Genomic DNA, 41,069 nt, shown 5'->3' with positions numbered 1-41,069 from the left:
TCAAATATATCATCTTGCTTCGGCTGTCACCCTTCCTTTATTACCCCAGCATACTTTTTGATACACCATCAGATTATTTACTATTGTGAATGATAAATGGAATTTATCTTTAACTCATATCAAGGATGACTGATGAAAAGACGTGCATTTATAAAACTCGGTGGACAGGTGACGGTAGTCGGTACTGTATTGACTCAACTCAGTGCTTGTTCATCAGATGATGGCGACGTTAGGCCACCAAATAACATCGATGGTTTAGATGACTTGGATGATTTAGGCTATCAAGGCGCAGCACCTTTTGTGCATGGTATTGCCAGTGGCGACCCGCTCCAAGATCGCGTCATACTGTGGACACGAATTACCAATGACGGTAGTATCCAAGCCGCCAGTATTCCTGTTGCTTATAGGGTAGCAACAGACCCAGCGCTGAAAAACATCGTTACTCAAGGTCGCGCAATAGCGACAGCGCAATCCGACTTCACCGTAAAGGTCGACCCCAAAAACCTACAACCTAATACCACTTATTATTATGCTTTTGAAGCACTAGGCTATCGCTCTCCTATTGGTCGCACACGCACCATACCACAAGCAGACTTGCCAGCAAGCGCAGTTGATCGTGTGCGCTTAGCAGTGGTTTCCTGCTCAAACTATGGCTTTGGCTACTTTAATGGCTATGCCAATATCGCCAAGCAAGCCGACCTCTCTGCTGTCATACATTTAGGTGATTATATCTATGAGTATCCAGAAGGCTTTTATCGCGATAACGATTTAAAAGAAGAGCGACCGTTAGACCCAAAAAACGAGATTATCAGTTTAGACGATTATCGTCGTCGCTACGCTTGCTACCGTACCGATGTCGATTTGCAAGAATGTCACCGCCAGCATCCGTTTATCGCTGTTTGGGACGATCACGAAATCGCAGACAATTCATGGAAAGGTGGCGCAGGTTTTCATACCGAGAGTAAAGGCAGCTATATAGAACGCAAAATGTCCGCCGTACGCGCTTATCATGAGTGGATGCCTATTCGCGATGACAGTAGCAACGAGCTAGACAGCCAATTACGCATCTATCGACGTTTTGAGTTTGGTAAATTATTCGATTTAAATATGCTAGATACGCGCATATTTGGTCGTGAAAAGCTTGATGCCAAAGCCAGTAACGAGCCTGAACGTCAATTATTAGGTCTTGAACAAGAAAACTGGCTCTATTTAAAGATGCTCGAGGGTAAACGCCGACAAGCAACATGGCAAGTACTCGGGCAACAAGTTATTTTAGCGCCATTTAAAGGCACTTTTGCCACCAATTCTGGCGATATTTGGAATGGGTATGCCAGTGCACGCACACGTTTTCTCAACTTTATCGAAGAAAATAATATCTCCAACACGGTTGTTTTAACTGGGGATTATCATGCTTCCTTTGCTTTTGATATTGCAAAAAACCCTTTTGAAGCAAGTAGCTATAATCCTTTAACCGGCAAAGGCTCTTTAGCCGTAGAGTTCGTCTGTCCGGCATTGACGTCTTTGCCCTTTCCTGAAACCGCTGGGGTTGAGCTAAACCCGCATCAGAAATTTAACAATCAGACCGAACGTGGTTATATGCTCCTCGATATCACTGAGCAGGCGTTTCAATGCGAATGGTATTACACGGACACCTTAAAAAAACGAGATGATAGCGTTAGATTTGCAAAAAGTTTGCTTACTCAAACCCAAACCAACCACTTGATTGACGGCAGTCAATCGCGCCCGCTTACTAACGTCGCTGCCCTCTCTGCTGCTGACAAATCTATGGCAGTGAAAAAGTCTGCCGCTTTAAGCGGTGCTTAACACAATAATCTCCGCACAGTACTTTGCACACTTAAGGTAAAAAAATAGTAGCCAACAAAAAAGGGTAAATCATATGATTTACCCTTTTTTGTTGCTCATTTAGCTAATGGGATTTATAAAATACTGACGTACTTATGACTGGTCAATTTATAACTCATTGCTAGGCGTTGGACGAACGGGCAAAGATGCGGTCGATGGCAATATTTTACTGCGATGAAAATACTTGGACGAGCCATCAATTATCTTATTTACTTCTTTAACCAAAGCATGGATGACATCATCATAAACGCCATGATATAACTCGGTCTCAAACGCTGTAAAAGGATGCTTACGCGATGCCGAACTGACTTCTGTCACGCCCTGCTTACTATAAAAAATATCGACGCGGCCATCGCTATTTAATACACAATTTAACTCTCCGCCTTCAAGCGCCATCTCGATACGCTCAGGCATAAAAATATAATCATCCACATCCATGAGCTTTTTTTCTACTTCTCTCTTAAAAAAAGATTTGATATCAAACATACATACACCCTTTGTCTTAAAATTTTAAAAACTTTCAGCACGTCTATTCTTATGGTCTTTATGGTATGCGTCTCGCATATTTGCTCATGATAGATCATGCTTTATTAACTTATCCTATAAGGTGTACGGATACTTTTTAAGACAGAATATGTAAAACTGCGTTTGCTGTTGGTAAAAAAAGACGCCGTCTAAGCGTCCCTTCTTTTTTGGTAAATCCAATCATACGATGGTGCGTAATTACACCCAGCCTTTTTCACGAAATAACTGTAATGTCTTAATAACGACTGTCATCTCTTCGGGCGTACCAAGTGTGATGCGGTTAAAACTTGGTATCGAAGGGAACTCGCGACCAACGGCAATACCATGTTCGAGCATACGATCGATATAGGTTTGTACATCGCCATTGACTTCATAAAAAATAAAATTGGTTTGCGAGGGCAAATAACGCAGCCCCAGCTCATCGAGCGCTGTCTCCATCATTTTTCTTGCTCGATTGGTGGTTTGTAAGCTATGCGCCAAAAACGCCTCGTCTTGTAGCGTTGCTATTGCTGCAACCGCACCTAACATGTTGATATTATCCGTAGACATCAAAGAACCAATTTCTGCAATCATCGGCGTATTGGCAATCGCATAACCGACGCGCAAGCCTGCTAGCCCAAATAATTTTGAGAAAGTGCGTACGACAATCAAGTTATCCGATAGCCCCTCTTTTATCCATTCAACGCCACTCTCAAAACTGGGGTCTGTGATATAGCCAAAGTAGGCTTCATCCACTAAGAAATAGTGGTTTTTTGGCGCATTTTTTATCCACGCTTTGAGCGTATCCGTTGCGGTAATGATAGCGGTTGGATTATTAGGATTGCATAAATAAAAAAGACTGATACCGTCAAATTGAGCAGCCGCTTTTTGTAGGTTATCAAAGTCTAAATCATAATCATCGCGCGTTAATGGCACTTTGACTACTGGGATACCTAAGGAGCATGCATACAGCTCGGCACAACCGAAAGTTGGGTCTGGAATAATTAGCTGAAACCTTGTATCTGTTTTTAATGCTTTGTCATGCAGCATTTGCACCACTGCTCTGATACTCTCGATTGAGCCATTGCCCAATAAAACCTGATTTTCAGGTACACCATTGATAGCCGCTACTTTGCTCAGCAGCGTAGCGCGATGTTTATCAGGATAGCGAGCGCCGCCAGCCAAAGCATTAGCGATGGCTTCTTTGGCAGAGTCGGCCATGCCTAAAGAGTTTTCATTAAAGTCTAACTTGAGTAGTTTATGACTGTTGTTATCGATATTATTATGCATGATAGGTAATCCGCCTAAGTCGTCCATGAATGATAAAGCGCATGCAGCTGCGTCATATCATCTTAAGTGGCATCTATCATAATTACAAGTTATCTAATAGCAAATTATTAGTCATTAATATACCTAGATAGAAGTACGTTTAACTTTAAATATCCCGTAAAAAAAGGTGAGCTGCAGCCTATGCAACTCACCTTTCTACGTCTACATTCAGTCGGAATTAAACCATTAAATCAAATGCGCTTTTAATTCCAATACTTTATCACGCGTTTTTGCCGCTTCTTCAAATTTCAAATCTCGTGACATTTGCTGCATTTGTTTCTCGAGGCGTTTGATTTCTTTGGCCAGTAAATCAGGACTGCGCAAAATGCTAATATCGACATCAGGCAGATTACTTTTCACAGGAATTACTTGATTGTCATTGGCATCAAGGTTTTCACCCGTGTCAATTTTATCGGTAATACTACGGCGCGCACCTTTTGGCGTAATATTGTGCTCAAGATTAAAGGCGACTTGTTTTTCGCGGCGACGGTCAGTCTCCTCTATCGCTTTTTCCATACTCGGCGTAATGCGGTCGGCGTACAAAATCGCTTTACCGTTTAAGTGACGCGCAGCACGACCAATGGTCTGGATCAGCGAGCGCTCAGAACGCAAAAAGCCCTCTTTATCGGCATCAAATATTGCCACCAATGATACCTCTGGCATATCCAAACCTTCACGCAAGAGATTAATGCCGACCAGCACATCATGGACGCCTGTCCGCAGTTCATGAATAATCTGCATGCGTTCAACCGTATCGATATCTGAATGCAGATAAGCGACTTTGACATCGTATTCTTTAAGATAACTGGTCAAATCTTCCGCCATACGCTTGGTTAACGTGGTGATAAGCACGCGCTCATCAAGCTCACGGCGTTTGGTAATCTCAGATAGCACATCATCAACCTGCGTCAATACAGGACGAATCTCAATCTCAGGGTCAATCAAACCGGTTGGACGCACAACTTGCTCGACCACCTGCTCGCTGTGTTCAAGCTCATACTGTGCTGGCGTGGCGCTAACATAAATGGTCTTTGGCTTAATACGCTCCCACTCTTCAAACTTCATCGGGCGATTATTCATTGCACTTGGCAGACGAAAACCATAATTGACGAGGTTTTCTTTACGCGATCTATCGCCTTTATACATCGCCCCAATTTGCGAAACCGTCACGTGCGATTCATCGATAAATAACAGCGCATCTTCTGGAATATAATCAAACAAAGTCGGCGGTGCTTCCCCTGACGGCCGACCAGACAGATGCTGCGAGTAGTTTTCGATACCATTACAGTAGCCGAGCTGCTGAATCATCTCAAGGTCATACTGGGTACGCTCTTTTAGACGCTGCGCTTCGACCAATTTATTATTGTCGCGAAAATACTCTAAGCGCGGCTCAAGCTCGGCGCGAATGGTATGACTTGCCGCTTCCAATTTATTGCGCGGGGTCACGTAGTGCGATTTTGGATAAATGGTAATACGCGGCACACTTCGGACGGTTTTGCCGGTTAACGGGTCAAACCAAGTAATTTTCTCCACTTCATCATCAAATAGATGTACGCGCACCGCTAGCTGCTCAGATTCCGCAGGATAAATATCTAACAGCTCACCGCGCAAGCGATAGGTACCACGGCCAAAATCTAACTCATTACGGTTATATTGCATTTCAACCAAACGCTTAATGGTCGCCGTCCGATCGATTTTGTCACCGACGACGACATGTAAAAGCATTTTTAGATAACTTTCTGGATCACCCAAACCATAAATGCAGGAGACCGAAGCCACAATAATCGCATCACGGCGCTCAAGTAGCGCCCGCGTCGCTGATAGGCGCATTTGGTCAATATGGTCGTTGATAGCACTGTCTTTTTCGATAAAGGTATCACTCGCAGCGACATAGGCTTCCGGCTGATAATAATCGTAATAACTGACAAAATACTCAACGGCGTTATTTGGAAAGAACGCTTTAAATTCGCCATAGAGCTGTGCTGCGAGGGTTTTATTGTGCGCCATAATAATGGTTGGACGTTGGCATTCAGCGATGGCCTTTGCCATGGTATAAGTCTTACCAGAACCGGTCACACCGAGTAATAATTGCTCATCCATGCCTGATTTGATGCCTTTGACCAACTTTTCGATTGCTTGTGGTTGATCGCCTGCCGGCTCAAAGTCGGTGACCATCTCAAAGGCGCGGCTTGATATTTGCGTACCAGACGCATTGACACCACTGATTTCAGCTTCGCCTTGCAGCTGAGTGGCCAATTGGTTTAACTGACGCGACGAGCGCGGTTCAGGCATTCGCATAATGGCTTTCTTCCTGACATTTATAAAAGGTTATAAGAGTTTAGACTTATAACAATATGGGGTTAAACCTTTATTTTTAAAGGTCATTTATTGCGCTAAACACCTACACATGGATGCACAAACACCCCATAAAAAACGTAAAAACTCAGGTATAGCTCAGTGATGCTTGATTAAGGAACGAGTTATGAAAGGTCACTGTCTGTGCGGTAATGTCACTATGGAGCTAGAAGATATCAATACTTTTGAGGCGTGCCACTGTATGATATGTCGTCGTTGGGGTAGCGGACCATTAATGGCAATACATAGCCACTCAAAATCTGATATTCAAGGCGAAGAGTCAATGACGGTCTACCCATCCTCAGCGTGGGCGGAGCGTGCGTTTTGTCACAAGTGCGGTACTAATCTGTATTATCATCAGCTAAAATCTGAAACGTACGTTTTGTCGCTTGGTCTATTTCAAGATCATTCTGACTTTATCTTTGAAAGTCAGATTTTCATCGATAGAAAGCCTGATTATTATGAATTTGCCAATGACACAGTCAATTTAACCCAACAACAACTTTTTGATAAATTTGCAGAGAAAGGTATTAAGCCAAAGGATTGATATTTTTTAATGAGATTTAATAGTTCACAAGGTAAATCGCTCCATGCAACTTATAATTTTTATTGGCATTCAAGGCTCAGGGAAATCCACCTTTTATCAGCACCAGTTTTTCCATACTCATATCCGTCTTAATAAAGATATGCTCAACACCAATCATCGGCTACAGTTATTATTCGAAGCCTGTCTTGCTAGCAAAACCAAGACCGTGCTTGATAAGACCAATGCAACCGTTGAAGAACGTGCTGACTTTATCAATGCTGCAAAATCTGCTAACTTTGAAGTGATTGCGTATTATTTTGACTGCCCGTTTGAAGATGCGTTATTGCGTAATAACGCTAGAGCAGGCAAAGCACAAATCCCTGAAGTTGGTATCAAAGGGACGGCTAAAAAGATGCAACGACCTAGTTTTGAAGAAGGTTTTAATCAGATATTCAATGTCATTGTGAGTCATAATAATTTTCATGTTGAAGAGTATTTAAGAGATTCAACTGATTAGATTTTGTCTTACACTTCACGTAGAACAGATGAGCCACATTATCGTCCCCTACTTAAAATTATTGAGAGCTTTATGCGTTTTGAAGAATTGGATACTCGCTTGCGGGTTTATGAGACTGCCCACGATTTATGTGTCATGCCAGAGATGTTCGTGGTTGTTCGTTTAGATGGACGCGGCTTCACCAAAAAAACTAAAGAAGTCTGGCAACTTGATGCGCCTTTTGATAATCGCTTTCATAAGTTAATGGTAGCGACTACCCAGCATCTAATGAGCTGCGGCTTTAACGTTATCTACGGCTATACCCAAAGTGACGAGATATCGTTGTTATTTCATCCTACCGAAGATACATTTAAACGTAAACTTCGTAAGATTAATTCAGTGTTAGCAGGTGAAGCTAGCGGCTTTTTTAGTGTGACTCACGGTCAATTGGCAAGCTTTGATTCTAGAGTTTCGCAATTACCTAACATGTCGTTAGTGCAGCAGTATTTTCGCTGGCGTCAAGAAGATGCGCATCGTAATAGTTTAAATGCTCACTGTTATTGGTTATTACGTAAGCAAGGCATAGATGCTAATACAGCCACGGTAAACATGGCAGGCAAGGCGTTAGAGGCTAAGCACGAGCTGCTCTACCAACATGGCATTAACTATAATAAGCTTCCGAGTTGGCAAAAGCGTGGTACAGGGGTGTATTTTACAGAGGTCAATAAAACTGGCTTTAATCCAAAAACCAACACGCCCACCGTAACCCAACGTCGTGAGCTATTCGCCAACATAGAATTACCCTTTGGTGATGCTTATGATGCTTTTATTGCACAGCTATTATCGACTGATTCGGCTACATAACCTGTATAAGTTAGTTGCCAGCTTTACAAAGTCTTTCACGGTTAACAAAGTGATTACACGAGCACCTAATAAAACCTAACACTCACTACTACTAACCGCGATTTAAGCTGTTATTATCGATAATGAATTAACGAGCTGTAGCTAAGCAAAATGCCAATAACAACACGTTAAACATTCAAATTAAAAGTTTATAACCAATAAAATAAACTCAAATAAATAATGGAGTAGATTATGAGAGAACGTTACGCAAGTGGTATTGATGATAAAACCGCTGAAAAAATGGTTGAACTGTTAAACGCTAACTTAGCCAATCTGATTGACCTAAGTATGGACAGCAAGCAGTGCCATTGGAACTTGCAAGGGACTGGCTTTATTGGCGTGCATCAATTGTTAGATGAGACTTATGAGCGTTTGACTGAAGCATTTGATACAGTTGCCGAACGTATCGTTATCCTTGGCGGTAAAGCCAACGGTATCTCTAAGCGTGTGGTCGAAGACTCTATCTTAGAGACTTATCCAACTGATATCACAGAAGTTGATGAGCACGTACGCGAGCTTACCAATCGTTATAAAACCATTGCCGCTTCACTGCGTGAAGGTATTGATACCGCGGGCGACGCAGGCGATGAAGATACGGCGGATTTGTTGACTGAAGTAAGCCGTATCGTTGATAAAGATGCTTGGTTCATCGGTGCTAATGCCCCAAAGAAAAAGTAACAGCGACTGAATAAATTTATGAATGATATTCAGATAAGTATGAAAAAAGGTCACTTATAGGGTGACCTTTTTTTATGCCTAAAGAATTTAATCTTATAAACTACTATTAGGTTTAGAAAAATTGATTTTAAAGACGGGTATTAAAACGGATTAGAATTAGATTAAAAAATAATGACATTAAAAAACGCCTTTAATAATCTGCTTCATTTGCGGCAATAGCTCGCTTAATTGCGCTTCAGTCTCGCTGGTATCTTCAGGCAAGGATTGCTGTAAAAAAGCCGCAGTAATTTGTGGCTGCTTGGCAAGGATACTTTGCCCTACTGCCGTATCGTAGAATTTAATCTGGGCATCGACTTCAGCCTGCGTATAGTAAGTCTTAGCGGCACTGATATAAGCTTGCGTCAAAGTTTGTGCGTCGGCTGCATTGCCAATACCCTCAGTCATAATCTTGGCATATTGACCTAACACGCTTTGAATTTGCTCTTGTAGCTCGCGTTGGCGCTTATTTAACGGTTGGTCACTGACGCGCTGATTACTGCTTTGATTCTGGTTTTTGGTTTGCGTATTAATGGCATCGATGGCCGCTTGTTGGCCATTGACGATAGACTGAATCTGCTCATCGATATGCATGACTTGCATCAGTTTAATGATAGACACATCGCTCGGTGCTTGATTGTTCATTTGCTGCTTGGCAATATTATTGGTGTCCTTACTAACCCTATTTGGCTCACTATGGACAATCAATTCTGCATTGGCATTGACGATAGGTGCTGATAGAAGCGTTGTCACCACCAAAGTAAGCAATGGATTGATGCTAGTAGGACGCCGACTGGTATTTTTTTTGGAAGATTTTAGGTAGTTTTTCATATAAGACTCTTATTATTATAGGTAACGATTATTTATTATGCGGCAAATCTTATTAAGCACACTGATCATCTGGCAAGCGTAAAATCTCGGCATTGGGAACGGATAATGTCAAAATCGCTTCTTGAAATAATGGATTGGCGCGGAATTGATTTTCAATATCTTCAAATTTTTGCGCGATTTGTTGTTCTTGTTGATTGCCGGCGATATCGACCGCTGCCACCATAAATATTTTTTTTGGTCCGACCCACTCTAAGTGTAAATAAGAGACGCTGTCGATATCAGGACGATTTAATAGTTCCGTTAAAATATAGCAGTGGGTCTTTTCTGAGACTTTATAGCCAACCAAAAAATCACGATTGCGATTGATTAAAAAGATAGCAACCATACCCAATAATATGCCCACGATAATAGAACCAAGGGCATCCCAAAATGGCTCACCTGTATAGGCATGCATGCCCATCGCTGCTGCTGCGACCACCAAACCGATAACCGCTGCCAAATCCTCAAAAAATACCCCGCGCAACGTTGGGTTTGAAGTATTCACCACATAACCTAACGCACTGACATTAATAGCCTGACCATGCTTTTTACTTTGTAAATACGCCTGCACTAGAGAAAAACCTTCAAGCACAAAGGCCACTGCCAAAATAATAAAGCCAATGGTGTAATTGGTTTCTGTTTCAGGCGCATTCCACTCGGTGATACCGGTATAGATAGAAACAATCGAGCCTGCCATAAAAACGCCAAAAGCGGCAATCATCGACCATACGTATGACTCTTTACCATAGCCTAACGGATGACTGTTATCTGCAGGTTTGACCGCTTTTTTCTCCGCCACGATGAGTAGAGTGCCATTACCTGCATCTGCCCACGAATGCGCTGATTCAGCAATCATAGAAGCAGAGCCAGTCATAAATGCCGCAACGGTTTTGGCAATGGCAATAATAACATTCGCTCCTACGGCAATTAGCACAGTAACCAGCGACGAGGATTTCTCGTCTTCCTGCTTCTTGTCCTCCTGAATGTTTTCGGGGCTCGTGACGTTAGTGAAATTGAGGTTAGGATTGATACCGTCTTTAGAATTGCTAGTATCTTTGGTCAAATTGGCAATAGAACGCGCGCTGCCAGCACCGCGGGTACGAACGGCTTGCGGTGCTAGCTGATCTTTGGAAGGAATGTTTGATGATTCAGTGTTTTTTGAACTCATATGAGGCTCAATAAATGGTTAATATAATGAAGTTAAACAGCCATCAAAAAAGTTAAGCCATGAGCGCTAACTATTTTTAACTGCCTTATTTATCATTAAATTTAACCAAATAGCCGCTACTGGTCAGTAAGGTTTTCGTGAGACTTTGTTTAAGTATTGATGATTTTGCTAGGTAAAATGCGCCTTATTTGGCATTGCTATGCTGAGCAAGCCCGCCAATCCTATCATTGTCGTTGCCGCTTTTATCCGTCATCTTATCAGCGCCCAGACTTTCGCCAATCATTTGATTGATGTCGCAGCTCGGGCGATGCGAGCTTTGCATGCGTAGCTCTTTACGCGCCAAGCCTGCGTCAAAACGGCACTGCTGCATGGCATTTTTAATCTCAAGGGCAGGCACAGGCGTCGGTTTACCGTTATCATCAATCGCCACCATAGTAAAATAGCAGCTATTGGTATGGCGAATCGTACGGGCGCGAACGTCCTCCGCTTCAACCCGAATCCCCACTTCCATAGATGTTCTACCGACATAATTGATACTAGCGGCAAAAGTAACCAACTCGCCCACATAGATAGGCTCGCGGAACATCACTTGATCGACCGATAGCGTCACCACATAGCTACCACTATAGCGACTGGCGCAAGCATAAGCGACTTGGTCAAGCATTTTGAGCAAATCTCCACCGTGGACGTTGCCGATGAAATTGGCCATATCTGGCGTCATCAGCACCGACATGTATAACTCATGATTTAAAGGGGCGCTTTTGGCAGTAGAGCTGGTATTGTATTGCGACATAATATTCCTTGCTGTTATCGTAAAACCTGTCTATTTTAAATATCCGTTATACAGCAGGCGTTGTTAAATCGCAAATAAAGACTGTTAGAGGGAGTGTAGGGATATTTTTTATTTAGATGCCTATAATTTTTCTCATTGTTTTATGATTATATTTTGACTAAAAGGTGTGTAAACCCTTCTATCTACCACGTAAAAACGCAATCTTTCTAAAACCTGCAAAAAAAAGCTTGACGTATTTTTTATCTTTGCTAGAATACGCCCCACTTAGCAAGAACTCATTAGAGACTTTCTAAGCTCGCCGTAAGTCATAAAACCCTTACCGCTTATTCTCCAATAGCTCAGTTGGTAGAGCAACGGACTGTTAATCCGTGTGTCCCTGGTTCGAGCCCAGGTTGGAGAGCCATATTTTAGTTGTAAATCTTTTGAATCATTTTTGATTCGATTATGGCATTTGCCAAGACCCTCATCACTTTGATGGGGGTTTTTTTATGGCTGGTGTTTTATTTCATAAGCCTATAAATAGCAAAAACCTTTCTCTTTTCTTCTTCTATTACCAGTCTTGCAGTGCTTGGTTAATCCACAAAACAAAATCTACAAATAAAGTCAGCTTAGCTTTTATCATCGCCCTCAGTTATTGACTTATCGTCTTTATATTAAACCTGCTATATCTTTGACCAACGATAAATTCATAAATAACATTGACCCTTTAAAACTTTATCGCTACATTGGATAGAGCTCTTATTTATGTGAAAACAACTATAAAAAACTATTAGGGATAGCGCCATGACTATAGGTATTATTAAGCCGACGTTACTGAGTATTGGACTGATGAGCATGATTGGTTGTACTGCCCTGCAAACCAATACAAAACAACTAAATACAGAACAAACAAGCAACTCAGCAACGGTTTATTACAATGGCAATATCATTACCATGGAAGGTGAGCAACCGCAGATGGTCGAAGCTTTGGTCACGCAGGCTGGCAAAATTGCTTATGCTGGTGATTTAAATACGGCCCAATCAAAATATAAAAATGCGGCGCAAGTGAATCTAAACAGCAAAACCTTGCTACCAGGCTTTATTGATCCGCACAGCCATTTTGATATGGTGTCAAACACCATGGGGCAGGTGAATCTAAATCCGCCGCCAGTTGGTGAGATTGATAGTATGGGTAAATTACTACAAGCCTTAAAAGACTATAAAAAGGACAATAACATCGCCGATGGTGAATGGATCTACGGTTGGGGTTATGATGAGAGTCAATTAAAAGAAGGTCGTCATCCAACCAAAGCAGATATCGATAAAGTATTGCCTAATAACCCTGTATATCTGCAACATACCAGCGGTCATATGGGTGTCGCCAATAGCAAAGCCTTGGCAGCCCTGAACATTACCGCAGATACTAAAAACCCAGAAGGTGGTAATATTGCACGGATTAAAGGTTCTAGCGAACCAAATGGTCTCGTCCAAGAAACCGCTATGTATCCATTTATGCGGCGAATGCTAGAGGTATTAGAGCCCAATCAAGCTAAGTTTTTTGAGCAAACCCAAGATTATTATGCCAAAAATGGTCTGACTACCGCCCACAACGGTTCAACAGCTCGTAATACTATTCAGTTTTTCCAAAAACAAGCCGATGATGGCAAGCTGAAAATCGACTTAGTCGCATTAGCAGGTAGCAGTGATTTAGATGAAAACTTAGCGGACAAAGACTTTGTTTGGAAGACCTATCAAAACGGTTTTAAAGTTCAAGGAACTAAAATCATAGCCGATGGCTCGCCACAAGGTAAAACCGCTTATTTCAGTCAACCTTATTTGACGCCAGTGCCAGACTGCAAAAAAGACTGTCGCGGTTTGCCGAGTATCAGCCAAGATGCGCTCAATGAGATGTTTGCCAAGGCTTATAAGCACGATAACCAGCTGTTTATCCATAACAACGGCGATGGCGCGACAGATATGATTATCAAAGCCCACGTATATGCAGTCAAAAAGACGGGACAAGCCGCTGATAAAGATCGCCGTACGGTGCCTATTCATGCTCAGTTTGCGCGCCCCGATCAGCTAGAAGCCTTTAAAAAATATAAGATGCTACCGTCGTTTTTTACCAATCATGCCTATTTTTGGGGTGATGTGCATGTGCAAAATTTAGGCAAAAAACGCGCTGATTTTTTAAGTCCGATAGCGACAGCGGATAAAATGGGGTTAAAATACACCAACCATTCTGACGACACTGTGACACCTGTCGACCCGTTATTTACCGTTTGGTCAGCGGTTAATCGCACCTCGCGCTCAGGCAAGATTATCGGCGCCAATGAGCGCGCGACTCCTTATCAAGCGCTCAAAGCCATCACGACCAATGCCGCTTATGAGTATTATGAGGAAAATAGTAAGGGTACCTTAACCAAAGGTAAGCTTGCTGATTTGGTTATATTAGATGCCAATCCGTTGACGGTAAATGCAGATAAGCTTAAAGATATTCATGTGGTCACTACCATTAAAGAAGGTAAAATAATCTATCAGCGCCCGACGAAGTAAAACTATAATGACAGCATACTAAGAAAAATTTAATGCTTTATAGTCAAATTCATATAAGTTTGACTATAAAGTTTTTTCTGTCTCTTTTATCTCAATATTAGGATTCTTTTATGAGTAACACCGAGCAAATTACATCCTCCGACAACACCCATTATCTGCACCATACTTTTTTTGAGCCAAGCGATAATACCACGCCGATTACTGCTACCCTACTGATCGTGCATGGCATGGCCGAGCACAGTGGCCGCTATGCAGAGCTTGCGCAGTTTTTAGCAGATAATGGTATTGCGGTCGCCACTTATGATCAGCTGGGTCATGGACAGACGGTCAAATCAGCCAATGATTTGGGTTTTTTTGCTGAAGAACATCCCGTGCAGTCGTTATTAAAAGACGTTATTATCATGGCGGACAGTCTAAAGGCGCGCCATCCTGATGTGCCGCATTTCGTCATGGGTCATTCAATGGGCTCGTTTATCGTGCGCAATGTTCTCAAACATCACGCGCAGAACTTTACTGGTGCTATCTTAATGGGTACTGCTGATGCCAATCCATTGACCAAAGTGCTATTACCCATTAATAAAGTACTGGCAAAAGTGGCGCCTAAAAAGCCGAACCCAGTCTTTGCCAATGTGATGAATAAGGTACTCAATAGCAAGCTTGATAACCGCATTTCTTCTTCAGAATTTGCTTGGCTTAATGAAGACCCTCAAGCTATCGAAGCTTATGAAGCCGATCCATTGACGGGCTTTGATTTTACCAACAATGGTTTTTTGACCTTGTTTAGCTTAATGGAAGCGGGTCTTAATAAAAACTGGGCAACGACCATTGCCAAAGACTTTCCGATGTTACTGGTCAGTGGCGAGAACGATCCGATCGGCGATATGGGCAAAGGTATTCGCAAAATTGCCAGCCGTTTAGAAAAACAGAACTTTAGCAATATCACGCTACAGCTCTACCCGCACATGCGCCATGAGCCGATTCATGAACAAAATAAACAGCAAGTTTATCAAGATATTGTAGACTGGATAAATAGCAATACTGCTGCTTAGTAACAAAATGCTTAGTAACAACATGCTTGGTAACAACATGCTTGATTAATTTAAACGACCACTTTTATTATCTTTTTTACCCTTCACCAACTTTAGGAATATTTATGACATTGCAACAAACCATCGAGCAAGCCTTTGATAATCGTAACGATTATAGCCCAGCCACCATGCCACAAGACATACGCGACGCTATCAACGAAGTGCTTGAACAATTAGACAACGGTAGCTTGCGTGTTGCTGAGAAAAAAGATGGCGAATGGGTGGTCAATCAATGGGCTAAAAAAGCGGTATTATTATCATTTCGTTTAAACGATAACTATGTCCAGGCGGCGGGCGAACACGTGCAGTTTTATGACAAAGTGCCGACGAAGTTTGCTGACTGGACTCAAGATCAGTTTAAAGCAGCTGGCGTACGCGTGGTACCACCAGCGGTTGCTCGTAAAGGCTCATACATCGCAGCAGGTGCCGTCTTGATGCCATCGTATGTCAACATTGGCGCTTATGTCGACCAAGGCGCGATGGTAGATACGTGGGCTACGGTTGGTTCGTGCGCCCAAATTGGTAAAAATGTGCATCTATCAGGCGGCGTTGGTATCGGCGGTGTCTTAGAGCCGCTGCAAGCCAATCCAACGATTATCGAAGACAACTGCTTTATCGGCGCGCGCTCTGAAATCGTTGAAGGCGTGATAGTAGAAGAAGGCTCGGTAATTTCTATGGGCGTGTTTATCGGGCAATCAACGCGCATTTATGACCGCGAAACGGGCGAGATTCATCGCGGCCGCGTACCAGCGGGCTCGGTCGTTGTACCCGGTAGCTTGCCATCAGAAGACGGTACACACAGTTTGTACGCCGCTATCATTGTGAAAAAAGTCGATGCGCAAACCCGAGCCAAAACCTCGGTCAATGAGTTATTACGTTTGGCCTAGTGGTGTAATTTTCTTAGAGCTTCCATAGATATCAGGCAATCAAAAAGATGTTGAAACCCAATTTCAGCATCTTTTTTAATGTTCAATATCAGTTTAAGTTTAACTTAATACAAGACATTACGTTATAATCCTTGCCTCGTTTGGGCGCTAGAAATGTTAGCGCTAAACAAACTACTAAACCCTTTTTTATTTGGTCAATGCGCGCCGCATTATCAATCTTTATCTGTATTTGACATATTATGAGTGAGTTATCTTTACGCACCTCGGCAATTCCTGTCACTGATCCCGAAGCAGGGCTACGTTTGACCGAGATTTTTTATTCGCTGCAAGGTGAAGCGCTGACCTCAGGCTTGCCGACGATATTTGTGCGCTTGACTGGCTGTCCGCTGCGCTGCGTCTATTGTGATACCGAATACGCTTTTAGTAGCGGCGAACGTCATTCGCTAGAAGCCATTGTCGCGACCATCAAAAGCTATCCCTGTCAGCGTATTTGCTTGACTGGCGGCGAGCCGTTAGCGCAGCCAAATGCCGTTGAATTAATGCAGCGTCTGTTAAATGACGGTTATGAGGTTTCACTTGAAACCGCAGGGGCGCTGACGGTAAAAAATGTACCGCCTGCGGTCAGCAAAGTAATGGATCTGAAAACGCCAAGCTCAGGTGAAGTCGATAAAAACCTTTGGTCAAACCTCGACTATCTCACCCAGCACGACCAAATCAAATTTGTCATTATGAATCGCGCCGATTATGAGTGGGCAAAGGCAACACTTTTTGAGCATCAACTTGATAAATTGGTCGGTACGGTTTGGTTTTCACCGATGTTTACTGTCGCAGAAGAAGTCACTGCTAGTGAAGCATTGAGCAGCCCCGATGTGCCAGTATTGGCACGCGAGCTGGCTGAATGGATGCTGGCAGACGCCCTTCCCGTCCGCTTCCAATTACAACTGCATAAGATTATTTGGGCCGATGCCAAAGGTAAGTAATCGCCTAATCTTGATGCGAATGGGGCAAATCAACAGTTCAGATAAACAAACAACCAAAATTCCAAACTAAACATCCTCTAAATATAGTCAAGGAATTTTAGAATCGCTACAAAGCGACCGACCGCAGATAGTATATTGAGTACATCTAGGGCGGGTAACACCGTAGCGGTTTAAAAGTGCTCTGACTATAGATAACCAGCCGACTGCAAGGACGCATACATGGTCAAACTGATTTTACTGGGCTTATTGGCGGGGGCGTTCTTTAGCTCGACATTTATTTTAAATGAGCTGATGAGTAATGCTGGCGGCCATTGGTTTTGGTCAGCGAGCCTACGCTATGTCTTTATGTGGCTGATTATCAGCGCCGTTATTATCCTGCAACATGGCTTTGGACGTATTCAAGCGCTTGCGAGCATTTTTCGTCAGCACTGGCGCTTTTGGTGTCTTACCGGCAGTATTGGCTTTGGGGTATTTTATACCGGTATTTGCTATGCAGGCGACCACGTGGCAGGCTGGGTCGTTGCTGCTACCTTTATGTTTACCGTCGTAACCAGTTTGCTCGTACTCTTGGCATTTGGGCAACGTTTCGATAAAAAGTTTATTATTTATGCCTTTTTGGTGTTTATCGGGGTAGTATTGGTCAACGTCAGCGAAGGCTTGCGCGCCTCTGCCCTTGCCGACATTGATAGCGCGCCGATGGCAGAAATGCTACTTTACGGTGCCCTACCTGCGCTAATTGCGGCTTTTAGTTACCCAATCGGCAATCAACTGGTCTGGCAAGTTTCCCATAACTCACGCAAACACTATCCTCATAAAGATAAGGCTAAAAAGCAACAAGTAACAGAAGATAAGAAACTCAACAGTGAACAAAGTCATCACGAGCATAGCAACCAACCGCTTGTCTCAGAAGCCTTCGATTTGTCTGCTATCATGTCTAGTACTTCGGATAACAACGCTACTCTAAAAACCCCCTCTAGCATCGAAGTCACACCCTCGTCGCCTCTACAAAACTTCATCGCCCGCATTCCTGCTATCGAGACGAGCTTATTACAAAATGCCTTTAATAAAGTCTGGCTGATGACCTTGGGTAGTTTTCCATTTTGGCTGGTTTTAGGCGCTTTTATCCAGCCTGAACCACCTGCAACCACCCAGTTATTTAATACTTTGCTAGTAGCATTACTGGCTGGAGTAGCGGCGACGAGCATATTTTTTTATGCACGTGAGCAAGCGGTGACTTCAAGCGAAGTCGCAGGCGTTGACTCCACCCAAGCTAGCGAGGTAATCTTTGCTTTGATTGGCGGTATACTATTGTTGGATAATGCCATACCATCAGTAATGGGATTGGTCGGTATTGGGCTAATTATTCTAGGGCTGATACTATTTGCAAAAGACGGTTGAGGCTAAAATAAGTCATGATAAATCACTTTATTTTCCCCGATATTCTGCTGTATTTATTAGATATGGTGGGTGTCGTTGCTTGCGCCATCGCGGGCACTTTGCTGGCGCAGCATAAAGGCTTTGATATTGCTGGCTGTATTTTGGTTTCTATGGTCAATGCCATTGGCGGTGGTACATTGCGCGATATGGCGCTCGATCGTCATCCGCTATTTTGGATGACTGACCTCAACTATGTCATTGTCATTACTATTACCTCGCTTATTCTACAAATTTTCTTTCATCTGTATCATAAGATTGATAAAGCGCTCAAATTTTTTGATGCGATTGGGCTGGCGGCCTTTAGTGTGATTGGTTTTAAAGTGGCGTTGGCGCAAGATATGTCGCCGGTTATTGCGGTTATGATGGGGGTTTGGACGGCGATTATCGGTGGTTTATTGCGTGATATTATCTGTAATGAGATACCACTGCTGCTACAGCGTGAGATTTACATCACCGCTAGTATTGCAGGGTCTTTGAGCTATTTGGCGCTTGATTACTGGGGCGTTGATGCGGTTACCAATGAATTTATGATGTTATTTATTATCTTTTTCGTGCGTATGCTAGCGCTTAAATTCGATTGGCATCTGCCTTCTATTCGTTTGGTCGATTAACTATTCGTTTTACCGCTTAACTTCATGGGCAAAAAATAGCAGTGCTTTGATATTGATGTTTTAATATAAGGGCTTTAATGAGAAAAATGCATGCTCACCATCGCTTTAGATTCTGAATTGATGACTACTTTTGACCCGCGCTCACTCATTTATCTGTTTGATATGATTGGGATTGTCGCTTGTAGTATTTCAGGGACGATATTGGCCAAGCATAAGAATTTTGATGTCTTTGGCTGCTTGCTGGTATCGATTGTGACTGCCATCGGCGGCGGGACGGTGCGCGATGTCATTTTGGATCGTCATCCACTGTTTTGGATGGTGGACATGAGTTATTTAACGCTTATTACTATTTCGTCATTGGTGATGCAAATATTCTTTCACCCCAACTCTAGGCGCGTTGATAAATTCCTTAAGCTCTCCGACACTATTGGGCTATCAGCTTTTACCTTAATCGGTATTAAAGTAGCTGATAGTATGGGCGCCAATGTGCCGGTGGCATTATTACTCGGGGTGATTACGATTATTGTCGGCGGTATCATCCGCGATATGATTTGTAATGAGATTCCGCTGGTGCTACAGCAAGAGATTTATATTACCGCCGCTTTAACGGGGGGTATCCTCTACTTTGCCCTGCACAATCTTGGCGTAAGCGCTTGGATTGCTGATATCTCAGCAATGGCGACGATTTTTACTTTACGTATGCTTGCCATTCGTTATGACTGGCAATTTCCAACCATTGAATGGAAATATTAAAGTATTCAAGCCTAGCAACTACTCGCTTTCCTCTACTGTTTCTTTTACCAGTGCCAAATCTTTGACCATCAACTGCAAGCTTTGTTTACCGTTCCACTCGTTAATGTCTAGCTGAAATAATACATGCACTTTTTCGGCGCGGTAATCCCAAGCACTACTATCAAAATTAAATTGGATTGCTTCAATCGGATATTGCACCTCAGGATAACGTAGCGACAACTTAAGATGTTTGACTTTTAATATCTTAAAGCTCAATACCTCAAATACACCGTCAAATATCGGCGGCGCAAAGCCATGACCCCAAATGCTGGCATTCGCTAGATGCTCTGCAAACCACAAGCTAAAGTCAGCCGCTTGCAATGGTCCATCGGTAAATTTCTGCTCGGCAAAGACTTCTTCATCCATCTGTGCCATCACTTCATTAAACGCGGTTACGAAGCCATCGAAATTACGCCGTTTGATGGTTAAACCCGCTGCCATGGCATGACCACCAAAGTGGCTGATTAAATCAGGATAACGTTCGGCCACTTGCTCAACCGCATCACGAATATGCACGCCTGCGATAGAGCGCGCCGAGCCTTTGATGGCATCGTCGTCACCCGTACGCTCTGTATCGGCGGGCGCAAAAACGATACTGGGCAGATAGTGGCTTTCTTTTAAACGACCAGCGACGATACCGATAACCCCTTGATGCCAATCGTCTTGATATAAAATAATACTGCGGTTTTGATTATCAATAGCCGACTTTTCAGTTTTAGGCTGGATAAGAGTTTCATCGCTCTCGTCAGCATCATTCTTAGCATTAGAGTCAGCAGTAGCTAACGCTTGCACAATGCTATCTGCTTGCGCGCGCATCTCGCCTTCGACATGACGGCGCGTACGATTAAGCTGCTCAAGCTCTTGAGCCAAACGCTGTGCGGTACTCCAGTCATCGGTCAATAAGCACTCGATACCGATACGCATATTATCCATGCGTCCAGCGGCATTGATACGCGGACCTAAAACAAAACCAAAATCCTGCGCCTGCAATTGTTTCGGGTCACGGCCCGCTTGTTCCAGCAGTGCCAATATCCCAAGCGAGCAGCGACCTTGGCGAATGGCGTTCAGACCATGATGCACTAAAATACGATTGTTTTTATCGAGTACGCCAACGTCAGCAATCGTCCCAAGCGCGACCAAATCTAAATATTGGCTGACTTGCACGCTAGACTTACCTGCTTCGCGGCGCAGTTTCGCCAAGCGTCCGAGCACATAAAACGCCACGCCGACGCCAACCAAGGCTTTACTACTAAAATTGCAATCAAGCTGATTGGGATTGACCACCGCTTCGGCAGGCGGCGTTTCTTTGGTGGTTAAGTGATGGTCAGTGATAATGACAGTGATGCCATCGGCCTGCGCCCGCGCTACCCCTTCGTGGCTTGAGATACCATTATCGACCGTCACAATCATGTCGGGCTTATAAGTTTTGATACCTAATTCGACAATCTCTGGCGTCAGACCATAGCCATATTTAAAACGGTCAGGGACTAAAAAATCAACCACCGCGCCCATCTTTGTCAGCGCGCGCATCATCAATGCGGTACTGGTTGCTCCATCGCAATCAAAGTCACCGACGATTAAAATACGCTGACCTTCATCGATGGCGACATCTAACAAACGCACCGCTTCGGTGACACCATGCAGCATTTCAGCAGGTAATAAACCAGATAGGCCAGTCTCTAACTCATCAGGCGCAGTGATACCGCGACCGGCATAAAGCCTAGCAAGGGTAAATGATTGGGCGGCAAGCGGTTGCAACGCGGCAGGCAACTCGTCGATACGAGTGCAGGTATAACGGGGGGTTAAATTTAGCATGGTGCTATTCTACTGGCTTTGGCACATAGCCACAATGATAATTTTTAGCACTATCGTCTAGGTTTGGCGATTGCCCAATTATGCCTTATGGCGTAATTTATATGACATATCATGTAGGAAAAACAAAGGCTATAGACGACGAATGTTTAAACGCTTGCTTGCCAACCTGCCCTTTATTTACAAAAACGGTGCAGAGAGCCTGCAATTTTCTGCATTTTGCTACAAAGCAATGATTGTATGGCGCTTATAAAGCCATAAAATGGTAAACATTCAAGATGAGTTATTAGAAGATGACTTATGAGAAAATTATAAGATACTCATCATTTTTGCCATGTTTGCTTTTATTATATTAATGACTTTCTATTTTTTAAACATTTTAAGGACGCGTTATGAAAACCACCCCAACCGCTGAAAAACTGCCTAATACCATCGACCCTAATCTAGACCTAGATAAAGTCAAAAAAGACTGCGAAAAATTGGTCAAAAAACGCGCCAAGCTTTCTGCTGGTGTCGCTATTGTACCTATTCCATTTTTTGACGTGGCAGTCGATGCCAGCATGCTGACCGTTTTGCTACCTGAAATTAGTGAGCGTTTTGGACTGATTGAAGGGCGCCAGTCTGCCGTTGATTTAGAATCACGCGCCATCCATTGGCAAGCGCTAAAAGACCGTACGGTTGATTTTGCAGGACTAATGGCGACACGTGGTATCGTGAAAAAGACCGTCCAGGGTTTCGGTGGTCGTATTGCCGCCAAACAAGTGACTAAGTTCATTCCTTTAGGTGGACAAATGGTCGCCGCGACTATGGGCTATATGATTTTCAAAAAAATCGCCACCGACCATATCAATGAATGCTATAACTTGGCAAAAGACATTCAGCAAAAGCAACATGGTAAAAATGTCTAACGGCATGCCATCATTGTTTAAAGTTTAAGAAATTATTATTCGTAAAAAAACCCAACTAAGAATTGAACCGACCCCCATAAGTTGGACACAACTTATGGGGTATTTTTATGCGTTACGATCTAGACTTTAAGATGCAAGTCATCGCATACTATCGGCAAGGCCATAGTAGTCACGCCACCGCTAAGAAGTTTAACGTCAATCCAGAGTTTGTACTCAAATGGGTTAAGCAATATCAAAGCGGTGGCATAGATGCCATCAAGCCAAAGACAAGTAAGGCAAAATACAGCAGTGAGTTTAAACATCATGTGATTACGACCATGCTGACGCAAGGATTAAGTCAATCTAAGGTCGCTTTGATGTTTGATATCAGCTCACCGGCCCTAATCAGTCACTGGCACAAAGCGTATCGACTAGAAGGCATATCTGGACTCATCTCCAAACCTAAAGGTAGAACCGTCATGAGCAACCCCTTTATCACAGACAAACCAGATGATAAAAAGAGCTTAGCAGAGCTTAAGCGTGAGAATGAATACCTACGTGCGGAGAACGCCTACCTAAAAAAGCTAGATGCCTTGCTCAAACAGAAGAAGAAACAAGCTTTGAAAAAGCAAGGCTCATCGAAGGACTAAGAGAGCGCTGCTGTTTATCTAACTTACTTGAAGCCGCTGGTATGCCCAAAAGTGTCTTTTACTATCATAGAGCAAGACTTGAGCGTGGTGACAAATACACCGAATTAAAACAGCGTATTGCTAAGCTGTATCATCAGCACAAAGGCAGGTATGGCTATCGCAGAATCACTGAGGTTCTAAAGCAGTCAGGTAGTCATTACAACCACAAGCTCATCGCTAAGCTGATGCGTAACATGAAGCTTAGTGCCAAGATAAGACGTCAGAAGTACCGCTCTTATAAAGGACAACAAGGTAAAATTGCAAAGAACTATTTAAAGCGCCAGTTTACTGCAGATAAACCGAACACACGCTGGCTCACCGATATTACTGAGTTTAAGGTGGGTGATCATAAGCTGTATTTATCGCCCATACTCGATTGTTATAACAATGAGATCATCAGCTATAGGCTCTCAAAGAGACCCACTTATGACTTAGTTGGTAAGATGCTAGCTAGTGCTTTAGATAAGACAAAGGTGTGCCGTGGTAAAAGATTAATGCTGCATTCAGATCAAGGGTGGCATTATCAAATGAAACCGTTTAGCACGACGCTTAAACAGCATGGAATTAAGCAAAGTATGAGTAGAAAAGGCAACTGCTTAGATAATGCACTGATGGAGGGGTTCTTCGGTACGCTGAAGTGCGAGACGATTTATATTGAGAAACCGAAAACTATTGAGCAGTTAGAGAAACAGATTCATGAGTATATGCATTATTATAATCATGAGCGTATTCAACTTAAATTAAAAGGACTGAGTCCTGTGCAATACAGAACTCAGTCCTTGATATAAACTAAACCGTCCAAGTTTCGGGGGTCAGTTCAAATCTTAGCTGGGTTTTTTAATTTAAGGAACAGATTTTTATATTAAACCAACATCGCATTTTATACAAAAGCACTAGCCGCCATTTTTGGCAATCCAATTTTGCATTTGCTCAATTTCAGCCTGCTGCGCATCGATAACCGCTTGCGCCAGCTGACGCATTTCGGCATCTTTGCCATATTTCAGCTCTACTTCTGCCATATCAACGGCACCCTTATGATGCGGTAACATACCACGCGCAAACGCCATATCAGGTTTCGGATCAGCGATACCCGCCATCATCTCATCGTGCATAGCGTCCATACCATCAGCGTAGGCTTGCTGCATGACTTTGGTATCAGGCGTGGCTTCAGCTGCGTCAGGATGACTGGCCAGCCAGCTTTGCATTTGTTCAATCTCAGATTGCTGGGCGTCGATGATTTCTTGCGCTAGCTGACGCATCTCTTTATCCGTACCGTATTTTAGCTGAATCTCCGCCATTTCAACCGCACCGACATGATGACCGAGCATCCCTTGCGCAAACGCGGCATCGGGATCGTTGTAATTCATCCCAACCATCATCGCATCGTGCATTTTTACCATCGAATCATTGTACGCTTTATGCGTCACCGACATGTGCTCAGTATCTGTGCTCATCGCTGCCATATCGTGATTGGCGTGCGGGCTGGTCGCTGTGTCGGTTGCCGTGTCAGTGACGATTGCTTCTTCTGTAGCAGGCGCAGCGTTTTCATTAGCAGCTTCTTCATTTGCAGGCTGACAAGCACTGATAAGCAAGGCAGCACTGATACTAGCAGTAAGCACCCCAAGACGGGAATGGTTATTAATTTTCATGGTGTATCCTTTGTTTAACTAAGGCGTAAAAAGTGGCAAATTAAGGAAAATTTACCGAAAAAAAATAGTTAAATGACTGCGTTAAATACAGCCATTTAACTACGAGCATTTATTAAAATATTTAGTGAACTTTTAACTTACCCTAGCGCTTTAAGAACTAAGGTCTTTAACTTCTAGGGTTTTTAAGCGTCTAAGCTAATGCACTTCTTTAATTTATTTAAGCTCTTCGATTAGCTCTTGCATTTCGCCAATTTCGCGCTCTTGCGCCTCGATGATATCATCAGCAAGCTTACGCACTCTCGGGTCGTCGATATCGGCGCGGGTACTGGTCAAGATAGCAATCGAATGGTGCGGTATCATCGCCTGCATCCAGTCAACTTGATCAACGGTCGCTTGGGATCTGACGCCCCAAAGACCGACGGCGAACATCACGATGCTCAGCCCATAAATCATAAGATTGACTTTGGTTTTTTTGTACATATGGCTCATAAACGCCAACATGATGACCGACATAGCGGCGCCCATATACAGCGCCATATAAGCTCTGGTTTCGCTAAAATAAACGTGATCCCATTGATAAGTATTAAAATACATCATGATATACATGACGATGGTCGATGTTAAAATCATCAATGAAAATCTGACATACGGGTTCATTTTTTCTTCTTTAGAGTGCTGCATAAGGTAGTCTCCCGCTACGTTGTTTATAATATTTTTATTACTTAGGCTATTTAAAGGCTAGCCAATTACTAAAAGGTTTTTATTGCATTTTATGAGCTTATAACTGCTGCTTAACAGACTCAATATCCGCGTATACTTGGTTTGTACTGTCTTTGTTTGCACGCATGGCTTTATAAAGCGCAAAATAACCTTGTTGATTTTTATCCAAAAATGATAGCAATATCGGCCTGACAATGAGATGACGCTAAGATGACAATGTTGTCATCTTAGCCGTCTGGCATAGGCATAGCGCTGGCATTGCTCTATGATTGGAGGTTTGCAACTTGTATATGATGCAATCGCATAAAAATTATAAATAACGGGCATGAGTACGCTATGAAAATACTATTGGTCGAAGATGAGCTGTCACTTGGTGATTATATTAAAAAAGGTTTGAGTGAAGCGGGCTTTATCGTTGAGCACCAAACCACAGGACTTGGCGGCTATCACGCCTTGATGACTGAGGATTTTAATGTGGTCATCATGGATGTGATGTTGCCTGATGTGAGTGGTTTTGAGTTGGTACGCAATTATCGGGCGGCGGGCAAACTGACGCCAGTGCTGTTTTTGACCGCGAAAGATGATTTAAGCGACCGCGTAAAAGGCATAGAAATCGGCGGCGATGATTATCTGACCAAGCCCTTTGCCTTTGCTGAATTATTGGTCAGAATCAAAAATCTATTGCGCCGCGTCAATCAAACTGATTATGCCAATACTGTGCTGCAAATTGCCGATTTAAAAATGGATATTGCTAAGCGTACCGTCACACGCGGCGAGCAGATTATTAAACTAACCGCTAAAGAATTTGCGCTACTACAATTTTTTCTTGAGCGCCAAGGTGAGGTGCTACCGCGCTCTGTGATTGCCTCGCAAGTCTGGGATATCAATTTTGATAGCGACACCAATGTGATTGATGTGGCGATACGGCGTTTGCGGATTAAAATCGATGACGATTTTGATATCAAGCTGATTCATACGGTGCGCGGCATGGGTTATCGGCTAGATATAGAGGATGATGCTAATGATAGCGCCGATATCACTGCGGTTATTGAATAGTATGACGCCGATTGCGACGGATGGTCGCCTATCTTTATTGTGGCGCACTATCCTGCTTTTAAGCTTGTGCGTCATCGTCACTCAGATATTTTTGTATGTCTGGATACAGCGCTCGGTTAATGAGCATTTTGAACAAATGGATGCGGAGATTTTGACCCATGCGGCGTTTAATTTACGCCAGTATATGGATAGCAATAGCATAGTTGACACTAGTAATACTAAGAAAAAGCCACTTTCTCAGCAGACGCTCGCTTTACAGAACGCTAGTATCGACTATGAAGTCAAAACCGTGATTACCGATAATAACGGGCAAGTGCTTATCAGTGTGCCAACTGGTTTTATCGATCAATCGGCTCATAGTGGCGCGGTCAAAGCGTTGTGGCAAAAACATCACGAACAGCCGTTTGATTTAAAAATTAACGACCGCCATTATCGCGCTATTGTCATTCAGCACGCCAGCCGCTTAGCCCTTATCGCCCTACCCATCGATGTTCATCATCAGTATTTGGCGCAATTTAACCGTCAGCTGATTGTTATTTTAATCGCCATTACCTTTCTTTTAGTCTCTATCGCCGCTTTTAGTGTGCATTTAGGCTTTGCACCGCTTGCCACCATTCGACAAAAAATGAGCCGTATCAATGCCGACCAGCTCGACGATAGAATCGTGATAGCGGATATGCCCAGTGAATTGCGACCGCTTGCTGAATCCTATAATGCAATGATGGTTAAGCTCGCGCATAACTTTGAAACCCTGTCACGTTTTTCAGACGATATCGCCCATGAGCTGCGCACGCCGCTTGCTACCCTCAGCACCCAAACCCAAGTCATGCTCAGCAAACCGCGAGATAGCAATGAGTATATTGAGCAGCTGCATCATCAGCATGACACCTTAGCGCAATTATCCAGTTTAATTAACAACATGCTGCTACTGGCAAAAACGCAAAAAGGCTTGATTCATTCGCAGTTTAACCGCGTAGATAGCGATTTACTGCTGACTAAGATGATGGAGTATTATGAATGGATAGCCGAAGACCGTGCCATCTCTTTAAAAAAAACAGGTGACTTTAAAACCATACTTGGCGATGCAAGCCTATTGCAAAGGTTGTTTGCTAACTTAATTGCCAATGCCGTTTATTATGCCGCCAGTGATAGTATTATTCATATTAATGGCAAAATTGTTACGGATAAGGTTGCAGATAATAGGCAAGTCTTATCTTCATCAGGCATGCTAGCCTCATACCTGCAAATCTCCTTCACTAACCGTCTAACCGCCCCGATGACGCAAGCAGAGGTGGATAAATTATCAGAGCGTTTTTATCGCCATCATAAAACCTTATCAATGCATGCAGGGACAGGCTTAGGTTTGTCGATTGTGCATGCGATTGTCAATGCTCATAACGGTAAAATAGCCATCACGGTAAAAGACGGCTATTACTTTGAGGTCAGTATCAAACTCCTTCTTGCTTAGCCACAAAAAAGCCCTGCCATTGCAGAGCTTTTTGCGCTTTTACTTTTTTACGGTTGTTAGATTTTAACGTACGGTGTTGGTTGGTAAGTTATCCGCATTGACAGGGCTATCAGGTTGATAGTTTGCATGTGAGGGTTTGGCAAAAGCAAACTTGACGACCTGCAGTGCCACACAAACTGCACCAGTAATAAAGATCACGTCAGCAAAGGTACGAATCCAGCGCAGTGTGACTAAGAAATCTTGTTGTAAGAAGCCTTCACTACGTGCGTACCATAGACCTTCGGTCATTGACGCGTGCGCTTGGAAAATACCAATCGGTAATAAGCTAGTGACAATCATCAATACCAAGCCTGCATTTAGCGCCCAAAAACCAGTTTTGATAAGATTTTCACTAAACACATAATCAGGACGGATATAGCGCATGACCAGTAATACAAAGCCGATTGCTAAAAAGCCATAGACCCCAAACAGTGCAGCATGTGAGTGAGTGGCGGTAGTATTTAACCCTTGTAAATAGAACAATGAGACTGGTGGGTTAATCATAAAGCCGAACACCCCTGCACCTAACATATTCCAGAACGCGACCGCAACGAAACACATGATAGGCCATTTGAGTTTATTCATCCATGGCGCTTGACGCTGCATAGACCAATGCTCATAACCTTCGTAGCCTAATACCACCAAAGGTACCACTTCTAAAGCACTAAATGACGCGCCGATTGCCATGACTGGCGTGGTTGTACCTGAGAAATATAAATGGTGGAACGTACCTGGCACACCGCCAAGCATAAATAGGGCTGCTGAAGCGATGGCAGAACCGGTGGCGATTTTTTTGTTGACCAAGCCTAAGTTGTAGAAAATGAATGCGAGTGAGACGGTGGCGAATACTTCAAAGAAGCCTTCTACCCATAAATGTACCACCCACCAGCGCCAGTATTCCATGATGGTTAAGTGGGTACGCTCGCCGTAGAACAAGCCTGCACCGTAGAATAAACCGACGCAAACGACTGATGCAAAGAAGATGGCCAACAAGTTTTTATCACCGCCCTCTTTCCTTCTAAGCGCCGGTAAACAGCCACGGGTCATCAATACTAACCAGAATAAGATACCAACCCATTTTAAAATCTGCCAGAAGCGACCAAGGTCAATGAATTCATAGCCTTGATGACCAAACCAGAAGTTGTATTTTGCAGGCATAATACCGGCAATCGCAAAGTACTGACTAACAAATGAGCCCACAACCACGAGTATTAATGCCACCCAAAGGATGTCTACGCCCAATTTTTGGTATTTAGGATCTTTACCGCCATTGATAAGTGGCGTTAAGTACAAGCCTGCCATCAAGAAAGCAGTAGCAATCCAAAATAGTGCTGCCTGAATATGCCACGTACGTACCAAGGAGTACGGGAAGTAATCGGCGACGGCGATACCATAAAACTCTTGCCCTTCAACGGTATAGTGCGCGACGAAACCGCCGATAAATACTTGGAATACCAATAGAGCAACGACTAGTACACCGTATTTTGCCAAGGCTTTTTGTGACGGTGTTAACGCCACTTTAGTTAATGGGTCAGCACTTGCCGTTGCTTCTTTGACGTCTTCTTCTTTACGTAAGAACGACCAGCCCCAGATAAGGAAGCCAACCCCAGCGATTAAGAACACCACACTGGCGATAGACCACATGATATTTTCAGAGGTTGGGACGTTATCAATTAAAGGCTCATGCGGCCAGTTATTGGTATATGTTGCATCAGTACCTGGACGGTTGGTAGACGCAACCCAAGTGGTCCAAAAGAAAAAGTTGGTGAGTTTTTGTCTGTCTTCAATATCTGCCAAAGTATTGTTTTTCATGGCAAAATTTTCACGCGACTTTTGCAATGAAGGCTCATTACCGTAGAGACCGATATAGTAAGGCGCGACTTCATTAATAGCGGCGATACGCGTATCTGACAATACCACTTGATTGTTAGAATTGGTATTGCTGCCACGATATTCTTTTTTCAATTGCGCGCTAAGTACCGCTTTTTGATCATCCGTTGCCGCGGCAAAATCATGCCCATATAACTCTTGCGCCCGGATATCTAACCACGCCACAAGCTCTCTGTGTAACCAATCTGCGGTCCAGTCAGGCGCTTGATAGGCACCATGTCCAAGTATCGAGCCAAGCTGCTGTCCTCCCGTGCGCTGCCAAGCAGATTGACCATCTAAAATATCTTCTTCTGTGATTAATGCCTTTCCGCTGCTATCAATATACTGATCAGGGATAGGAGGTGCGGTACGATAGACTTCCACGCCGCCCCAACCTAAAAAGGTAAAGGTAATGACGAGGACGGCGATTAAGCCCCACCAATACTTTTTATATTCGCCCATATCTTGCTCCTACTGGCTAGATAGATAGATAAACTGAACGCTTAACATTCATTTTAAATGAATTTTTATAAGCGCAATTATAATTCCATAAATGATTAATACCGCTGCCTGTTACGATAAATCTATCAATCATCTTATAACCGTTAAGCCTGCTACCTGAGTTGCGCTTTAGTCTTGGGATTAAGAATAAAGCACAATCAAAGCTGGGATTGAAGGCTTAAATCTTTGATGATATGACGGTTAATGGATAGATTTTATCGCTTCATGCGCTAGACCTATTTGATGTATATTTACATCTAGCATCAAATTGGAAACATTTTAACATTCATTTCATATGAATGTTAAGAGTTATTTTCGCTTATTCTTATGTTTCTTATAAACTGCGCGGTTCACTTTTATCAAATCACGAGTGAAGTCCTTCATTTATAACCAAATTTAGAGATAGAAACTCGAGTAGCAAATAACTTATACCTAATGCAAAAACATAAAAAAACCAGATAAATAAAGTTATCTGGACTTTTATTAGGAACATTTATTAATTACTCAGACGATTTAATAGTAGCTGATGACTGCGCTCAATCACCGGCGCATCGACCATATTACCGTCTATCTTAAAGACGGCTTGCCCACTGCGTTCGTATTCTGCGACTACTCGCTGCGCAAATTCAATCTCGCTCTCAGTTGGTTGCAGTGCCTTTTTAACGACATTAACTTGCTTAGGATGGATACAAAGCATGCCCGACATACCCATCTGTGACCATAGTTGCACACGCTTATGTAGCCCCGCGCTGTTATTAAAGTCCGCATACACGCTATCAATCGGTGCGAGCAATTGATGGACTTTTGAGGTTAAGATAAGCTGGTAACGAATTTGATTGGCGATGATATCGGCTGATGCTGTGCCCACCTGTACCTGTAAATCATTGCATAAGTCTAAAAAACCGTAGCTAAATGCCACCATTCCGCGCGCTTTTGCTATCTCATCGGCACGATATAAACCAATAGCATTTTCTATCACCGCAATCACCGGCAGACCCGTTTCTTGGTTAACTTTCTCTATATCTGCTGCCTGCTCAGCTTTTGCTAATAGGACGCCTGCCAGCTTTGGCAACTGCTGACATAGCGCCAAATCTTTGGCAAATTCAGCACTACTTGCTTGATTGATACGTAGCCAAATCGGGCGATAGCTTTTTGCCTCATGCTGAGCAATATAGTAGTCTTTCAACGCCGCACGAGCTTGGGCTTTGTCTGCTTGTGCAACCGCGTCCTCTAAATCAACAATCACTGCATCTGCCCCGCTAGCAAAGGCTTTTTCTACCCGATCTATGCGCGTTGCTGGCACAAACAACCACGTCTTGGTATGAGACATTGATTTGATAACAGCTCGGCAATCTTTTGGCCCAGTACAGATATAGCTGCTCGTATTTTTATGGGTAGACGGATTACTAAAAGGTGACATACTCGATTCCTAGAGGTAGATATTCATCATATAAACACTTAACGTTATTGTGCCACGACAAAAGCGCTTGTAATAGCCCAATAACGCTAGTTGGTTATAACGCTGGATATTAAGATTCCTCTGGTTTATCAAATAACTTTTCGATAGGTTTACTATGGATTTTCGAGCTGTTAAACATCGATTTATTGCCAGTGTCGCCTTCTGTCCAAAAGTTGATATTAAACTGAGCATCATCGCTTAACTCTACGCGGTGCCAATATTGCGGTGGACTGACTGCAAACTGTCCGGCTTTGATAACGACTGTTTTTTCTGGTTCAGTGGCCGCTTCGTCAGCGAAACCATAAAAAGTCACCGTACCTTGCATGACGCAGATTTGGCCATAAACGCCCTCAGCCGTATTGTGATGGGTCAATAACGCATTGGGTACTTTATCTTTGGTGAAGAAGTGTGTCGAACGTTTGATTTTCCAATGGCTTGGAATGACGGGATTAGGATTGGTTTGGGTATCAAAACTCATGATAACTCCTTAGCTGGTTTGCTGAGTATAGATTTTTATCTCAATCTGCCTTAAAACCAATATGCAGTTAAGTCTGCAATTGAGAATGATTATCATTAATATAAAATAGCACCTTTTAAAAGCTTTTACTAGCTTTGTATGTTTTGACTATCTATAAAAATGTAACACCTTAAATGCCATCGCCGCCTCATTAACGGTCGTCCTGTCCATAAGTAGTATACAAACTACGCCCTATACTGCTTTCGCTCAATGGTGATGCTGCCCCATTATTGCTATTTTGTATCCATTATCAGCATCAGAATTTATAATGGGGACATTATTATGCATGCCAAAGAATTACTTGAGCTTGAGCGCCGTGATATCAGGGCGCTGCACTATACGTGGATTGCTTTTTTCCTCACCTTTTATGTCTGGTTTAATATGGCACCGCTGGCAACGTCGATGCTACAGACAGAAAGCTATCTGACCCCTGACCATATCAAATTATTTTTAATCGCCAACGTCGCGCTAACGATTCCTGGGCGGGTTATCGTTGGCATGGCATTGGACCGTTTTGGTCCGCGGCGCGTGTTTTCTATCCTGATGGTCGTAATGGCGATACCGACGTGGTTTTTTGCGTTTGGCAACTCGGCAACCCAGCTATTCGTTTCGCGCTTATTTATGTCGATCGTCGGTGCCGGTTTCGTCGTCGGTATTCATATGACCACCTTATGGTTTAAGCCAAAAGACATCGGTTTTGCCGAAGGTTTTTATGCCGGTTGGGGCAATTTTGGTTCAGCGGCGGCGGCGATTACCATTCCAACCGTTGCTTTGCAGTTCTTTGGCGGTGACGATGGCTGGCGCTGGGCAATTGCGCTATCAGGCTTATTGATGGCCTTATACGGCGTGGCCTATTGGTTTTTAATCACCGACGGGCCAGAAGTTGGTACCCATAAAAAATCTCGTAAAGCGGGCGCGTTAGAAGTATCAACGTGGAAGGATTTATGGTTATATTGCTTATTTATCATTCCTTTATATGGCGTCTTATCGCTGCTGGTGTATCGTACGCAAGCGATGGGCTTTTTAAGTGCTACTGGCGGGATTATTTGTTACAGCGTCATTATAGTGATGGTCATTTACCAAATTTATAAAGCCATTAGCGTCAATGTACCTGTGATTAAAGCCGGTATTCCAGAAGATGATAAATATCCCTTTAAATCAGTGGCGGCGCTAAACGTCAGCTATTTTGCTAATTTTGGCGCAGAACTGGCGGTGGTTTCTATGCTGCCGATGTTCTTTGCCGCGACTTGGAAACTTGATCCAACGGCTGCTGGTTTGATTGCCTCTACCTTTGCCTTTGTTAACTTATGGGCGCGGCCACTTGGCGGCTATATCTCCGACAAAATCGGTAATCGCCGTTTGGTGATGTTGGTTTATATGTTTGGTATCGGTATTGGTTTTGTGCTGATGGGCGTGCTTAATGCCAAGTGGCCGCTATTTATCGCCGTGGTGTTTACCATTTTGTGCTCGGTATTTGTACAAGGAGCCGAAGGCGCGACCTTTGGTATCATTCCCTCGATTAAACGTCGTCTGACCGGTCAGATATCAGGTATGGCAGGCGCTTATGGGAACGTGGGCGCGGTATTCTACTTATTCATTTATACCTTTGTAGAGCCCAATCAGTTCTTTTATATCATCGCAGTTGGCGCGTTTGTCGCCTGGATTGTGTGTTATTTTTGGTTAGCAGAACCGGAAGATGCCTTTGGTGATGAATATAAAATGTCCTCTGTCGATCGTCAGATTGCTGCAGAACAAGGTTAGTTATTCATAATAGCTTTTTATCGAAAACAAAAACCCACTTAGCAAACGTTAAGTGGGTTTTTAATGCACGCTACACTTATCGCAATTTACTCTAGCCTAACACCACAGGTACATGACTGTAACCACCTAAGGGCGGCTGCTCACGCTCCAAAGAAAAACCCGCCGCTAAGGTGATATCTGTGAAATGGGCTAATAGTGCTTGAGTAGCAATTCTAAGCTGCCAAGTAGCAAGCAGGCGCCCTGGGCAGACGTGCTTGCCAATACCATAAACCACGTTAGCAGCGGCATGCTTTTGAGGGTCGAAACTGTTATCACCAAACACCGCTTCGTCGCGATTGGCTGATGTCCAGTTTAATTGTACACGCGCGCCTTTAGGTAGCTTATGCGCGCCAATAGAGACGGGACACGTAGTGATACGGCGGTTTGAGACGAAAGGATCATCAATTCGTAATACCTCGTCGATAATAGTCTCAAGTTCGCTATCAGTAGCCTGCGACCAGAAATTTACTTGCTCAGGATGCTTGACAATATGAGCGATGATAACGCCGACACACAAAGCGATAGACCCCAAATCGCCGCCAGTCCAATTACGCAAAATAGACACCAGTTCGGCTTCGCTCAGCTCCCGCCCATCGATGCGCTCACGGCACAATTGAGCGGTGACGCTATTCATATCAAGGCTGTTTTTAGCGATATTATTTTTAGCGATGTTGTTTCCAGCAGTGTTATTTTCAGCAGTGCTCGCTTTAAACATGCCAGCCACTTCGTCAGTATTGCGGTACGGCTGTAACACCGAGCGGATAATATCATCGAAGTCTTGCGCGACTTTTGCCATTTTTACGTCGTCTTTTGAGCGAGTAGCGCTGTGATTATTGCGCATCCACTGTAAAAGTTTCGGTTCTAATTCAGTAGGCCAGCCAAGCCACGCGCACTGCGCGCGGACCGCAAATACCGCGCCGATATCATCGACTGCATTGAGCATTTTACCTTTTGGTAGCTCACTCATTAATTCGGTTGCGACCTTTTTAAACACAGGGACATAAGGCATTAGCGCTTCTTTACTAAGGTAGCTATCAATCAGCGTCCTGAAATGCTCGTGCTCTGCGCCGTCCAAACCATTGGGTACTTGCAAAAAACGCGACACCTGACTAGAAAAACGCTTATCATCTAAAGCCGCCGCCACCACATCAGCATGGCGTAGTAACACCCACGCCCCTGCGTCATTTTTTATCACATCATGCGCTTGCCGTAAGTTATCGGTCAGGGCGCGCAAATCACTGTCTTTACAAATAGTGACCTCAGCAGTCGCATGAACGGTTTTTTGATCAAATAAGTTAGATGTCATCATAAATCCTTACAGCAGGTATTCGGTTTTGTAGCGCCTCTCAATTCTCTACATGTTGAGTTTATACTGCTAGGCAGCTTTATAAACAATAACCATCATACACGCAAATCCATAAGTTTTTAATGAACAAGGAAGTAATGGATAAGGAAGTCACGCTTAAAGCTTTCTTTATTTAGATAAATGATTGACCGTCCACACCGCCGCTTCTACACGCGTGCGCAGACCCGTTTTATTGAGGATATGTTTGACATGGACTTTTACTGTCGACTCGGCAATATCCAAATTATTGGCAATCATTTTATTACTCAGCCCTTCAGCAATCATCTGAATCACTTGCAGCTCTCGGCTGGTCAAATTACTGGCGATATCTTCGATACTGGGTGTGCGCAAGGTTTGGGCAAGTATCGATGCAAGGTTTGGACTGATGACCAGCTCGCCGCGCAGGATTTTTCTGATATCAATGATAATCAGCTCAGGCTCCATATCCTTTAATAAGTAACCATCGACGCCCAATTTTAATGCCTCTTGGACGTCCTCACCGCTATCTGAAACCGTGAACAATACGGTCTTGGTATTGATATTTCTGGCTTTTATTTCGCGTAAAGTTTCGATACCGGTCAGTACCGGCATTTTATGATCAAGTATCACCAAATCCACGTCGTTATTTTCTAAAAATGCCAATGATTCTTGACCGTTGCTGGCTTCGCCAACGACTTCGACATCGTCCTCAAGGCTTAGTAGTTCAGAGATACCGCGGCGTAACATCGGATGGTCATCGACCAATAGTAGGCGCGCAGGCGACGTGCTGGTATAAACTTTAGTGCTCATAACATACTCACAAATTAGAAAAAATGGTACAAAAACTCTCTTACTCAAAAAAAACTGCTTAAAAAATCAAAAAATGGCAAAGTAAAAACAGCGAAAATGATAAATCTATTATCTAAAAGAGTAATTTTATTCGATTATAAATAAGCGTCTTGGGTATTTTTTTCATCAAAGAAGTTGGGCGCAAATCTAACCGTGACGATGGTACCCTGCGGTTGATTGTCTGTGACAATAAGCTCACCGCCGATGTTATGGGCGCGCTCTTTCATAATGATGAGGCCGTGGTGTTGGGTTTGATCGACACTTCCTGACATGCCAACACCATCATCGATGATACTCATGACGATATATTTATCACCGTCCTCATACGCCAATTGAATCTCTACATTTTTTGCTTTGGCATGACGGCTGATATTCGATAGCGCTTCTCTGGCAATCTGTATCAAATCTATCTGTTCAGTGGCGCTTAAATTGAGCGTCATAATTCGATTGTGCACGGTCATATTAAAATCGCCCTTGGAGGCAAACTCACTGGCAGCATCACGTAGTGCTTCATCAAAATTATCATTATCAATGGTCAAGCGGAACGTCACCAACAAGTCTCTTAGCTGCTGATAAGCGGAACCCAAACCTATTTTTATCTGCTCAATGTTTTGATAGACAGGCGCTTGTACTGGCTCGCTACCCGCATTTTTTAGATGTCGCTCAAGGACGCTGACTTGGATTTTTAAATAAGATAACGACTGCGCCAAGGAGTCATGCAACTCTCTGGCAATGGTTGAGCGCTCTTCAAACAAAATCAGCTGATGCTCTTGCTGTCTTTGTTTGCGCAGTGATAAGGCGGTACTGATTAAATTGGTCAGCGCCACAATCAGCTCATCATTTTGCGCATCCAACTCGGCACTGACAAACGGGAAAATGCTGCCCGCTTCGGTCATTTGAATACGCTGTTCTGGTGTTATATTGCTATGATTATCAGCATTATCGTCGCCATCCGTGACAAAAGAGCGATTCATCACCAGCGTCGACTTTGGACGTACGCGTAATTCCCCAAAGGTTTCTTGTTGATGGACGATAGGATAAGACTTGGTATGTTCGCCATTTTTAATGCCACAGCTTTCACAGCTCAGCTTTTTGCACAGCTCTTTCATTTTTTCGCCGTGCAGCACGATAGCATTTTTATTGGTGATATATTTATTTTGAATACATAAGGTAAATTCTAAATGCGGCAGCGCCTTGCTAAAGTCTGCAATCAAGTCATCGAGCTGGTATAAGCTCACTTGGCTGGTGGTCAGCGATTTTGAAAAGTCATAAAACAGCGATAGCACTTGATTGGCTTTGACCAAATGCTGAGTTTTTATTTGTACTTCACTCTCAAGCGAGCGCTGATAGGTTTCAATCGTGCCCGCCATGTCATTAAATGAGCTGCCCAATACTTCAAATTCTCGGTAGCCCTTGATGCACACACGCGTCTGAGTCTGCCCTCGTTTGAATTGGTTATTGGCTTTAATCAATTGCTGAATGGGCAGCAGTACCGATTTTTGCAAACGGCGCATGCCGATTAATACGATAATAGCGATAAGCAGCAATGAGAGGATTTGTAAGTTTTGTTGCCATGTCTGGCGCTGCTCGTTTCGGTATTGCAGCTCACCGACGAAGTCATTGACATCTTCGATATAACGCGACGAGACGCTATAAAACCCTTGCTTATCTTGCGCCAATAACGCTGGCTTTAAATCTTGATACCACTGCTCTTTTATCTCTTTAAGCTGCTCATTGATGCGCACATGTCGATTGGCGCTCGTTAGCTGATAGACCTGCAATTCTTCGAGACGATTTTCCATATCGCGGCTGAGAATATCTACCTTTTCAGCGGTCGTTTTATTGGCAAAGTCTAATTTATCCTGTTTGGCGCTCTGCGCATTGGTTTTATCGCCTACGCTGTTTTGTCCAACATGTAAACTTGGACTAAAAGGATGGTCATCTGAAAAATCCGTCGCTATCTGAAAATTGAGTCGGTAAGTTGCCATACGCACCGAACCTGCCACATTAATGGCCTCAGCATCCGACCTTGCTACCCATGCCAGCGCGCCACTTCCTAGCGTAGACATCACCGCCAAGGTGGCTATGATCAAAATAGCGCCCCAAGCATGCAGCGATAAAGACTGTCTGTGTTGTTTAGACCTCATGAATGGCATTCACCTAGCAAATTAGCGAAAACAGGGGATAAATAACACTATTAGAATCGTTCATTTTAAAACCGTCGACATTCAAAACCATCCGTATTCAAAATAACAAATGCGCTTATTAATCATAAAAAAAACCAAACTTTTGGTAATAATTCTATGACTACTATACCCCTTTTAGCCATCAGTATACCACTATGTATGAATACTCATTATCCCGATAACAAAGTACCGTGAGTTATCATTTTTTATAAATACTTATTTTTTATAAAGACAATAAGTGAGGAAGAGTATGGGCAATAAATACAACTTCAAAGGTGGTACGCTCATTACTGACTGGCGACCTGAAGTAGAAGATTTTTGGCAAGGCGGCGGCAAAAAAGTCGCCACGCGAAATTTATGGATATCTATTCCATCTTTGCTATTGGCGTTTGCAGTATGGATGGTATGGAGCGCGGTCATCGTGCGCTTGCCAGAGATTGGCTTTGCTTTTGATGGCGGACAGCTATTTTGGCTGGCTGCATTACCGGGGCTGTCAGGGGCGACGCTGCGGATTTTTTATTCTTTTATGGTACCTATTTTTGGTGGACGTCGTTGGACAGCGATATCCACCTTATCTTTATTAATACCCGCGTTATGGATGGGTTTTGCGGTACAAAACCCTGATACACCGTTTATTATATTTGCCATTATCGCGCTGCTGTGCGGCTTTGGCGGTGGTAACTTTGCGTCGTCTATGTCCAATATTTCGTTCTTTTATCCAAAAGCCGAACAAGGTACAGCGCTTGGGCTAAACGCTGGTTTGGGTAATTTGGGCGTCTCGGTGATGCAGTTTGTGGTACCGATGATTATCTTGGTTGGTGCCTTTGGTAGCTTGGGCGGCGACCCGCAAGTATCTGACAGCGGTCGATTGTTTTATCTCCAAAACGCGGGCTTTATTTGGGTGCCTTTTATCCTGCTGTTTGCTGCATTGGCATGGTTTGGCATGAATGACATTGCCACCGCTAAAGCCTCGTTTAAAGACCAATCGGTTATCTTTAAACGCAAACATAACTGGATTATGTGTATTCTTTACATGGCGACGTTTGGCTCTTTTATTGGCTTTTCTGCTGCCTTCCCGATGTTGATTAAAAACTCCTTCCCTGCTATTGACGCACTTAAATTTGCCTTTTTAGGGCCTTTGGTTGGTGCGCTATTTCGCCCATTAGGGGGCTGGATATCTGATAAAACCAGCGGCGCAAAGGTTACATTCTGGAACTATATCGTGATGGTATTGGCGGTATTGGCAGTGATGTACTTCTTACCTAGTGAGACCAGTGATGGCAGCTTTGTCGGCTACTTTATCTCCTTTATGGTGCTCTTTATCACCACCGGTATCGGAAACGGCTCAACCTTTACCATGATTCCGGTTATTTTTAGAACCTTTCATGACCGCCGTGAGCCTGAAAAAGCGGGGACAGAAGAGTTGTTTGTCGAGATACGTAAAGAGTCAGCAGCAGTGGTCGGCTTTACCTCAGCCGTTGCCGCCTATGGTGCGTTCTTTGTGCCCAAAATGTTCGGGTCAGGACTGGGAATAGATGGCACCTTTATCACACTTATCATCTTTTATGTCCTCTGTATTGCATTAACTTGGTGGTTTTACAGCCGCCCGAATGCTGAGATTCCTTGCTAAAACGGCTGTGTTATAAGTCCTTTAAAGCGACTTTTATACAAGCAAAACTAAATCTATAAAGTGCTACTTGCCCATGTAAGTAGCACTTTTTTTATTTTAAATTTTTACTGCTCATGATTGGCTTAACAATCAGCGTCACACGCCGTCACTGAGCAGCTATTTAGCCGCCATTTTCCAGTGCTTTTATTTTTAGCAGCTACTACTAAGGTGGTAGTGCTCTGCTCATGTTAGCGGATAGTAAGGGTGCTATGGCTTACTTAAAATGACGCTATTGAAATAATATTTACGGCTTAGGTGCATACCAATATCGAGTCAAGTACGACGATACCAGCATGCGGCACTCAGCTTTAGATACACCATAGGCAATAAAACAGAGGATAGCGAAATGAGCCATTTACTCGACCAATTCCGTTTTTTTAAACGTAAACAGGGCGAATTTTCCGATGGGCATGGCGAGACGCGTGATGAGTCTCGTGACTGGGAAAACGTGTATCGTAGCCGTTGGCAGTATGACAAAATTGTGCGCTCAACGCATGGGGTCAACTGTACCGGCTCTTGCTCGTGGAAGATTTATGTCAAAAACGGCTTGGTGACGTGGGAAACCCAGCAAACCGACTATCCTGAAACCCGCCCTGACTTACCAAACCATGAACCACGCGGCTGTCCTCGCGGCGCAAGCTACAGCTGGTATATGTACTCTGCCAACCGTGTCAAATATCCAAAGGTACGTAAACCCCTACTAAAATTATGGCGCGAAGCCAAA

The 41,069-nt window shown here is 43.5% G+C and carries 35 protein-coding genes and 1 tRNA gene (1 of these 36 only partly in view); 21 read left to right on the top strand and 15 right to left on the bottom strand.

Annotated elements, in window-relative coordinates; translation table 11 throughout:
* The first annotated feature begins 132 nt into the window (after positions 1-132).
* A complete protein-coding gene (locus tag CXF58_RS13725) occupies positions 133-1,824 on the top strand; it encodes an alkaline phosphatase D family protein (protein WP_102077849.1) in 1,692 nt (563 codons plus the stop codon).
* Positions 1,825-1,971: 147 nt separating this feature from the next.
* On the opposite strand, the gene CXF58_RS13720 is transcribed toward CXF58_RS13725, so the two are convergent.
* The 3 genes from CXF58_RS13720 to uvrB form a co-directional block, all read right to left on the bottom strand.
* Positions 1,972-2,349: a hypothetical protein gene (locus tag CXF58_RS13720; protein ID WP_102077848.1), complete on the bottom strand. Its 378-nt coding sequence runs from the start codon at positions 2,347-2,349 to the stop codon at positions 1,972-1,974.
* Positions 2,350-2,586: 237 nt separating this feature from the next.
* Positions 2,587-3,657 carry a pyridoxal phosphate-dependent aminotransferase gene (locus tag CXF58_RS13715; RefSeq protein ID WP_228706616.1) on the bottom strand — a complete coding sequence of 357 codons (1,071 nt, stop codon included), beginning with the start codon at positions 3,655-3,657 and terminating at the stop codon, positions 2,587-2,589.
* Between the two features lie 225 nt (positions 3,658-3,882).
* Complete coding sequence (gene uvrB, locus CXF58_RS13710) at positions 3,883-5,994, bottom strand: excinuclease ABC subunit UvrB (protein WP_102077847.1); 2,112 nt, start codon at positions 5,992-5,994, stop codon at positions 3,883-3,885.
* A 184-nt stretch (positions 5,995-6,178) separates the two neighbouring features.
* Here uvrB and CXF58_RS13705 point away from each other — a divergent pair, with 184 nt between their 5' ends.
* The 4 genes from CXF58_RS13705 to dps all read left to right on the top strand — a co-directional run bounded on the left by CXF58_RS13705 (position 6,179) and on the right by dps (position 8,654).
* Positions 6,179-6,598: a GFA family protein gene (locus CXF58_RS13705; RefSeq protein WP_102077846.1), complete on the top strand. Its 420-nt coding sequence runs from the start codon at positions 6,179-6,181 to the stop codon at positions 6,596-6,598.
* A 43-nt stretch (positions 6,599-6,641) separates the two neighbouring features.
* The gene (locus CXF58_RS13700; protein WP_102077845.1) at positions 6,642-7,094 is read left to right on the top strand and encodes an ATP-binding protein; all 453 of its coding nucleotides are present in this window, start codon (positions 6,642-6,644) and stop codon (positions 7,092-7,094) included.
* Between the two features lie 72 nt (positions 7,095-7,166).
* Entirely contained in the window at positions 7,167-7,937 is a 771-nt protein-coding gene (locus tag CXF58_RS13695) for a tRNA(His) guanylyltransferase Thg1 family protein (protein ID WP_102077844.1), read from the top strand.
* Between the two features lie 231 nt (positions 7,938-8,168).
* The gene (gene dps / locus CXF58_RS13690) at positions 8,169-8,654 is read left to right on the top strand and encodes a DNA starvation/stationary phase protection protein Dps (protein WP_068406213.1); all 486 of its coding nucleotides are present in this window, start codon (positions 8,169-8,171) and stop codon (positions 8,652-8,654) included.
* A gap of 177 nt (positions 8,655-8,831) precedes the next feature.
* Here the strand turns inward: dps and CXF58_RS13685 are convergent, their stop codons facing one another.
* The 3 genes from CXF58_RS13685 to CXF58_RS13675 form a co-directional block, all read right to left on the bottom strand.
* The gene (locus tag CXF58_RS13685) at positions 8,832-9,521 is read right to left on the bottom strand and encodes a DUF2059 domain-containing protein (RefSeq protein WP_102077843.1); all 690 of its coding nucleotides are present in this window, start codon (positions 9,519-9,521) and stop codon (positions 8,832-8,834) included.
* 52 nt (positions 9,522-9,573) lie between these two features.
* Positions 9,574-10,728 (bottom strand): cation diffusion facilitator family transporter, encoded by a 1,155-nt coding sequence (locus tag CXF58_RS13680; RefSeq protein ID WP_228706615.1) that lies wholly within the window; start codon positions 10,726-10,728, stop codon positions 9,574-9,576.
* Positions 10,729-10,912: 184 nt separating this feature from the next.
* On the bottom strand, positions 10,913-11,521 hold the full coding sequence (locus CXF58_RS13675; RefSeq protein ID WP_068406218.1) for an acyl-CoA thioesterase: 609 nt from the start codon (positions 11,519-11,521) through the stop codon (positions 10,913-10,915).
* A 327-nt stretch (positions 11,522-11,848) separates the two neighbouring features.
* On the opposite strand from CXF58_RS13675, the gene CXF58_RS13670 reads away from it, so the two are divergent.
* The 8 genes from CXF58_RS13670 to CXF58_RS13635 all read left to right on the top strand — a co-directional run bounded on the left by CXF58_RS13670 (position 11,849) and on the right by CXF58_RS13635 (position 19,812).
* A tRNA-Asn gene (locus CXF58_RS13670) sits at positions 11,849-11,924 on the top strand.
* A 380-nt stretch (positions 11,925-12,304) separates the two neighbouring features.
* Positions 12,305-14,056, top strand: coding sequence for an amidohydrolase (locus tag CXF58_RS13665; RefSeq protein ID WP_102077842.1), 1,752 nt, complete (start codon positions 12,305-12,307; stop codon positions 14,054-14,056).
* 110 nt (positions 14,057-14,166) lie between these two features.
* Positions 14,167-15,105 (top strand): alpha/beta hydrolase, encoded by a 939-nt coding sequence (locus CXF58_RS13660; RefSeq protein ID WP_102077841.1) that lies wholly within the window; start codon positions 14,167-14,169, stop codon positions 15,103-15,105.
* Positions 15,106-15,209: 104 nt separating this feature from the next.
* Positions 15,210-16,031, top strand: a complete 822-nt coding sequence (gene dapD / locus CXF58_RS13655; RefSeq protein ID WP_068408044.1) for a 2,3,4,5-tetrahydropyridine-2,6-dicarboxylate N-succinyltransferase — start codon at positions 15,210-15,212, stop codon at positions 16,029-16,031.
* Between the two features lie 239 nt (positions 16,032-16,270).
* Positions 16,271-17,011 carry a 7-carboxy-7-deazaguanine synthase QueE gene (queE, locus tag CXF58_RS13650; RefSeq protein ID WP_102077840.1) on the top strand — a complete coding sequence of 247 codons (741 nt, stop codon included), beginning with the start codon at positions 16,271-16,273 and terminating at the stop codon, positions 17,009-17,011.
* Between the two features lie 219 nt (positions 17,012-17,230).
* Positions 17,231-18,409: a multidrug resistance efflux transporter family protein gene (locus CXF58_RS13645; protein ID WP_102077839.1), complete on the top strand. Its 1,179-nt coding sequence runs from the start codon at positions 17,231-17,233 to the stop codon at positions 18,407-18,409.
* Between the two features lie 14 nt (positions 18,410-18,423).
* Positions 18,424-19,059: a trimeric intracellular cation channel family protein gene (locus CXF58_RS13640; RefSeq protein ID WP_102077838.1), complete on the top strand. Its 636-nt coding sequence runs from the start codon at positions 18,424-18,426 to the stop codon at positions 19,057-19,059.
* 90 nt (positions 19,060-19,149) lie between these two features.
* Complete coding sequence (locus CXF58_RS13635) at positions 19,150-19,812, top strand: trimeric intracellular cation channel family protein (RefSeq protein ID WP_068408036.1); 663 nt, start codon at positions 19,150-19,152, stop codon at positions 19,810-19,812.
* A gap of 18 nt (positions 19,813-19,830) precedes the next feature.
* Here CXF58_RS13635 and recJ read toward each other — a convergent pair whose 3' ends face one another.
* The gene (gene recJ / locus CXF58_RS13630; RefSeq protein ID WP_102077837.1) at positions 19,831-21,666 is read right to left on the bottom strand and encodes a single-stranded-DNA-specific exonuclease RecJ; all 1,836 of its coding nucleotides are present in this window, start codon (positions 21,664-21,666) and stop codon (positions 19,831-19,833) included.
* 389 nt (positions 21,667-22,055) lie between these two features.
* On the opposite strand from recJ, the gene CXF58_RS13625 reads away from it, so the two are divergent.
* From CXF58_RS13625 to CXF58_RS13615, 3 genes are all read left to right on the top strand, one after another.
* Positions 22,056-22,571, top strand: a complete 516-nt coding sequence (locus tag CXF58_RS13625; protein ID WP_068408032.1) for a hypothetical protein — start codon at positions 22,056-22,058, stop codon at positions 22,569-22,571.
* Between the two features lie 107 nt (positions 22,572-22,678).
* Entirely contained in the window at positions 22,679-23,200 is a 522-nt protein-coding gene (locus tag CXF58_RS13620) for a helix-turn-helix domain-containing protein (protein ID WP_068408030.1), read from the top strand.
* On the top strand, positions 23,101-24,027 hold the full coding sequence (locus tag CXF58_RS13615) for an IS3 family transposase (protein ID WP_145989813.1): 927 nt from the start codon (positions 23,101-23,103) through the stop codon (positions 24,025-24,027). Before CXF58_RS13620 ends, CXF58_RS13615 begins: the two co-directional genes overlap by 100 nt.
* 105 nt (positions 24,028-24,132) lie before the next feature.
* Here CXF58_RS13615 and CXF58_RS13610 read toward each other — a convergent pair whose 3' ends face one another.
* Positions 24,133-24,888: a CopM family metallochaperone gene (locus CXF58_RS13610; RefSeq protein ID WP_102077835.1), complete on the bottom strand. Its 756-nt coding sequence runs from the start codon at positions 24,886-24,888 to the stop codon at positions 24,133-24,135.
* A gap of 213 nt (positions 24,889-25,101) precedes the next feature.
* Positions 25,102-25,569, bottom strand: coding sequence for a DUF305 domain-containing protein (locus CXF58_RS13605; RefSeq protein WP_068408027.1), 468 nt, complete (start codon positions 25,567-25,569; stop codon positions 25,102-25,104).
* A gap of 375 nt (positions 25,570-25,944) precedes the next feature.
* Here CXF58_RS13605 and CXF58_RS13600 point away from each other — a divergent pair, with 375 nt between their 5' ends.
* Positions 25,945-26,664, top strand: coding sequence for a heavy metal response regulator transcription factor (locus CXF58_RS13600; protein WP_068408025.1), 720 nt, complete (start codon positions 25,945-25,947; stop codon positions 26,662-26,664).
* A complete protein-coding gene (locus tag CXF58_RS13595) occupies positions 26,630-28,132 on the top strand; it encodes an ATP-binding protein (protein ID WP_226928885.1) in 1,503 nt (500 codons plus the stop codon). The genes CXF58_RS13600 and CXF58_RS13595 overlap by 35 nt, the downstream gene beginning before the upstream one ends.
* 63 nt (positions 28,133-28,195) lie before the next feature.
* Here the strand turns inward: CXF58_RS13595 and CXF58_RS13590 are convergent, their stop codons facing one another.
* The 3 genes from CXF58_RS13590 to CXF58_RS13580 all read right to left on the bottom strand — a co-directional run bounded on the left by CXF58_RS13590 (position 28,196) and on the right by CXF58_RS13580 (position 32,478).
* A complete protein-coding gene (locus CXF58_RS13590; RefSeq protein ID WP_068408402.1) occupies positions 28,196-30,502 on the bottom strand; it encodes a nitric-oxide reductase large subunit in 2,307 nt (768 codons plus the stop codon).
* A gap of 535 nt (positions 30,503-31,037) precedes the next feature.
* The gene (locus tag CXF58_RS13585) at positions 31,038-31,961 is read right to left on the bottom strand and encodes an HpcH/HpaI aldolase/citrate lyase family protein (RefSeq protein WP_082894401.1); all 924 of its coding nucleotides are present in this window, start codon (positions 31,959-31,961) and stop codon (positions 31,038-31,040) included.
* 109 nt (positions 31,962-32,070) lie between these two features.
* Positions 32,071-32,478, bottom strand: coding sequence for a TehB family protein (locus tag CXF58_RS13580; RefSeq protein WP_068408404.1), 408 nt, complete (start codon positions 32,476-32,478; stop codon positions 32,071-32,073).
* A gap of 321 nt (positions 32,479-32,799) precedes the next feature.
* On the opposite strand from CXF58_RS13580, the gene CXF58_RS13575 reads away from it, so the two are divergent.
* On the top strand, positions 32,800-34,278 hold the full coding sequence (locus tag CXF58_RS13575) for an MFS transporter (protein WP_102077834.1): 1,479 nt from the start codon (positions 32,800-32,802) through the stop codon (positions 34,276-34,278).
* Positions 34,279-34,369: 91 nt separating this feature from the next.
* Here CXF58_RS13575 and CXF58_RS13570 read toward each other — a convergent pair whose 3' ends face one another.
* From CXF58_RS13570 to CXF58_RS13560, 3 genes are all read right to left on the bottom strand, one after another.
* Positions 34,370-35,626, bottom strand: a complete 1,257-nt coding sequence (locus CXF58_RS13570; protein ID WP_228706614.1) for a cytochrome P450 — start codon at positions 35,624-35,626, stop codon at positions 34,370-34,372.
* 165 nt (positions 35,627-35,791) lie between these two features.
* Positions 35,792-36,451: a two-component system response regulator NarL gene (gene narL, locus CXF58_RS13565; RefSeq protein WP_102077832.1), complete on the bottom strand. Its 660-nt coding sequence runs from the start codon at positions 36,449-36,451 to the stop codon at positions 35,792-35,794.
* A gap of 134 nt (positions 36,452-36,585) precedes the next feature.
* The gene (locus tag CXF58_RS13560) at positions 36,586-38,637 is read right to left on the bottom strand and encodes a histidine kinase (protein ID WP_068404991.1); all 2,052 of its coding nucleotides are present in this window, start codon (positions 38,635-38,637) and stop codon (positions 36,586-36,588) included.
* Between the two features lie 289 nt (positions 38,638-38,926).
* Here CXF58_RS13560 and CXF58_RS13555 point away from each other — a divergent pair, with 289 nt between their 5' ends.
* Positions 38,927-40,306: a NarK family nitrate/nitrite MFS transporter gene (locus CXF58_RS13555; RefSeq protein ID WP_068404990.1), complete on the top strand. Its 1,380-nt coding sequence runs from the start codon at positions 38,927-38,929 to the stop codon at positions 40,304-40,306.
* A gap of 385 nt (positions 40,307-40,691) precedes the next feature.
* Positions 40,692-41,069, top strand: the start of a protein-coding gene (locus CXF58_RS13550) for a nitrate reductase subunit alpha (RefSeq protein WP_068404989.1). Its footprint extends 3,381 nt past the window's final position; only the first 378 of its 3,759 coding nucleotides appear in the window; its start codon is at positions 40,692-40,694; its stop codon lies beyond the right edge, outside the window.

This window comes from Psychrobacter sp. Sarcosine-02u-2 (assembly GCF_002836335.1).
Taxonomy (GTDB): Bacteria; Pseudomonadota; Gammaproteobacteria; order Pseudomonadales; family Moraxellaceae; genus Psychrobacter; species Psychrobacter faecalis.
The sequence above is the reverse complement of the archived record's forward strand: the minus strand, read 5'-3'. Positions and strand labels throughout refer to the sequence as shown.

Coding starts and splice junctions, on each gene's coding strand:
- narL (WP_102077832.1), bottom strand. CDS start 36,451: ATGAGCACTAAAGTTTATACCAGCACGTCGCCTGCGCGCCTACTATTG.
- CXF58_RS13720 (WP_102077848.1), bottom strand. CDS start 2,349: ATGTTTGATATCAAATCTTTTTTTAAGAGAGAAGTAGAAAAAAAGCTC.
- CXF58_RS13625 (WP_068408032.1), top strand. CDS start 22,056: ATGAAAACCACCCCAACCGCTGAAAAACTGCCTAATACCATCGACCCT.
- CXF58_RS13580 (WP_068408404.1), bottom strand. CDS start 32,478: ATGAGTTTTGATACCCAAACCAATCCTAATCCCGTCATTCCAAGCCAT.
- CXF58_RS13605 (WP_068408027.1), bottom strand. CDS start 25,569: ATGCAGCACTCTAAAGAAGAAAAAATGAACCCGTATGTCAGATTTTCA.
- CXF58_RS13620 (WP_068408030.1), top strand. CDS start 22,679: ATGCGTTACGATCTAGACTTTAAGATGCAAGTCATCGCATACTATCGG.
- CXF58_RS13675 (WP_068406218.1), bottom strand. CDS start 11,521: ATGTCGCAATACAATACCAGCTCTACTGCCAAAAGCGCCCCTTTAAAT.
- CXF58_RS13695 (WP_102077844.1), top strand. CDS start 7,167: ATGCGTTTTGAAGAATTGGATACTCGCTTGCGGGTTTATGAGACTGCC.
- CXF58_RS13685 (WP_102077843.1), bottom strand. CDS start 9,521: ATGAAAAACTACCTAAAATCTTCCAAAAAAAATACCAGTCGGCGTCCT.
- CXF58_RS13635 (WP_068408036.1), top strand. CDS start 19,150: ATGCTCACCATCGCTTTAGATTCTGAATTGATGACTACTTTTGACCCG.
- CXF58_RS13645 (WP_102077839.1), top strand. CDS start 17,231: ATGGTCAAACTGATTTTACTGGGCTTATTGGCGGGGGCGTTCTTTAGC.
- CXF58_RS13590 (WP_068408402.1), bottom strand. CDS start 30,502: ATGGGCGAATATAAAAAGTATTGGTGGGGCTTAATCGCCGTCCTCGTC.
- CXF58_RS13595 (WP_226928885.1), top strand. CDS start 26,630: ATGATAGCGCCGATATCACTGCGGTTATTGAATAGTATGACGCCGATT.
- recJ (WP_102077837.1), bottom strand. CDS start 21,666: ATGCTAAATTTAACCCCCCGTTATACCTGCACTCGTATCGACGAGTTG.
- CXF58_RS13705 (WP_102077846.1), top strand. CDS start 6,179: ATGAAAGGTCACTGTCTGTGCGGTAATGTCACTATGGAGCTAGAAGAT.
- dapD (WP_068408044.1), top strand. CDS start 15,210: ATGACATTGCAACAAACCATCGAGCAAGCCTTTGATAATCGTAACGAT.
- CXF58_RS13575 (WP_102077834.1), top strand. CDS start 32,800: ATGCATGCCAAAGAATTACTTGAGCTTGAGCGCCGTGATATCAGGGCG.
- CXF58_RS13555 (WP_068404990.1), top strand. CDS start 38,927: ATGGGCAATAAATACAACTTCAAAGGTGGTACGCTCATTACTGACTGG.
- CXF58_RS13585 (WP_082894401.1), bottom strand. CDS start 31,961: ATGTCACCTTTTAGTAATCCGTCTACCCATAAAAATACGAGCAGCTAT.
- CXF58_RS13665 (WP_102077842.1), top strand. CDS start 12,305: ATGACTATAGGTATTATTAAGCCGACGTTACTGAGTATTGGACTGATG.
- CXF58_RS13560 (WP_068404991.1), bottom strand. CDS start 38,637: ATGAGGTCTAAACAACACAGACAGTCTTTATCGCTGCATGCTTGGGGC.
- queE (WP_102077840.1), top strand. CDS start 16,271: ATGAGTGAGTTATCTTTACGCACCTCGGCAATTCCTGTCACTGATCCC.
- CXF58_RS13725 (WP_102077849.1), top strand. CDS start 133: ATGAAAAGACGTGCATTTATAAAACTCGGTGGACAGGTGACGGTAGTC.
- CXF58_RS13570 (WP_228706614.1), bottom strand. CDS start 35,626: ATGATGACATCTAACTTATTTGATCAAAAAACCGTTCATGCGACTGCT.
- CXF58_RS13680 (WP_228706615.1), bottom strand. CDS start 10,728: ATGAGTTCAAAAAACACTGAATCATCAAACATTCCTTCCAAAGATCAG.
- CXF58_RS13640 (WP_102077838.1), top strand. CDS start 18,424: ATGATAAATCACTTTATTTTCCCCGATATTCTGCTGTATTTATTAGAT.
- CXF58_RS13610 (WP_102077835.1), bottom strand. CDS start 24,888: ATGAAAATTAATAACCATTCCCGTCTTGGGGTGCTTACTGCTAGTATC.
- CXF58_RS13600 (WP_068408025.1), top strand. CDS start 25,945: ATGAAAATACTATTGGTCGAAGATGAGCTGTCACTTGGTGATTATATT.
- CXF58_RS13700 (WP_102077845.1), top strand. CDS start 6,642: ATGCAACTTATAATTTTTATTGGCATTCAAGGCTCAGGGAAATCCACC.
- CXF58_RS13660 (WP_102077841.1), top strand. CDS start 14,167: ATGAGTAACACCGAGCAAATTACATCCTCCGACAACACCCATTATCTG.
- dps (WP_068406213.1), top strand. CDS start 8,169: ATGAGAGAACGTTACGCAAGTGGTATTGATGATAAAACCGCTGAAAAA.
- uvrB (WP_102077847.1), bottom strand. CDS start 5,994: ATGCGAATGCCTGAACCGCGCTCGTCGCGTCAGTTAAACCAATTGGCC.
- CXF58_RS13715 (WP_228706616.1), bottom strand. CDS start 3,657: ATGCATAATAATATCGATAACAACAGTCATAAACTACTCAAGTTAGAC.